Below are 56,844 nucleotides of genomic sequence, written 5' to 3' on the forward strand. Positions count from 1 at the left end.
GCCAGCAGATCGCCTTCCCAATGCCCGGGCACCGCGCGGTCTTCCACTTCGGCCGGTCTTTCGCTGATCGACACGGCCCCGATTATCCTGCCCCTGTTCTGCCCGCTTGCCGAGGCGCTCTTCGCCTGACGCATCGTACGATTGGTACGAAGATGCTCGACGAGTTCCTTTTTAAGGACCCCGCGTGCCTGGATGAACAGGCTCCGGTAGATCGTCTCGTGTGATATCTGCATGTCCTTGTTGACCCGGAACTCGCGCCTGAGCCATCCCGCTATCTGTACAGGGGCCCATTTTAATTTGAGTCTGGCCGCCACCAGCCGGCGCAGCCGCGCATTGCCTGACAACGCACACACCTTGGGCCGCCGTGCACGCTCCCAGGCGTTCACATCGGCCTCGTGCGCCCGATATCGGTGGCTGCCGCCATTACGCGAAATCTCCCGGCTGATGGTCGATTTCGAGCGCCCCAGTTGCAACGCAATCTCGCCCATCGTACCGCCTGCGACAAGGCCCCGCGATATCTCCTCGCGTTCGGCCAGCGTCAGTGCCCGTGCAGATCGTGTGCGCACGGGCGGGGAAAATCCGCCGTTCCTGTTCACAACGTGATAAACGGCACTCGGCTGGCGCTCGAGCATCCGCGCGATTTCACTCAGCGACTCGCCCTCGCGCCACAGCTTCCAGATTTCCGCCTTCTGTGCGGTGTTCAACCACGGTCTTCTTTGTCGTCCCATCGTGCTCCACTCTCCATTTCCCTATTGGAACAGAGGTGTTGCAACGACCGGTTGAATCCGCCGCCGCTTTCTTTGCTTATCTTTCTTTGCGGCGGCAAAGAAAGTAAGTGCCGCCCCGCACAGGGGCAACACTAATAGACCACTAACACAGCAAGGAAAGGCCAAAGCGATCAGAACAAGGAAAAACCAGCGCCCCGCATAACATCAAACATCCGCCCCCCCCAAAGCCCGCGATTCATCAACCGAATCGCCCTCATCCCTTGCATCATTCCCATACTCAACCAGCCGGTTGTACAAGGTCTTCAAACTAATCCCAAGAATCTCAGCAGCCCGCGTCTTCACCCCACCACATTGCTCAAGCGTAGCCAGAATCAACTGACGATCCGCCTCAGCAAGCGAAGTCCCAAACGCAATCGTAATCGCCGTACCAGCCGCAGGCTTCGACAGCGTGATCTGCAACGGCACCGTCGCCGTACTATCCGAATCCGTACCCGACATGATGTGCGCACGCTGCACGTAGTTCTTCAGCTCGCGCACATTGCCCGGCCACGGATACGACATCAACATCTCCTTCACCGCAGCCGGGAAATGCTTCTTCGTGCTGTGACGTTCGTTGAGTTCGTCGAGGAACGCTTGCCCAAGCAACTCCACATCTTTGCCCCGGTCACGCAGCGGCGGCAGGCTGATCGGAAACACGTTCAGGCGGTGGTATAGATCGAGCCGCAACTTGCCTTCCAGCACCGCCTGCTCAGGATCGCGGTTGGTCGCCGCAATCAGGCGCACATCCGTTTCAATTTCCTTGGTCGTCCCGACCCGCATGAACATGCCGGTTTCCAGCACGCGCAGCAGTTTTACCTGCAACTCGATCGGCATTTCGGTGATTTCGTCGAGGAACAGCGTGCCGCCGTTCGCACGTTCGAAATAGCCTTTGTGCTGGCGGTCCGCGCCGGTGAACGAGCCGCGCTCGTGGCCGAACATTTCCGATTCGATCAGGTTCGGCGAAATCGCGCCGCAGTTCACCGCGAGAAACGCATGCTTGCGGCGCAAGCTGAGTTGGTGCAGCGTCTGCGCGGCAACTTCCTTGCCAGTACCCGACTCGCCCACCAGCATGACCGACGCAGCCGTCGGGGCGACGCGGCCAATCTGGTCATAAACTTCCTGCATGGCCGGTGAATTGCCGAGCATCAAACCAAAGCGGCCCATGCGGCGCAACTCGCCGCGCAACGTGCCGATTTCCGCCTTCAGGTCGCCGGCGCGCGGCAGGCGCGACAGGATCGCCTTCACACGCTGCATGTTGATCGGCTTCACCAGGTAGTCGGTCGCGCCCATCTTCAACGCGTTCACCGCCGACTCCACCGTGGCGTGGCCAGTAATCACGATCACCTCCACGCCAGAGCGCGGATCGAGATCTTCGAACAGATCGACTCCACTGCCGTCAGGCAGCTTCAGGTCGGTAAAGACGACGTCCGGCATCTGCCGGACGAGTTGAATGCGCGCTTCGCGCAAATCGCCAGCGGTGGCAGTAGTCAGACCGTCTTCCCCGATGATGGCGGCAAGCGCCTCCCGGGTACCGGCATCGTCATCGACAATCAGTACGTGTGGCATCGCGTTTCGAAAGCCCAAAAGCGTGAAAGGGGAACATGCAAAGCGCATGCTGAAATGCCGGCCGGCCACTTCCCGCTATGCTATGCGCGCGCCCTGATTGTGAGCACACACTAACATCACGCGGCAGCGCCAAACCCCTGACTTGACTCAATATCGCAACAATCAACCGGCAAATTGCCTGTTGCGCGGCAGGATTGTTGTCTATTTTTATATTATACGGTTTTATCAAGACGCATTCGTCACGCGTGCCAGGCACCGCCTGGCGAACCCGCGGGCGGCGGTGCGCGGCGGTACATCGGCGCACACAAGGGGGTTCACTGTGGCCCGTCGCTACGCGGAAACGGCCATGCGCCGCCTTGGCCGTTCGGATGCGCGCCATTTGCGCCACGCGCCGTGTCTGGCGCGGCCGGGCTGGCGCTCGCCACGCTCACGCTGCCGGATGGCGTAGGCGTCGCTACCGTGCCGCCCTCACCTTCCCAGCGGCTCAGGTCACGCGCCGCCGAAACCTGTGCGGCACGGTTTCGCTGCACGTAGCGAAAAGCCATAAATCCACCGAGCGCCACCAGCGCGCCGAAGATGCCAATTTTGGGTCGTCCCATCGTGAACTCCTTGTTGTCGCCTCGCGAACCTGCGTCCGACATGGCGCGTCAGCGCGCCGTGATAACGCCAAGCAGGAAGCCGGCGCCCGCGGCCATGCCGAGCGAGCGCCACGGGTTGCGTCTCACGTAGCGTTCGGCATTGACGGCAGCAACGCGGTAGCGATGCTTCGCGTTTTGCTGTGCGTCGCCGAGCGCCGTTTGCAGCGTTTCGACATGCGCCCTCAGCCGTTCGCGCAGTGCATCGACGCCCTCGCCCGGCATATTGGCCGCCAGCCGCAGCATCTCTTCCGAATCCGTCAGCAGCACTCCCAGATCTTCGACAATCTTCTGGCCGCCGAGTGCTAGCTGTTGCGTGGTGTCACTCATTATTCGCTCCTATGTCTGAATTCGGCGCTTGCGTCCCATTTGCGTCCTGCTTGCGTTCGCCGCACGACGAACCATCGCGGAATCGCATCCGCCGTCAGCGCGCCTTGAACAGATCTGCTCAAGTGCGCACACACGTCGAATTCATGCCGCAAATGCCGTGCCCGGTCAATTTGCCGCTCTCATCCATAGCGGCACGGGCCCAGGCACTTTCGACAGGCGTGCGACCGGCCATTTCGCCGCCCGCCACATGGATTGCCGGAAGCACGGCCAAAGTGGTTAAATCGAATTTATATGAGATAGTGACCGAACTGGCCTGTCTTGCTCCAAGGGCGTCAAGGCTTGGGCACCGCAACACCGAACCCCATTTGCACAGGACTCCCTCGTTTATGGCGTCAATCGACCTGGACCCGCCAGCCGTCTCCGCCGCACGGACGAAGCAGCGCGTCGCGGACGGCATCGCGGGACTGAAATCGTACGGGCTGCTGTATGGCTCGTCGCCGGTGATGCTCGATCTGTACGAACAGATCGAACGCGTCGCCAGCACCGACGCGACCGCGCTGATCATCGGCGAATCCGGCACCGGCAAGGAACTGATTGCCCGCACGATTCACGATCAAAGCAGCCGCAAGGATGCCCCGTTTATCGCCGTGAACTGCGGCGCGATTCCCGACGAACTCATCGAAGCCGAGTTGTTCGGCCACGAAAAAGGTAGCTTCACCGGTGCAGTGCAGGGCCGCATCGGTTATTTCGAGCATGCGAACGGCGGCACGCTGTTTCTCGACGAAATCACTGAAATGGCGCCGGTGCGCCAGGTCAAACTTTTGCGCGCACTCGAGACCGGCACGTTTTTCAGAGTCGGCGGCAACGATCTGATTCACAGCGACGTGCGCGTCATCGCGGCCACCAATCGCGACCCCGCGGTCGCCGTGAAGGAACACGGTCTGCGTGAAGACCTGATGTACCGGCTCGCGGTTTTCCCGTTGCGCGCACCGCCGTTGCGCGAACGCGAGGGCGATCGCGAACTGCTCGCCCAGCACTTTCTCGCCTTGCTGAATCAGCAGGAAAGCACGGGCAAAAGCTTCAGCAAACGCTCGATCGAAACACTGCGGACCTGGTCCTGGCCGGGTAATGTGCGCGAGCTGAAGAACGCGGTGTATCGCGCCTTCATTCTCGCGGAGAAAACAGTCGAATTGCCGCACCCGCATCTCGCCTCGCGCGTGAAAAAGCCGGTGACGCAGGGCGACGCGATGAGCGTGTGGATCGGCACGCCCCTTGCCGATGCGCAAAAGCAGATCATTCTCGGCACGCTCAAATATTGCGGCGGCGACAAGCGGCGCGCGGCCAAAGCGCTCGGCGTGAGTCTGAAAACGCTGTACAACCGCTTGAGCGTGTACGGCGGCGAGGATGGCGCGGAAGAAGAAACCGAGCCATAAACGGTGCCGGGCGCTCACGCGCCTGGTTCACGTGAGCGTGTCTCTTCCGTGTACTGAGCGCTCACTTTTTTACCCGCTTTGTGCGCTTGTTATACAGACCCTCCTCGCTGAAACGACCCTTTTTTGCAGACACGTCATCTCACAATTAATCCCTTCGCACCACCAATCAAATCGGCTTCTATCCACCAGAAACCGATTTGACTCGCACCATCTTTTGCAATTGCTTGCACTTTCCCACTGCCAATTACAAATCGCATCCTGCAAAATGCGGCAGCGCATAGTGCAACGATGAGAAAGCCGTGCCTCTCGCATGCCCGCCGTTCACAAACGTGAAGCACGTGAATGAACCACGCGTGTGTGAAGGCACTTGCAGGAGCAGAGACAGGGAAATGCAAAAAAGTATGGTGTGGGCCGCAGGAGTAAAACAAACAGCCAACGCGTCCAAAGCAGCCAACCGTGGGCGCCTGAATATCACGGCGCTCGTCGCGTTGGCAGCGGCGATCACGTCGGCCTTGAGCGGATGTAGTTCGCTCTATTCCGAAGGCGCCACCGCCGGCGCCGGTGTCGCAGGCGCCGCGCTCGCGGCCAAAGTCACCAGCAATGCCGCGGTCGCAACCGGCATCGGTCTCGGCGCAGTGGCCGCAGCACGCGCCGGCGTGCAGTACTCGGAACGCGTAGTCCATAAGAACACGCAGGACGGCATCGCCAAAATCGCCGGCCCCCTGGAGGTCGGCGCGATTGCACCGTGGAGCGTGACCCATTCGGTGCCGATCGAAGACGACGAACACGGCCGCGTCACGGTCAGCCGCACGATCAGCACCGGCGCGCTCGACTGCAAGGAAATCGTCTTCTCGGTCGACCAGACCGCCACCAAAAATGTGCCGGCCAGCAGCGCGTTCTACGTCGCGTCGATCTGCCGTGATGGCGACAACTGGAAATGGGCGTCGGCCGAACCCGCCACCGAGCGCTGGGGTGCGCTGCAATGAGGGCGCTGTCGCTTCCACGTCCCCAGAATGGATGCGCGCTGTCTGAACTACGCACCGATCATGGCGCACGTGCCGCCCACGCTCCGCGCGCGCGTACGGCGGCGCTTGCCGGCAACCGGCTGCGGCTCGTGCTGGCCGCTGCGATCTGCGTCGGCGCCAGCCTGCTGACAAGTGGCTGCTCGTCGGTCGGCGCGGCGAGCGGTGCCGCAGCCGGCGTCGCGTCGGGCCTTGTGACTGCAAACCCGGCAGTCGGCATCGGCGTCGGTATCGCCGTGCAGGCCGCGACCGACGAGGCCGTCAACCGCTACATGCGTACCATGCACACCGATCAGCAGAACCTGATCGCCGCATTGGCGGGCGCGATGCCGGTCGGCGAGACACGGCCCTGGGCGGTCAAGCACTCGCTGCCGATCGAGAACGGCCATGGCCAGGTGCGCGTGACGCGCGCGTTCAGCTCGGCGCTCGCGCTGTGCAAGGAATTCGTGTTCTCGGTGCAGGACGGCGACGATCCGAATGCGCACGAAGACTGGTACACAGCCAGCGCGTGCCGTCAGGACAAGGGTTGGAAATGGGCATCGGCGGAACCGGCGGTCGAGCGCTGGGGCAATCTGCAATAAAAAAACGGCAGGGTCTCCCCTGCCGTTTTTTGCATGGCTTTCGCCTCTGGCGTCTTAATCAACCCGACCGTGTTTAAGACTCCACGTCTTCCAGACTGAAGATTTCGGTCTGGTCGTTATACGAGAAGATCTCGCCATAACGGCCCCAGTTGATCACCGCGTCAAGCGTCTCTTCCGCAGCGCTGTCCGACAGGAAATCCTCCAGCTCCTGCTCGAAGCGCACGCGCGGCGCGCGATGGCCCGGGCGTTCGTTCAGCACCTTCTTGATCCGCGCCGCGAGCGGCACGTGGCGCAGCAGGTGCTCCGCGAACATCATCTTGCGTTCCTGCGTGCCGAATTCCGAGAAGACGCGTGCCGGCGGCGTCAGGAAAATATCCCCTTCGCGCACGTCGGCGAAACCCAGATGCTGCAGCACTTCGGCCACCGGGAACAGATCGTCCACCTCCAGATGCAGCGAGCGGGCGATTTCCGGCATGTCGGCACGGCCGTGGTACGGCGCGGCGGCTAGCGTTTCGATCAGACCGGCCATCAGGTTGGTCGACACATGCGGCAGCCAGCTGCCGAGTTCGAGCCCCTTCTTGGTCGATTCGTCGGTCTGGCGCGCGGTCATCTTGGCGTAGATCTCGTCGACCAGACGGCGGAACGCCGGATCCAGCCGGTTGCGCGGATGCTTGAACGGCACCTTGATCTCGGCAATCACCCGACCCGGATTCGACGACAGCACCAGAATGCGGTCGCACATGAACACCGCTTCCTCGATGTTGTGCGTGACGATCAGCACCGATTTGATCGGCATGCGGCCTTGCGTCCACAGGTCGAGCAGGTCGGTCCGCAAGGTTTCCGCGGTCAGCACGTCGAGCGCGGAAAACGGCTCGTCCATCAGCAGCAGCGTCGGATCGACCACCAGCGCGCGCGCAAAGCCGACGCGCTGGCGCATGCCGCCCGACAACTCGCGCGGATACGCGTTCTCAAACCCGTCGAGACCGATCAGGTCGATCGCAGCCAGGGCGCGTTCGCGACGCTCGCGCGCCCCCACGCCTTGCGCTTCGAGACCCGCTTCCACGTTCTGCAGCACGGTCAGCCACGGGAATAGCGCGAAGGTCTGGAACACCATCGCGACGCCCTTCGCCGGGCCGTCGAGCGGCTTGCTCAGATACGTCACTTCGCCATCGGTCGGCTCGATCAGGCCGGCGATGATACGCAACAGGGTCGACTTGCCCGAGCCCGAACGGCCCAGCATGCCGACGATCTCACCTTCGCGCAGCGACAGGTTCACATCGTCGAGGACGAGCAACTCGCCTTGGGTCTTGTTGAACCCCCGGCACACGTCCTTGACGCACAGAATTTCCTCACCCAGGCGCGGAGGCATCGGCGGCGTCTGGACCGGCGCGGCGGTTACGGCAGCTTTAGGATTTTGCATCGCGGTTTGCCTTAAATTTACTCAATCGAGCCGAAGCTTGGCCTCGGCATAGGCGTACATCGGACGCCACAGCAGGCGGTTAAACAAGGTCACAAAGAGGGACATCACGGCGATGCCGAGAATGATTTTCGGGAAGTCGCCCGCGGCGGTAGTTTGCGCAATGTATGCACCCAAACCGTGTGCGGCGAGTTTGGTATCGCCCCATTGCACGAACTCGGAGACGATACTCGCGTTCCACGCGCCACCGGATGCGGTAATCGCCCCCGTCACGTAGTACGGGAAGATACCGGGCAGCATCACCTTGCGCCACCACTGCCAGCCGCGGATGCCGAAGTTGGCGGCCGCCTCGCGGTAATCGTTCGGGTAGGAGCTCGCGCCCGCAATCACGTTGAACAGGATATACCACTGGGTGCCGAGCACGATCAGCGGCGACAGCCAGATGTCCGGGTTCAGGTGAAAGCGCACGATCACGATCACGAATACCGGAAACAGCAGGTTTGCCGGGAACGCCGCCAGAAACTGCGCAAGCGGCTGGATCTTCTCGGCAAGCGCCGGACGCAGCCCGATCAGCACGCCGAGCGGCACCCAGATCACCGACGAGATCGCGATCAGCAGCGCCACCCGCAGCAGCGTAATGAGGCCCAGCACGAACACGTGCCCCACTTCGTCGAGCGTCACGCCGGTGCGCACATACGCCACGACGCTGTACACGACATACACGGTCAGAAGGATCACGAGGATCCCCCACACGATGTCGCCCACGCGCGACGATTTCTGGCGCTGCGGAATCGCGAAGCGAACGCGGTCGAATGCCGGCAAACGCATCGGCACGCGCGCGGCGTTCGCGAAGACCCAGCCCATCGGCACCAGCAGGCGGTGGATCAGGCGGGTACGGCGGATCAGGTCGAGCAGCCACGACTCCGGGGCATTGCCGGAGCTGGTCGTTTCCATGCGGAACTTGTCGGCCCACGCCACGAGCGGGCGGAACAGGAACTGGTCGTAGGCCAGAATCACGACCGTCATCGCCAGAATCACCCAGCCGACCGCGTGAAGATTCTTGTCCGAGATCGCCTGCGCCAGATACGCGCCGATCCCCGGCAACGTGATCGTGTTGTTGCCCACCGTGATGGCTTCGGAAGCCACCACGAAGAACCAGCCGCCCGACATCGACATCATCATGTTCCAGATGAGGCCGGGCATCGAGAACGGCACCTCGAGCTTCCAGAAGCGCTGCCATCCCGTCAGATGAAAGCCCCGCGACACTTCATCCAGATCGCGCGGCACCGTGCGCAGCGACTGATAGAAGCTGAAGGTCATATTCCACGCCTGGCTCGTGAAGATCGCGAAGATCGCGGCGAGCTCCGCGCCGAGCACGCGCCCCGGGAACAGCGCGAGGAAGAACGTGACCGTAAACGAAATGTAGCCCAGCACCGGCACAGACTGCAGGATGTCGAGAATCGGCACGAGCACGAGACCCGCGCGGCGGCTCTTCGCGGCGAGCGTGCCATAAACCAGCGTGAAGACGAGCGAGGCCACCATTGCCGCCAGCATGCGCAGCGTCGTGCGCATGGCGTATTCAGGCAGGCTCGACGGGTCGAGCGAGATGACCTGGGTCTTCAGCGTCGACATCGGCGCTAGCGTCTGATGAAAACCGATCGCGGCCATCGCGATCACGCAGATGATCAGCGGGAAGGCGACGAAATCCCAGCCGTTTGGCAATAATCGCCACGCCGAAGCGTTTGCGGTGCGTTTCAGGTCGAAACTGAAGTCCATCAGGCGGCCTCCTCGTTATTACAGGTGTTCGAATAGACAAAGGAGGCCGCGGCTTCGGCGCGGCAGTCTGAAGATCGGTCCGGAAAGCGGAAATCAGGCATGGCAAAACGCGTGTGCGCGGTAAATCGTTAGCGTTGGAGACACATAGACCGGTGCGGACGTGTCCTTGAGCGAGCCGCCCAGGACCATACCGCGAAGCCGGACTGCTTTGTCGCCGCGGGCGCCGCCCTAAGGCCGGCGGGCTTTCCTTGTTTTGGACGGCACGACACTACACCATCCTATGTTTCAGGCACAACCTTTCGCGCCAAATACCAGCAAATAGCAGCGTACGCCCCGGCCACGGCCTTCAGACGGCCTTCAAGCTGCCTTCATCCAGCGTCGATCCGGCGAGGTGCAGCGCATTATCTCCCCTCGTGTGTCAGCCACTTTTCAGGCAATCGCGAGCGCGAGCTGGCCAGGTATTTCAAACACCCTGAAAACCCGCGTTGCCATTCAGAAAGCCGACACGCTGCCGTTAAGGACCTGATGAACGGGACGGACACACTTCGCATTCCCGCAATAACAGTGGCGTCAGGCCCCATGACGGTTAAAATCAAAAGACGCACGCTGTGTACGGTTATATCGGCCCCCTGCGCGGCACCCAGCGCGGCCCATACCGAGGCCGTATCGCCAGCCGCTTCCATGAGGGCATAACAGCTGGGCGGAAACAACCGGGCAAAAAACCGGACAAAACGGCGCCACCGCGCTGCCACGAATGAGCTAGTTGCATGCCACAGCCAGACGGATCTGAGAGTCGATGAACAGGACAACCTTGCGCCAGGCAACCGGACCGATCAGCTTCGCGCTGATCGTGCTCGTTTGCTGGTTCGTGGCCGGCATGGTTGCGGACCGGATGGTACAGCAAGAGCTGGACGCGGCCTTGCGCACACAGCGGCAAATGTCCACGTCGATCGTCGATAACATGGCCGAGGTGATCGCGAGCGATCTTTCGATGTCTCGGGCGATCCCCGCAACCATGGCCGAAATGGACGTGGTCCAGCACGCGCTGGTGCAATCGCAGAATTATGCCGCGAACGGCGAAGCGACGGAACCCGCCTTGCGCGCCGCGTTGCTAAAAGACCCGCAGATGCTCACCGTGAGCAACTTCCTGCATGACGCACAAGGCTTTTCCGGGCTCGATCAGATCTGGCTCGTCAACACCAACGGCACCTGCGTCGCATCGAGCAACTCCGCCAATAATCCGCTCGCCGCGGAACGCTCCTTCGTCGGCGTCGACATGCGCACGCGCAGCTATCTGACGAATGCCCTGCTCGGTGCGTTTTCGGAAGCCTATGGCGTGGGCCGTTCGAGCGGCGAGCCTGGCATCTTCATCGCGGCGCCGGTCTACGCCGACGGCCTGCTGGTGGGGGCCGTGGTGGCCAAGGTGGGGATCGCGCGGCTGCGCCACTGGGTCGCCCATGCCGGCACCTTCGTCGCGGACGAACACGGCGTCATCATCATGGCGCACAACAGCGAACTCGAAGGCCATGCCCTGCCGAACTCGCGCGTCACGCAGATGAGCGCCGCCGAGCGCCGGACCATCTACCGCCGCGACATCCTCCCCGACGTCCGGATCCAGATCGACACTCAGGTGCGCGAGCAGGCGCCCTGGGTTCCCGCCGCCATCGCCAGCCAGTTGTTCGGCATGAGCGAGCAGCGCACGCCCGCGCTATACCAGGCACGCGGCGGCCTGAATTCGGGGCTGTCGGCCCATCTGGTCGATCCGCTCGCGGCCTGGCCCGAGCTGCTGCGCAATCACAAGCGCGATCATCTGCTGGTGTTTCTGACGCTGGCCGGCACCGTCGCGCTTGCGTGGGTGATCACCGTGTCGTACGTGCGCGAGCGGCGCCACCATCGCGCCACCCGCGATCTTGCCGAACAACTGCAATCGGCCAACACCCTGCTCTCGGCCGAAGCGCGCCACGATGCGCTGACCGGCGCACTGTCGCGGCGCTACTTCCTTGACCTGCTGCGTCACGAGATCGAACGCGCGCATGCGGGCAATGAGCCGTTGTGCATGGCGATTGCCGACCTCGACCACTTCAAGCAGATCAACGACCGCTTCGGCCACGCCGCCGGCGACCGCGCGCTCGAACATTTCGTCGACACCTGCCGGGCTGAATTACGCGGCACCGATGCAATCGGCCGGCTGGGCGGCGAAGAGTTCGGCTTGCTGCTGCCGGCCACGGATCTGGAGGGGGGGCGCGAAGTCGTCGAGCGCTTGCGCCTGCGTCTCAAGGCGGTTCCTTCGCCGAAACTGCCGGCTTCGGTGGGCCTGAGCGTGAGCATCGGCATCACCGAACTCTCCGCCGACGATCTGCCCGAGCGCATCATGAGCCGCGCCGACATGGCGCTTTACGCAGCTAAGACGGGCGGGCGCGACCGCATCGAAGCGCTGCCGCCTGACGACACCGCGCCGCCCGCGCGGACGGTGGCCAACGCCTGGTGAAATTCGCTCATACCGGTTAGTCGCGTGCCGGTCCGCGCCGACATTCAATTGGCACTGCCTTGCCCGCCGTGCCTGTCGCGCCACCGGCGCCCGCTCAAGCGCGGCAACTGACGCAAAGCAAGTTGGCCCTCCGGCGTTCCGTAAGGAAGCAGGTATCATCAACCCTGACATTGAGGTTGCCGCTACCGCTCTAACGGGAGATTCGCATGAAGGGAAATTTGGTCATCGTCTGTCGCGATCAGGATGCTGACGCATTCGACCATTTGCTGGCCGAATATGGCGCGTTCCAGACACGCCTGTCGTCGACCGCGTGGTATCTGAAACTGGATGTCGCACCGGAATTGATTCAGGAAGAAATACTCACGCGTCTCGGCAAATACACCACGCACTATATTTTTGAAGCCGAAACGGTCACGTGGAATACGGTGGATAGTGACGCGGCGAATGCGTTGAATACGCTGTTTTCAGACTAGCTTCAGACTGAGGCAGCCATTGCCGGGCGCGCGTTCCGGCATGAAGTTAGAGGGCCAGGCACCTGCTGCCCCGGCCCCGCTCAACCTACCAGACGCTTTCCGAGGCCGCCGTGACGCGCGGCACCACTTCGAACGGAAAGCTCATCAAGACCCGCAAGCCACGGCCTTCGTGGTTGCCGATCTCCCACTCCCCGCCCGCCCGCCGCACCAGACGCTCGACGATTGCGAGCCCCAGCCCGCTATGACCGTTGCCGCCGCGTGCCGGGTCGAGCCGCACGAACGGGCGGCTGGCATTGATCAGGTCCTGCGCGGCGATGCCGCCGCCATTGTCGCTTACCGAAAGCGTGAAACCTTGCGCGGTTCGCGCCGTGGCGACCACGATCGGCGGCGCGCCGTAGGCATGTGCATTGTCCAGCAGGTTCGACAGAATCCGGTCGAGCGTCGCCGCAGGCAGCAGGAAACCCGGCCCAGCATTGAGCTCGGTGCGCACCGTGGGCGCACCGGCTGCGACCGCGCGATAACTGCGCACCACCCGGTCGCACTGCGCGTCTACTTCGACCGCTTCGCTGCGATCGGCGCCGTCGTGGGCGAACACCAGAAACTGCTCGACGATATGCGTCATCGAATCGACGTCGCGCACAACGCCGTCACGCATCTTCACTTCTTCCATCATTTCAGCGCGCAGCCGCAAGCGTGCCAGCGGCGTTTTCAGATCGTGCGCGACGCCGGCCAGCATGACCGCCCGGTCGTTTTCAGTGCGCGCCACTTCCTGAACCATCTGGTTGAAGCCGTGCGTCAACTGCCGCAACTCGCGCGGACCGCGCTCGGGGACCGGCGGCACCGGCAGGCCGCGGCCGAAGCGCGCCACCGCCTGGGCGAGCGAACGTAACGGCTGCTGCAGCGCCCATGCGGCAAAGAGCGCCGCCATCACCGCGAACGAGAAAATGATGGCGAGCCACAGCACCGTGCGATCGAGCGAGCGCGGCGGGCGCAAGGGTTGCACCGGCACGACGATCCAACTGCGATCCGTGGTAGCGCGCACCCACAGCGTGGGTGGACGGCCAGGCTGGCCGATCCGCACCAGCGTGCCGGCCGGCATGCGATCGCGCACGTCTTCGATAAAGCGTTCAAGCGGCGCAGGCAGATTAGTGCTGTCCGGCGGCACGTCGGAGCTCGCCGGATCGACCAGCCGCACACGTGACGGCAAGGGCAGATCCGGCGTGCGGGCGACGTGCTGACGCACCGCGTCGACGAGGAAGGTGGCTTCCTCGACGGCATAGCGCGTTTGCAACTGGCTGCGCTCGAGCCGCATCAGCGCGTACCACGCGAAATGCGACAGGAGCAGCACTGCAATAACTAGCAGCGCCAGGCGCCCGAAAAGCGAATCAATGGGCCGACGCATGCTGCTCGCCATCCGGCACGAACACGTAGCCGCGCCCGCGCACCGTTTGAATGAAGCGCGGCGTGGACGGATCGGTTTCGAGAATGCGACGCAGACGCCACACCTGTACGTCGATGCCGCGGTCGGTGCCGTCGTACTCCGGGCCATGCAGCAATTCAAGCAGGCGCTCACGGGTGAGCGTGCGCATGGGGTGATTGACGAAAATCTTCAGAAGCGCGAATTCGCTGCCCGAGAGCGTGAGCGGCTTGTCTTCGAGATGCAGCGTGCGCGACTGGAAATCCAGCGTGAAGCGGCCGAAATTGAACGGCTCACGCTGCTCCGGCGCCGCCGCCGACGGCAGCGTGCGGCGCCGCCGCAGCACCGCCTGCACGCGCGCCAACAGTTCGCGCGGATTGAACGGCTTGCCGAGATAGTCGTCCGCGCCGAGCTCCAGCCCGACAATCCGGTCCACGTCGTCAGCACGTGCGGTGAGCATGATCACAGGGATGTCGTCGCCCGACGCGCGCAGCTTGCGCAGCGCGGTCAGCCCGTCTACGCCCGGCATCATCAGATCGAGCACGATCAGATCCGGACGCTCGCGTTCGAGCCTGCGCTCGAGCGTGCCCGCGTCGTGCAGCACCGAAACTTCGATGCCCTGACGGGCCAGATAGTCGCGCAGCAGATCGCGCAATTCGACGTCGTCGTCAACAACAAGTATTTGAGTAGCCATGGGATGAAGTTTAACGCGCGGTAGGAGGGGTTTTCGATTTCAGACGGCCCGCAAGGGTTACCGGGTGTTACCGTGAAAGGCGCACGTAATGACCCGTAATAGCCGCATCCGTTCGCGTAACACAGCGCCCGACTCGTTTCTCTACGCTGTGACTTACCGAATGCAGGCCGTCCTCTATCACCGGTTGCATCGTCGGCTATTCCATTACAAGGAGCTTTACATGTCCACCAAAAAGATGTCGCGCGTTCTCGCCGTCGCCGCTACCGCCCTTGCCATCGGCGCGGGTGCCGCCTATGCCGCACAACCCGCCGGTCAAGGCGGCCCTGGTGGCTGGCATGGCCACTTCATGAAGGAACTGACGCAACTGCACGACCAGCTTAAGCTGAACGCGGATCAGGAAAAGCAATGGCAGGCCGCGCTCGACACAATGAAGCAGAACCATCAGGCCATGCGCGCCAACCATGAACAGATCAAGAACCAGATGAAGGCCGCGCAGCAGCAGCCGATCCTGGATCTGAACGCCATGGCTGCGGCGCACCAGCAGGTCGAGCAGAAAGACGCGCAACTGCGTCAGCAAACCACCGATGCGTGGCTCGCTTTCTATAACGGCTTGAACGACCAGCAGAAAACCACTGTCAGCACCGCGCTGAAGCAGCGTTTTGCGAAGATGGAAGCGCGTCACGAAAAGATGCAAGAGCGCTGGCAGCATCATAAGGGCGCGGCGTCGGCGCCCGCCGCGAATCAATAAGCGGTATGACACGGGCGGAAGGCGGCTTGCGGGGCCGCCTTCCGAATGCAAAAACGCCACGGAAAATCTTCCGTGGCGTTTTTGTTTGCGCGCAGTCTGCGCTTCGGGCCGAGGTACTCGTTGCGCTCGCAACCAGCGTCCGCCCCCCGGGCTATCGGCCGATGCTTGAGCGGCCCGTGACTGGCGCCTGGCCGTTGCTTGGCGGTTGCTTGGCGGTTGCTTAGCCGTTGAGCGGGCCGAGATCGAACAGCAGCACTTCGGCATTCTCGCCCTTCTCGAGCGTCACCATATCGGTCCCGCTGAGCTTGGCGGCGTCGCCCGCCTGGAGCGCTTCGCCATTCACGGTCAGCGCACCGCGCGCCACGTGCACATAGGCCAGACGCCCTTTCGGCAACGCGTACGAAGCCTCTTGCGCGCCGTCGAGCAACGCCGCGTAGATCGAGGCATCCGCGTGAATCGTGACGGAACCGTCCCGGCCGTCGGGCGAGGCGATCACGCGCAGACGCCCGCGCTTGTCGGCATCGTCAAAGCGTTTTTCCTCGTAGCCGGGCTGGTCGCCGACGCGCTGCGGGATCACCCAGATCTGCAACAGGTGCGCCGGCTCGTCCTGCGATGCGTTGAACTCGCTGTGCATCACGCCCGTGCCGGCGCTCATGCGCTGCACGTCACCCGGCCGGATAGTCGAGCCGTTGCCCATGCTGTCGCGGTGCGCGAGCGCGCCTTCGAGCACATAGGTGACGATTTCCATGTCGCGGTGGCCATGCGTGCCGAAACCCTGGCCGCCTGCGATACGGTCTTCGTTGATCACCCGCAGCGGGCCGAAATGCACGTGTTGCGGGTCGCGGTAATCGGCAAACGAGAAGCTGTGATACGAATCGAGCCAGCCGTGATTGGCGTGGCCGCGTTCGTCGGAACGGCGAATCTCGATCATGAAGGTCTCCCAGTGACTCAATAACAATGCCCAGAATGTATGGGCGCGAGGCACGCTAAACAATCGGCAACGGCGCACCGGATCGTTCCATAAATCCATGCAATCTCGGGCCGGCCGGGCGCTCGGCGCTGCCAGCCCGGCTACTGGCGGGCCGCCTCGCGATTCCGGCCGCCGGCGTGCCGATCATCGGGCGAATGAACACGCGCGAACACAGCCAGACTGGGCGTCGCCAGCGTCGCGCATCCACAACGCATGCGCCCACCCACCGGCGGTTGACGGCGTGCCGCACTGGCGCCTCGCCCCTGTTCGGGTAAAATACCGCCCTTTTCAAGACGCGTGGGCGCCAAAGGTGCGCCGGCGGGCTCGGCGGCCAAGCCGCGATGGGGCTGCCGCGGGTTTCGCACTCTCGCCGATTTCGCCGGATACGTCGAAAAGACCTGCGCGGAAGCGGGACAGAAGCTGGACAGAAGCGGAACGGAACCGCAGCGAAACCAAAGCGGAACCCGGACGCGGCGCGACAATTTTGACCGCCTAGAATAGCGACGGCCGGCCACGAGCCGGCGGTCGTCGAGATCGGTGCACCACGACGATCAGTTTGATCCAGGAGAAACATGAAGAAGGCCGCACTGTGCGTGGCGCTTGCCGTCATGGCCACCGGCGCCATGGCGAAAGAATGGAAAACCGTGCGCATCGGGGTGGACGCCAGCTACCCGCCGTTCGAATCGAAGGCGGCCAGCGGCCAGGTCGTCGGCTTCGACGTCGATTTGACGAAAGCGCTGTGCGCGAAGATGAACGTCAAATGCGTGTGGGTCGAACAGGATCTGGACGGGATCATTCCGGCCCTGAAGGGCAAGAAGTTCGATGCGATCGTGTCGTCGCTGACCGTCACGGACAAGCGCCGCGAGCAGATCGATTTCTCCGGCAAGCTGTTCGACGCGCCAGCCCGCATGATCGCCAAAGCCGGCTCGCCGCTCCTGCCCACGGCTGAATCGCTGAAGGGCAAGCATGTCGGCGTCGAGCAGGGTTCGACTCAGGAAGCCTACGCCAAGGCGTACTGGGAGCCCAAAGGCGTGACCGTGGTGTCCTACCAGAATCAGGATCAGGTGTATGCCGACATCGCTTCGGGGCGTCTCGACGCCGCGTTGCAGGACGAATTGCAAGCCGATGCCGGGTTCCTGAAGACCCCGCGCGGCAAAGGCTTCAGCTGGGCCGGCCCGGAAGTGAAAGACCCGAAGACGATTGGTGAAGGCACGGCCATCGGCCTTCGCAAGGAAGACGTCGAGCTGAAAGCGATGTTCAATCAGGCGTTGGCGCAGGTGCATCAGGACGGTACGTTCAGGAAGCTCGAAAAGCAGTATTTCGACGTCGATATCTATCCTGGGCGCTGAGCCGGGCACTGAACCAGGCAGCGGGTCGTCGGACCGGCAGCCGGGCGAGGCACCCCGCAATATGCAGCACCCACGAAACTCGGGGCTCGCCCGCATGGGCTTTCCCGAGGCTTCGTAATACAGTCGGCAACAGTTTCAGAAGCAGCTTCAACCCCGATTCAAAACAAGAGTCGACAAGCGCGCTGCAAGACCGGCAACGGCCATGCAGTCATGATTTGCACAGCGGTGCGCTGTGCGCCGCAGGAAACGGCGGGCTCAGGCTCGCGGCAAACGCGGTGCACAGCTGGCCGCGTCTTTCGCGGTGCGCCATAAGCGCATCGTCAAGGACCCCCTATGTTCCTTCAAGGCTACGGCCCGCTGCTTCTTAGCGGCACCTGGCAGACCGTCAAACTGGCGGTGTTGTCGCTGGCGTTCGCTTTCGTGCTGGGCCTGCTCGGCGCGGCGGCGAAACTGTCGAAGAACCGCTTCTCCTATGGCGTGGGCACCGTCTATACGACGCTCGTGCGTGGCGTGCCCGACCTGGTGCTGATGTTGCTGCTGTTCTACAGCATCCAGATCTGGCTGAATAACCTGACCGACCTGCTCGGCTGGGACCAGATCGACATCGACCCGTTCGTAGCCGGCGTTGCGGTGCTGGGCTTCATCTACGGCGCGTACTTCACCGAGACCTTCCGCGGCGCCTTTCTCGCGGTGCCGCGCGGCCAGCTCGAAGCAGGCGCGGCCTACGGCATGACCAGCTGGCAGGTGTTCTCGCGGGTCATGTTCCCGCAGATGATGCGCTTCGCGCTGCCCGGCATCGGCAACAACTGGCAGGTCATGGTGAAAGCCACGGCGCTGGTGTCGATCATCGGTCTCGCGGACGTAGTCAAAGCCTCGCAGGATGCCGGCAAGGGCACGCTGCGGTTCTTCTTCTTCACCCTGCTCGCAGGGGCGATCTATCTCGTCATCACCACAGTGTCCAACTTCGTGCTGATGTACCTCGAAAAGCGTTACTCGACTGGCGTGCGAAAGGCGGATCTATGATCGAGATCATTCAGGAATACTGGCGCAACTATCTCTATACCGACGGCTACCGTCTCACGGGCGTCGCGATCACGCTGTGGCTGCTGGTGGTGTCGATCGGGCTCGGCTTCTGCCTGTCGATTCCTCTCGCGGTCGCGCGCGTGTCGAAGAAGAAATGGCTCGCCGGCCTGGTGTGGCTGTATACATATGTCTTCCGTGGCACACCGCTCTACGTGCAGCTGCTGCTCTGCTACACCGGCTTGTACAGTCTCGACATCATTCGCAACCACGAGCTGACCAACGCGTTCTTCCGCGACGGCATGCATTGCACGTTGCTCGCCTTCACGCTGAACACCTGCGCGTACACCACCGAGATTTTTGCGGGCGCGATCAAGGCCACCCCGTATGGCGAAATCGAAGCGGCGCGCGCGTACGGCATGTCGTCGTTCACGTTGTACCGGCGGGTCATTCTGCCGTCGGCGCTGCGCCGCGCGTTGCCGTACTACAGCAACGAAGTGATTCTGATGCTGCATGCCACCACCGTCGCGTTCACCGCGACCGTGCCGGACATTCTCAAGATCGCGCGTGACGTGAACTCGGCCACGTATCAGTCGTTCAATGCGTTCGGCATCGCCGCCCTGCTCTATCTGTGCATTTCTTTTGCGCTCGTGTGGCTGTTCCGCCGCGCCGAGCATCGCTGGCTCGCTTACCTGCGGCCGCAAGGCAAGTAACCAAGGGCACTGACTCAAGCCCCAGGCAAGTAAGCCCGCCAAGGATCCCGATGAACACCAAGAAGCAAAAGCTCTTCGTCGATGAGCTTCACAAACAGTACGGCGACAACGAAGTCCTCAAGGGCGTGTCGCTGAAGGCCAACGCCGGCGACGTGATCAGCGTGATCGGCTCGTCCGGTTCGGGCAAGAGCACGATGCTTCGCTGCATCAACTTTCTCGAACAGCCGAACGCCGGGCGCATCTTTGTCGACGGCGAAGAAGTCCGCACGCAAATCGGCAAGGCCGGCGCGCTGCGCGTGTCCGATCCGAAGCAATTGCAGCGCGTGCGCACCAAGCTGTCGATGGTGTTCCAGCACTTCAACCTGTGGTCGCACATGAACGTGCTCGAGAACATCATCGAGGCGCCGGTCAACGTGCTGGGTCTGAAGCGCAAGGAGGCCGAAGAGCGGGCCCGCGAGTATCTGGAGAAAGTAGGCCTCGCGCCTCGTCTCGAGAAGCAGTACCCGTCACATCTGTCGGGCGGTCAGCAGCAACGCGTGGCGATTGCGCGCGCGCTGGCCATGCATCCGGACGTGATGCTGTTCGACGAACCGACTTCCGCGCTCGATCCTGAACTGGTCGGCGAAGTGCTCAAGGTCATGCAGACGCTCGCCGAGGAAGGCCGCACGATGATCGTCGTGACCCACGAAATGGCGTTCGCGCGCAACGTGTCGAATCACGTGATGTTCCTGCATCAAGGCCGCGTCGAGGAAGAAGGCCATCCGGACGAAGTCTTCGGCAACACGAAGAGCGAACGGCTCAAGCAGTTCCTCTCCGGCAGCCTCAAATAAAGCTGTCATACAGCCCGGTATTTGGGCTGTAGTCAAAGTAGCATTACAAGGCGCTTACGGCGCCTTTTTTTACTTCGCTCACCTGCACATTCCGGCCATTCTGGCCGCCAAAACGGGCCCAGCCGTGGCCCGAACCACCCTCTTTCCGCCCTACTCCGACGCATTTGAAGCGTCAATAGTGGCAATCCTTAACGTTGCCTGTCCCAATCCGTGATTCCCTTGTGGTGTAAGGGTTTCCCGTCTTTTTGGAGATATCGCAACGCTTCCATGTGCATATTCGTATTGCAATTTGGAGACATCAACCCAGGCCGGTACTAATTTCTTCTCCCAGTCCAGGGTATTTTTGATAAATTAGTAACCAAAGTAGCAAAACAAAGTTCATTAAAAGTAGTTTCACTTCAAAGCAACAGAGGAGAACCGGTCGGCGAGGGATCGGCATGGCGCGAAGAATAGCCCGCTGAGGCTATCCGTCACGGCAGGAGACCCAATCCACCCGCTAATCTCCCTGGTACCGATTTCTGTTCGGCGCGCTTGTGTCCGAACACCATTCGCAGTACTGGGTTTCACTTTTTGACAGGGTATGGAGGAGAAGATGAAGAAAGCTTTGCTCGCCGCTGCGCTGATGACAGCCGGTGTAGTTGCGCACGCCCAAAGCAGCGTGACGCTGTACGGCCGCCTTGACGCAGGCCTGGAATACATGTCGGGCGTTCCGCAAGGCGTCGGTGCAAACGGCCAGGCAACGGGCAGCACCAACCGTTTCAAGGCAGAAAGCGGCGACTGGGGTACCAGCCTGTGGGGCTTGAAGGGCGTTGAAGACATCGGTGGCGGCAACAAGGTGCTGTTCCAGTTGGAAGGCTCCTTCAATACCATGACGGGCGCGGGCCCTGGCGGTGGCGGTCTCTTCAATCGTTGGGCAACGGTCGGCCTCGCGAACGATCAATACGGTACCTTCACGATGGGCCGTATGCTGTATATCTCGAACGGCGTGTGGGACTTCGACCCGTTCGGTCAATCGAACTGGTCGTCGGCATCGCTGGTGCGTGGCCGCAACTGGCCGCAATCGAGCAACAACTTCGCGTACCAGTCGCCGAAGATCGCAGGCTTTGACTTCTACGGTCAATACGCGCTGTCGAACGCCACGAGCTGGAACGGCAACGGCACGACTGCTCAAGGTCGCGAAGCCGGTGCACAGGTTACCTACACGAACTCGCTGTTCCAGGTTCGCGGCCTGTATGACGAAATCCGCAACCCGGCCAACGGTGTTCTGTACGGTCCGGCGGCAAGCTCGGTTAATCCGGGCAACATCGGCAGCGGCGTGTTCGCGGCATCGCGCGAATACTCGGCTCTCGTGAACGTGTTCCTCGGCCAGTTCAAGGTCCAGGCTGCATACCAGGCTGTCCGTTCGGCAGGTTCCTCTGGCGTTCTGCCGGGCCAGCCGACGACCCTCGATCACGAATGGGGCGGCGTGACGTGGCAAGCAACGCCGGCTGCAGCACTGATCGCAGCGGTGTACCACGTGAACGGCAACAATGGCGCGGGCAATGCAACGATCTACACGATCGGCGGCTCGTACAACCTGTCCAAGCGCACGCTGCTGGATATCCAGATCGCTACGGTTCGCAACAGCAAGAACGCGAACTTCAGCCTGGAGGCGAACAACGCCGGCACGTCCACCGCTACGGACAACCCGCTTCCGGGTCACCAGCAATCGGGTGTGTACGCAGGTATTCAACACTCGTTCTAATCGAACGGGGCGCCCCCAAGGGGATTTCCTTTAGGGGCGCAGTCACAAGTTCTTCAAGAGAATCTTTTTCACGCTGCTGCGAGAGGCGCGTATCGGTGCGATGTCCGCAAGGGTATCGCACCGTTTTTTATTTGCGCGCACGATTTTGCCACTACCCTCGCGCACCTGAACGGTGCGCACTATGCGAGTGCCAATACCGCCGCTTTAAAGCTGTGTTTCAACAGTGCGAGTCAAACGGCTCAAACTGCCGCTTCGTTTTCTTCGCCCGTACGAATCCGGATCACACGCTCCACGTCCGCAACGAAAATCTTGCCGTCGCCGATCTTGCCGGTGCGCGCCGCGCCGATGATCGCGTCGATCACCTGATCGCACTGATTGTCCGCGACCACCACTTCGATCTTCACCTTCGGCAGAAAATCGACCACGTACTCTGCACCACGATAGAGCTCGGTATGGCCTTTTTGCCGGCCGAAACCCTTGACTTCGGTCACGGTCAGCCCTGTGAGACCGACTTCAGCGAGCGCCTCGCGCACTTCGTCGAGTTTGAACGGTTTAATGACTGCAGTGATGCGCTTCATGGCGGACCTCGTCTCGTGATTGGAAGGTTGAAAGGGAAATGGATGATTTTTATTCTACGCCGCGCCGGACGCGTTGCGGCAACCCGGCGCGCGCTTCTGCTCTGCTATCGGGTAAGTCCGCAGCAACGGTTTGCTTCGGCTCACTCCACCGGTTCGGTATAGCGCGACGTAATCGGATAACGCCAGTCGCGGCCAAATGCGCGATGCGTGACGCGGATGCCGATCGGCGCCTGACGGCGTTTGTACTCGTTGATCTTGATGAGGCGCGTGACGCGTTTCACATCTTCAACCGCGTAGCCCGCCGCGATGATTTCGGCCAGCGAGCGGTCTTCTTCCATGTACATGCGCATGATCGCGTCGAGCACTTCGTACGGTGGCAAGCTGTCCTGATCGGTCTGGTTCTCGCGCAGCTCCGCCGACGGCGCGCGCGTCAGGATCCGTTCGGGGATCACGTCCAGCTTGCCGAAGGTCGTGGCCTGGTTGCGGTAATGGCACAGCTTGTACACCAGCGTCTTGGCGATGTCCTTGATCACCGCGAAGCCGCCGGCCATGTCGCCGTATAACGTGCAGTAGCCCACTGCCATCTCGCTCTTGTTGCCGGTGGTGAGCACGATCGAGCCGAACTTGTTCGACAGCGCCATCAGCAAGGTGCCGCGAATGCGCGCCTGAATGTTTTCTTCGGTGGCGTCTTCGGCACGGCCCGCGAATTCATCGGCGAGCGAACTGCGGAACGCGTCGAACATCGGCGCGATCGCGATTTCGTCGTAACGCACGCCGACGCGGCGCGCCATTTCGGCAGCGTCGGTGGTTGAAATGTCCGCGGTGTAGCGCGACGGCATCATCACCGCGCGCACACGGTCGGCACCCAGCGCGTCGCACGCGACGGCCAGCACCAGCGCAGAATCGACGCCGCCCGACAGGCCGATCAACGCACCCGGGAAACCGTTCTTGTTGACGTAGTCGCGCACGCCCATCACGAGCGCGGCGTACACCTGCGCTTCGAGCGACAGCTCGGGCGCAATCGCGGCAGGCAGCGGCTTGCCGCCGTCGAACTCGACAATCGCATTGCCCTCTTCGAACTGCGCCATCTTCGCGACCAGTCCGCCCGTTTCATCCAGCACGAACGAGCCGCCGTCAAACACCAGTTCGTCCTGCGCGCCGACCATGTTCACGTAGACCATGGGCAAGCCGGTCTCGCGAATCCGCGCGCGCAGAATGTCAAAGCGCACTGCTTCCTTGTTCAGGTGATACGGCGAGCCGTTCGGAATCAGCAGCACCTGCGCGCCCGCCGCCTTCGCCATCTGCGCGGCCGACGCATGCCATGCGTCCTCGCAGATCACCACGCCGTACTTCACACCGTCCAGTTCGAACACGAACGGCTTCGGGTCGGAAGCGAAGTAGCGCTTCTCGTCGAACACCTCGGTGTTGGGCAAATCCTGCTTGCGATAGGTGCCGGCCACCTCTCCGTCGACGATCAGCGAGGCCGCGTTGAAGGTATCGACCGGCGGCACGCCGCGCTCGATCGGCGCGTTTGCATTACCATGGCCGCTTGCCACGCTGTGCGTCAACGGGTTGTGCGTCAGCGGGTTGTGCGTCAGCGGGTTGTGCGTCAGCGGGTTGTGCGTCAGGTCACGCAGCGGATGGCCGACGATCACATGCAAGCCGGCGAAGGGCTTCAGTTGCGTGGCCAGATCGGCGAGTGCAGCGGCACTCGCGGCGTAGAACGCGGGACGCAGCAACAGATCTTCGGGCGGATAGCCGGATAGCGCGAGTTCAGGCGCGATCAGCAGCTTCGCACCATCGTTGTGCGCGGCGCGCGCGGCAGCGACAATCTTCGCGACATTGCCGGCGAAGTCGCCGACGGTGACATTGATTTGAGCAAGAGCGATTCGGGTCTTCATGGCAGGATCGACAGGCAAGCCACGCGGCTTGCGAGTACCGCGGCTGGTTAGCTCGACGGCAACGGACAAATCGGATAAACGAACGACGCATCGCTACAGGCCTGCGTCGCTCATTGGGAACAGTCACACAGATTGAACCAGGAACGCTTTGATTATCGCACGGGCATTCTGGCGTCGCCCTCCGAGGTGGACGCCGCGGAATGGAACGCCCTTCTCGCGCAGCAGGCCCAGCCCACGCCGTTTTTGCGGCACGAGTTCCTCAGCGCGCTGTCCGCGACCCGATGCGCGGTCGCCGATACCGGCTGGGCGCCGCAATTCGTCACGCTCACCGATCCGCGCACCGACAAGCTCGTGGCCGCCGCCCCCGTGTACCTGAAGGGGCACTCGTACGGCGAATACGTCTTCGATTGGGCCTGGGCCGACGCGTACAAACGCAACGGTCTGCCGTATTACCCGAAGCTGCTGTGCGCGGTGCCGTTCACACCGGTGCAAGGCAACCGGCTGTTATCGGCGGATACGCATGCCCTCAAACATCTGGCGGCAACGTTGATGGCGTTCGCCGAGCAAGCCGACGTGTCGTCGCTGCACGTGCTGTTTCCGACCGAAACGGAAGGCGCTGCGCTGACCGACCTGGGCATGATGCAACGCGAAGGCGTGCAATTTCACTGGCTGAACGACGGCTATCGCGACTTCGACGATTTCCTCTCCACGCTCGAACAGAAGAAGCGCAAGAACATCCGCGCGGAGCGCCGCAAGGTGCAGGAAGCCGGCGTGAGCCTGCGCAGGATTCGCGGCGAGGATATCCAGGACGCCGATTGGCGCTTCTTCAGCAAGTGTTATCGGCAGACCTACCGCGAGCACTTTTCGAGTCCGTATCTGAACCTCGATTTCTTCCGGATGATCGGCGCCTCGATGCCGGAAAATCTGCTGCTGGTCATCGCCGAATACGAGGGCAAGCCGATCGCCAGCTCGCTCGTGGTCTATCAGCGCGACGCGAAAACCGGCGGCACCCTGTACGGCCGCTACTGGGGTGCGCTCGAACATGTGCCATGCCTGCACTTCGAAACCGCGTACTACCAGCCGCTCGAATTCTGCATCGAAGAAAAGCTCGGTGTGTTCGAAGGCGGCGCTCAGGGCGAGCACAAAATGGCGCGCGGTTTTCTGCCGACGGTGACGCGCTCGGCGCATTGGCTTGCGCACCCGGCCTTCGCCGATGCGGTCGGCCGCTTCCTCGACAACGAAAAGAACGGCATCCACGCGTATGTGGACGAGCTGCGCGAACACAATCCGTTCAAAGGCTGAAGCGTACTCATGGCGTGGTTTCTGTATCTGCTCGAATGTTCGGACGGCAGCGTCTATACCGGCATTGCCACCGACGTGCAGGCGCGTTTCGACAAGCATGTGAGCGGCGAAGGCGCGCGCTATACGCGTTCGCGCAAACCGGTGCAGGTGCTGGCGTCGTTTGAGTTGGCAAACCGTTCGAGTGCGTCGAGTGCGGAGTATTGGGTCAAGCGCCTGGCGCCTTCCGAGAAGCGGGCACTCGCCGCGGGGCTGCGTACACTTGAATCGGTGTTGCCCACGCCTGAGCCTGAGCCCGCGCCTGAGCCTGCACCCGAACTTCTGCCCGAGCCCGCATCGGGGGAGCCCACCTAACCCCTCGCCTCCCGCATCCGCTCCGTGAGCAGCCGATGCATCAGCGCGATTTCTCCCACCGCATCCGCTTCCAGCGAGGTCAACTGGTCACGCACGGGAAGCTCGCGCCGTATGGGCCGCAGGGTTCGATTCAAGGCCGCCTCGATGTCGGCACTCGTCGCGGCAATCCACGCGCCGAGTTCATCGTGCAGGTTGCGGCGGTTCGTACTCAGGCGCAGTTGGGTCGCGGTTCCCGCCATTTTCCGCAACACGCTCAACACCGTCAGCGTCACCGTGTCGACCATCGAGTCCTCGAGCTTCTCGAGTCGAATCCGGCCGATTGCCTCCTCGGCGTTATTGCTGCTCAAACCCGCAGCCCGGCGCAAGCGCTCCATCTCCTTCTCGCTTCGCGCCGGCGACGCCAATGCCGCCCTCAGATACGCGAGGTTGGCCCGCACGGCCTCGCCCAGATAGGCGCGATAGTCGATCTTTTCACGCGTCGGCCACAGATAGAACGTTGCCAGCAGCGCCAGCATGCAGCCGAGCACATTGTTGCCGAGCCGCGTGAGCGCGTAGGCGAACTCGCTGGCGCCTGGCGTCGCGAAGTCGGCCACCAGCACGAAGGTCGGGGTCAGAAACAGAACGAAGAGGCTGTAGCTGACGGGGCGCAGCGCCATGGTGGCCACCACCAGCGGAAACACCGCCAATGAGATGCCGAGCGGCGAATGAATCGCGTAGCCGATTGCAGCGGCCAGCACGCCACCGACGATACTCCCGGCTGCGCGCTCGATACTTCTCGGCCAGGTCGCCGCAATCGACGGCTGCAGGATCAGCAGCGTCGCCATGGTTGCCCAGTAGCCAAACGGCAGCCCGAGCGCCCGGATCACCAGAAAACCCGCCGTGGTCGTCACGCCCACACGGGCGGCATGGCGCAAGCCGACCGACTGAACCGAGAGGTTCGCCTTGAAGGTCGCCCAGGTCCGCGTCAGCAATCTGGCGGCGCTGTGCGGCCAACTCAGCGCCTGGGCATAGACCGGCGCGAAATCGACCAGTTCGAAATCGGGTTTGAGCGCGACGGGTTCCAGCAACGCGGATTCGAGCCGCCTCGCAAGGCGTCGCAAACGGCGTTGCAGCTCAGCGAGGCGATTCCATTGCGCTTCGTTGCTGGCCGTGCCGATTCTTCGCAGAACCTCGCCCATTGCGGTCAGCAGTCGAGCCGTTCGCCTCGCGCGACGTGCGTCTTCCGGGACTTTTTCGCAGGCGCCGGTGACCGCGATCAGATAGGCGAAGAGCGCCTCGCTTTCGCTCAGCAGGCCGAGCAGATTGTCGTAGTCTTCCCGGCCGGCCGCTCTCGAACCAGGCACGTTCGCGAGCACCTTGCGCGAGCGTTCCAGCGCGGCCCGCGCGTCCGCGCGGAATTTCGCGGCATGCGTGGCCCATTCGCGAGGGGCGGCGCGCTGCTCGAGCAGACGCGCGCTGTCGAAGGCAATGTCGGCGAGACGCACATACACCGCCCGCAGCGAAGCGCGGCTCGTGCCGAACGGATGAATGCGCCAGACGGTCAAGCTCAGCACCACGGCAAACAGGCATCCGCCCAGATAGATGCCGAGAAACGCCATCCCTGCCCGAAGATCGTGCATGGGCCGGTCGACCATCACGACACACGCGGTCGCCGCCAGAATCGTCACCTGCGAAGTCGCGGCGCCCCAGATCCGGCCGAACGCGCCGAGCGCCGTGAACACCAGAATGGCGAGCGCCGCGAACATGGTCCCTTCGCCCGACGCGAAAGCGGTTACGCCGCCACACAGCGTCGACAGAAGCGCAAAGCCCATCATCGAAGCGAAGCGCGCGCGATTCGAGCCGGCGGCGTCGGCGAGACAGGTCCAGAAAGCGCCGATCGCCGCCCATGCGAAGGTCGGGTCGTGCAGCAGATTGCCGAGCACCAGCATGGCGGTGGACGCACAGGCGGCTCTCAGCCCCTCCGACAGATTGGCCTCACTGGTCGAAAACGACACCATCCATACCGGCCGTTTGCGGTAAATCGTGGTGACGAACGCATACAGGCTCCCGTACAGGCGGCTCGACCAGCGTGACGACGAAGGGTGAGACTTGCGATTCAGCATCCGGACGATGGGCTCTCAAAAACGCAGGTTGACGCGACCTCAGCGCATTAATACGCCGACGGCAGGAAACCTGCTGCGGCCGCCGAATGATAAGGGTTAACACTGAGATATAAAAATACCTTCGGTTCATCCCGGCGATGCGTTGTGGCTATGCGCGGATAGACGGCGGCAGAACGCGGCTCCGCAGCGATACTCGCAATAACTCGATTGCTCGTAAAATCGAGCAATATGACTTATATGATCGATTTTACGAGCATTCCCTTGTGGATCGTGAGCTTGACTCGTAGCGACGGATTGCTCAAAATGATCGATATATCGATCATTAAACCCATAATGAGTGTTTTAACGAACATGAAGATCAACCAATCTTCCAGCCTCGCACCGTCCCTACTGGAGCAGAGCCGGCGCCTCGGCGAACTGCTGGCGCGCCTGCGCATCGCGCGCGGTGTCAAACAGACTGACGCGGCTTTGCGCGCGGGTCTGTCGCGTAACACCGTGTATCGCCTCGAACACGGGGACCCCGGTCTTGCCATCGGCCAGGTGCTACGGTATCTGGACGCCATCGCGCCCGGCACATCGCTCGAGATGCTGTATTCGGAAAAGGACCCGGCGCTGGCGGTTCTCGCGGCGCGCGAGCGTAAGTCCCGGGTTCGCGACATGAACGCGTCCGAGCGCGACGAACTGAACTTCTAACGATCCATTACAGCCTGCCCCCGCTTAAAGAGACCCCCCAATGGCAACCCGCGAATCGAGATTGATAGCCTTCGCCAACATTGGCGCGCAATGGGCGCCGTGCGGACAACTCGTCTTGACCGAAGAAGGCTCGAACCTTATCGCATCGAGCTTCGCCTATGGCCTGAACTATCTCAAGCGCAACGACGCCCTTGAGGTGGACCCGGTCAGCCTGAGCATTGCGGACCGGACGGCCATTTCAGGTAAGTACCTGCTGCCAGTCAATGCCCTTCATTTCTTCGGCGCTATCCGCGATGCAGCGCCAGACTCGTGGGGGCGGCGCGTTATCGAGGCCAAGCTCAAGGCGCCACCGAACAGCCTGGCTGAATCGGAATATCTTCTGCACGCGGGAAGTGAGCGCGTGGGAGCGCTCGACATCCGTTCCAGTCTGACGGATTTACCAGCAGCGGGCGTGAGTAGCTGGCACAGCCTTAGCCACCTGATGGAGGCGGCCGAACGTATCGAGGACGGCCTGCCCGTTCCTGCCCATCTGGAAGCCATTTTCGTTGAGGGCACCGCGCTGGGTGGCGCGCGCCCTAAGGCCTCCGTTCGCGACGAGCAGGAGGTGCTATGGCTCGCCAAATTCGCAAGTCGCCACGACCGGTTCGATATTCCTGGCGTCGAATGTGCCGCGCTCAGAATGGCAGAGAAAGCAGGATTAACTGTACCGCCTGTGAAAACGCTGTTGCTTGGCGACCGCCGCATCATGCTTATTCGTCGATTCGACCGCTACTGGATGGTGCCAGGCAGTGCGCCGGCGCAACACGCCAACCTCCAGAAGCTCGGGTCCGGCGATGGGCGAGTTGAACATCGCTCGGCGTTTGTCAGCGGCCTCACCCTTATGGCGTGCGATGAAACCGAGTCGCGCGACAAGTCGTATGCAGATCTGGCCGACGCCATTCGGAAATATTGCCACCCAGGCGTGATTCGCAACGACAACGCCGAGCTCTTCAAACGCATGGTCTATAACATCTTCGTTAGCAACGACGATGACCACCTGCGTAACCACGGCTTCGTCTGGGACGCCGCGTTGCCCGGCTGGCGGCTGAGCCCCCTTTACGATGTGCTGCCTCGCCCCAGCAATGCCACCGAGCGCTATCTCCACCTGAGCCTTGGCAAGGACGGAAGACTGGCCACGCTGGACAACGCCCTCAGCTCGCACAACAAATTCACGCTATCCCAGCGCACCGCCAGCCAGATGATTGCAGACATCTGGCACGTGGTGCGGGAGTGGCGGGTCTACTTCGAGGAGTTCGGCGTCAACGCTGTGGAGATGGAAAAAGCCGCGCCAGCGTTTCGCCATATCGATGACATCTCGACGCCGGCACTGCGCAAGCTATTGCCGTGAGAAGTATCGCCAAACCAGCGGAGCAATGACAAAGAGGCAAACCGCAATGGTTTGCCTCTCAAGGTTCTGGCAACTGCCCGCAAAGCACACTCAATCGTTCACTTTGCGTTTTTTGCGGTTATGCAGCTTACTTCTTGTAGTTCGCCACGCCTTCGCTGATTTCCTTGTGAGCGGCTTCAATGCCCGCCCAACCCTCGACCTTCACCCACTTGCCCTTTTCCAGCGCCTTGTATTGCTCGAAGAAGTGCTTGATCTGGTCTTTCAGGTACGCCGGCACGTCGTCGATCGACTTGAGATCGGCGGTCATCGGGCAAACCTTGTCGTGGGCGACCGCGACCAGCTTCGCGTCGACGCCCGATTCGTCGGTCATTTGCAGCATGCCGAGTGCGCGTGCGCGGATCACCGAGCCGGCCAGCAGCGGGAACGGCGTGATCACCAGCACGTCGACCGGATCGCCGTCGCCCGACAGCGTTTGCGGGATGTAGCCGTAATTCGCCGGATAGCGCATGCCCGTGCTGATGAAGCGGTCGACGTGGAGGAGGCCCGTTTCCTTGTCAGCTTCGTACTTCACCGGATCGCTTTGCGCCGGGATTTCGATGATGACGTTGAAATCTTGCGGAAGGTCTTTGCCTGCGGGGACGTGATTGAAGCTCATGAGCGCTCTCTGATCAGATGGAATTCGGAACACGGCGTGCGGCGCGCGGGCTCGAGCGGCGTGAATCGTGAAACTCGCCGGCACGAGCGGCGCTACGGCCGGACAGTGCGGAATACGCCATTATAGCCAATCGGCCGATGCCACCTCGAGTTGGATCGGCGCGATAATCGTCTGGCGTCGCTCGATTGTGCCTCTCGTTTGTGAACATCGCGTATCTGAACTACGGCTTGAACTACGGCTTGAATCCCGGCCTGAGCATCGGCCCGGACATACTGGCTGCGTGACATCTCAAGGAGCATGCATGGAAGAAGCCCGGCATTTCATCGGCGGAGAATGGTCCGCTGCATCAGGCGGCGAGACGATCGCCGTGCTCGATCCCTCGGACGGCCAGCCGTTCACCCGGCTTGCGCGCGGCACCGCGGCGGATATCGACGCCGCCGTCCACGCGGCCCGCCGCGCCTTCGAAGGCGCATGGGGCGAAGCGAGCGCCGCCGAACGCGGCCGCGTGCTGTACCGCTTATCGATGCTGGTCGCCGCCCATCAGGAGGAACTCGCCCAGCTCGAAGCCCGCGACACCGGCAAGCCGCTCAAGCAGGCGCGCGCCGATTCGGCTGCGCTCGCGCGCTACTTCGAGTTTTACGCCGGCGCGGCGGATAAGCTGCACGGCGAAACGCTCCCCTATCAAGCCGGCTACACCGTACTGACGATCCGCGAGCCGCACGGCGTGACCGGCCATATCGTGCCGTGGAACTACCCCATGCAGATCTTCGGCCGCAGCGTCGGCGCGGCGCTCGCCACCGGCAATGCGTGTGTCGTCAAACCGGCGGAAGACGCGTGCCTCTCGGTGCTGCGCGTCGCCGAACTGGCGGCCGAGGCGGGCTTACCGGCGGGCGCGCTGAATATCGTCACGGGTTTTGGACATGAAGCGGGCGCCGCGCTCGCGCGCCATCCCGGCATCGACCACATCTCCTTCACCGGCTCGCCCGAGACCGGCAAGCTCGTGACGCAGATGGCCGCCGAGAACCACGTGCCGGTCACGCTCGAACTGGGCGGCAAATCGCCACAAATCGTTTTCGCCGACGCGGATCTGGACGCGGCCTTGCCCGTGCTGGTGTCGGCAATCGTGCAGAACGCCGGGCAAACCTGCTCGGCCGGCAGCCGCGTGCTGATCGAGCGGGCCATTTACGAGCCGCTGCTCGACCGGCTGAGCGGCGCATTCCATGCGCTGCGGGTCGGACCGTCGCACGCCGATCTCGACTGCGGCCCGCTGATCAACGCGAAGCAGCAACAGCGCGTGTGGGACTTTCTCTCCGACGCGCAACACGACGGCATTCCGATGGCGGCACACGGCGAGGTGATTCCCGAAGCACCGGAAAGCGGCTTCTACCAGGCGCCCACGCTGCTGCGCGACGTGCCCGCGAGCCACCGTCTGGCGCGCGACGAAGTGTTCGGGCCAGTGCTCGCCGCCATGCCGTTCAGCGACGAAGACGAAGCGCTCTCACTCGCCAACGGTACGCAATACGGTCTGGTCGCGGGGATCTGGACCCGCGACGGCGCCCGGCAGATGCGCCTCGCGCGGCGCCTGCGTTCCGGCCAGGTGTTCATCAACAACTACGGCGCGGGGGGCGGTGTCGAATTGCCGTTCGGCGGCGTGAAGCATTCGGGCCACGGACGTGAAAAGGGTTTCGAAGCGCTGTATGGCTTCACGGTGTTGAAAACCATCGCGATCCGCCACGGCTAGGCACGCATTCACAGCAGACGGGAGCAGTCCGAAGCAGGCAGACAGCACGCGCATCACCATCCACAACAAACAACGGAGACATTATGCGGTTGACAGGTAAAACGGCCATCGTCACGGGTGGCGGCTCGGGTTTCGGCGAAGGCATCGCCAAGACCTATGCGCGCGAGGGCGCGAACGTGGTGGTCAACGATCTGAACGGCCCGGCCGCCGAGCGTGTGGCGAGCGAAATCGCGCTGGCCGGCGGCAAGGCGATCGCGGTGCCCGGCAATGTCGCGCTACGCGCGGATTGGCAGACGCTGCGCGAGGCCGCCCTCGAAGACTTCGGCAGCGTGCAGATCGTCGTCAACAATGCCGGCACCACGCACCGCAACAAACCCGTGCTCGACGTGACAGAAGCCGAGTTCGACCGTGTTTATGCGGTGAACGTCAAAAGCCTCTACTGGAGTGTGCAGGAATTTGTGCCGTACTTTCGCGAGCAAGGCGGCGGGACCTTCATCAATATCGCCTCGACTGCCGGCGTGAGGCCGCGGCCAGGACTCGTCTGGTACAACGGCAGCAAGGGCGCGGTGATCATCGCCAGCAAGTCGCTCGCCGTCGAACTGGGTCCGGACCGCATTCGGGTGAACTGTGTGAACCCGGTCATAGGCGAGACGGCGCTGCTGTCGGAATTCATGGGGGTCGAAGACACGCCGGAGAACCGCAAGCGCTTTCTCGCCGGCATTCCGCTCGGGCGCTTCTCGACGCCGCAGGATATCGCCAACGCGGCACTGTATCTCGCCTCGGACGAGGCCGAATTCATCACCGGCGTATGCCTCGAAGTGGACGGCGGGCGCTGCGTGTAAACGCCATGCAAACCAAACCATCCAGCACGGCTAGAATCGCGATCGACGGCGGTACTTCATTTCCACAAGAAAAAAGGAGACACCATGGCTAGTCCTGCAGACCCGCTCCATCATCCCGGCGCGGGGGCGCCACCTTCCACATTCGAGGAGGCGACCTACCGCAAGGTCACGTGGCGGCTCGCGCCGCTCCTGATGCTCTGCTATGTGGTCGCGTATCTCGACCGAGTCAACGTCGGCTTCGCCAAGCTGCAAATGACCACCGATCTGGGACTGAGCGACGCGGTCTACGGCTTCGGCGCGGGGATTTTCTTCATCGGCTATTTCATCTTCGAAGTACCGAGCAACGTGATCCTGCACAAGGTCGGGGCACGCGTGTGGATTGCCCGGATCATGGTGTCGTGGGGCGTGATCTCGATGCTGACCATGTTCGTCACCACGCCGGCCATGTTCTACGTGATGCGCTTCCTGCTCGGTCTCGCCGAGGCGGGCTTCTTCCCCGGCATCATCCTGTATCTCACATACTGGTATCCGGCACATCGCCGGGGCCGCATGACCACCTGGTTCATGACGGCAATCGCGTTGTCCGGCGTGATCGGCGGCCCGGTGTCGGGCTATATCCTGAAGAGCTTCAACGGCATGAACGGCTGGCATGGCTGGCAGTGGCTGTTCCTGCTCGAAGGCATCCCGTCGGTGATCGTCGGCATCCTGGTGTTCGTCATACTCGACGACCGCGTCGCGAAGGCGAAGTGGCTCACCAAGGAAGAGAAGGAATTGCTCGAACGTCAGGTGGCAGCCGAGGAAGCCACCAAGCACGACATGCCGATTCGTCAGGTGCTGACGAGCGGCCGCGTGCTGATGCTGAGCCTCACGTACTTCTCGTTCGTGATGGGCCTCTATGGCGTGAGCTTCTGGCTGCCGACCATCATCAAGGCGACCGGCGTGACGGACGCGTTCATGATCGGCCTGCTGTCGGCGATTCCATTCGCGGCGGCGGTGATCGCGATGGTATTCGTGTCGCGCAGCGCCGACCGCACGCGCGAGCGGCGCTGGCATATCGCGTTGCCGGCTTTCGCCGGGGCAATCGGCCTCGTGCTCTCCGTGGTGTGGGCGCACAACACGGTGCTGGCAATGGCGTCGCTCACGCTCGCGACCATGGGCATCCTGACCACTCTGCCGCTGTTCTGGAGTCTGCCGACGGCGATCCTCGCCGGCACGGGCGCAGCGGCCGGCATCGCGATGATCAATTCGATCGGCAATCTCGCAGGTTTTCTCAGCCCGTATGCGGTCGGCTGGCTCAAGCAAGCGACCGCCGCGAACGACTCCGGCATGTACATGCTCGCGGCGTTCATGATCCTCGGCGGACTGCTGGCGATCAGCGTGCCCGCGAAAATGGTCAATAAATGAGGCAGCTTGCTTCGTGACGTAGCGCAGGAAGCGCCGTCAAACGCCGTTCGTCACGAGGCACGAGTCCCGGTTCACGCAATGCACTTCCATGCATCGCATGCATCAATGAAAAAGCCCCCTGCGTCCTGTAACGCCGGGGGCTTTTTTCCATCTATTGCAGCGCGCGATCAATCAACCGCGGCAACGCATCAAACGATATTCATCGCCAACGCGCTCTCGCGATAGTGCTCGCTCGCCTTGGCGGAATCGCCGATCTGCTCATGCAAGCGCGCCAGCGCGCGATGCGAACGAATCTTCAGCGTCTCATTGTCGGCCAGTTTCAGTGCACGCTCGAGGAACGACTGTGCCTTGCCCCACAACTGCTGATGCAAGCACAAGCGACCCAATGCGAACATCAGGTCGGCGTCTTCCGGACGATCCTTCTGCCATCCCTCGGCCTTCTGGATCAGCGGCAACGCGTCGCCCCCGGTCGTGTCCGGATAACGGCGTAGCAGACGCGCGTCCCAGTTCTGCGCCAGCGCTTCCTCGACGATCTTGCGAGCTTCCTGCGGACGATTCAGCGACACCAGCAATTCCGCGGCCAGATCGGCGAGGCGCGGCGAATGACGCTCGGTGACCGACAGCGAATTCCACAACTCCAGCAGCGCATCGGCATTGTGGCGCCGGTCGCGCAGCAGGTTTTCCGCCGCCAGCTGACGCAAGCGCACCGCCACCGCCGGATGGATAGCCTCGCGCTTTTCCAGCGTCTTGACGAGCTTGAGCACTTCACTCCAGTTCTTCAATTGCTGTTGCGCGCGCAAGGTGATCTGCTGTGCGTGAATGCGCCGTGCACCCTGTGATTGCATTTCGGTGAGCGCAGCGAGCGCACCGTCCGCGTCGCGGCCATCGGCCCGCATGTCCGCGGTGGCCATCAGGCGTGCGTCCTGCCAGTCCGCTTCGTCGATCTGGGCGAGCCATTCGTCGCGCCGCGCATATTCATGCATGCGGTGCGCCGCGGTGGCCGCGATCAAACCGGCCGCGCCCTTGTTGTCGCCATTGGCGAGCGAATCTTTGGCGGCTTTTTCAGCGCGCGAGAAACGCCCGGCGTACAGATTGCCGATCGCATCACGCAACGCGGCGTGCGCCTTCGCGACCCGCGAGCGAGCACGGTAAGCCGCCACACGCTGCGGCATGCGCCAGATATTGCGCACGATACGCAGCAACGCATACAGCAGGATGAACAGCACCACCAGCCCGACTACGAACAGATTCAGCGAAATGTCGACGCGGTACGGCGGATAGATCAGCAACACCTGCCCCATGTCGAAGCGTCCGACCACCGCCAGCACCACGGCGATGGCGAACAGCAACGCGAGCCATAGAAGTCCCCGGATTGCCATGATTAACCTCGGCTCCGGTATTGATTGACGGCCTGCAGGCTGGTGTTCAGATTCGGCAGTTCAACCGCGGCCGAGCCCTCATCCACCTGCTTGACCAGATCGATCACGGTCTGGGTTTTCTTCGAAGTGCTATCGAAGTAGCGCGTGAGTGCGGCTTGCGCTGCCTGCAGGTCGGACTTCAGCGTGGTCTGGTTGCGCGAGAGCAGCGCGAGCCGCGCCGACAGCAGACGCAGCTTCAGATTCTCGCGCACGAAGTAGCCTTGATCGGGCGTGACGAGCATGGCGTCGGCGTTGTCGATGCGGCGCACCTGCACGAGGCTGGTGAGCTGCTGGCCAATGCCGGTCGTGACTTCACGCCACCAGACTTTCCAGCGCGGCTCGCCGGTGGCCGCGGCCACCTTCGCGGTGTCGGCCCAGGTGGCGGCCTTCGGCGTGGCGTGGGCAATCGGTGCTTCGCCGGAGAGCGGCAGGTTGTCGACCTGGTCGATCGCATTGTCGAGCTTGATCGCCATGCCCGTCAGATCCGTGGACGGCGCGGCCTTCAGTTTGTCGATGTCTTGCGCGATGGCCTTGCGCACAGTGACGGCCTGCGGGCTGTCCGATGCCGCGAGCCGCGTGTCCGCGCTTTGCAGCGCGAACAGCGCGAGTTGCGTGTTGCCGGTGAGCTGCAATTGCTGGCTGGCGGCCGACAGCATCTGGCCGACTTCCGCCATCGTCCAGTCGTCGCGATTGCGGGCGAGATCGGTGTATTGCTGTTGCAGTGCCTGCTGCGCGGTTTGCGCGTCGGCGAGCTTGCCTTCGAGTTGCGCGACCTGCGCGTCGGATCGATGCACCGTGGCGAGCGCCTGATCGGTCTTGACGCGCAACTCGTTGGTCTGCGCGTCGTTCGCCTGCTGGCGTTGCGCGAGCTGCTGCTCGGTGCGCTCCACCTTGCGATTGAGCGCATAGCCACCCACACCCGCCGCACAAGCGATGATCACGACGACAAACCACAGCAGCGGTCCGCTCGCGCTGCGGCGCTTTTGCGCTTCGTAGGGCGTGAAGGGTGGGTTCGGCGGCAACGCGCTGGTTGCGGCCGGCTGGGGTGAAGCGTTCGTGGATGGGTTCGTTTCAGTCATGCGTGATTTAGCCGGTGAATAAGCCGGGTTGGTCGGTACCGGTTGAACTACGGTCGGCACGGCAGCAAGCAAGGTGCGGGCGATGCGATCGTCGCCCGCGCCGGACACCGTAATGCTATCAAAACCCAATGCCCGCGCGGTCTGTGCGATGCGGGGATGCGGCGTGACCAGGCTGGCGTGCTTCAGTTGCACGATTTCGCCCGCAGTCAGATGCTCCTGCGCGAGCTCGTGCAAATTGCGCACCCCTTCCGAACTGGTGAGCAGCCAGGCGTGCGGTGCGCCGGCGAGCAGCGCATGCACGCGCGCCCAGCCGCCGATCGACGGTTCCGGCACGAGGCGGCGATAGGCCGCGACCGTTTCGACTTCCGCGCCTGCTTCGCGCAAACGGTCGGCGAGCCATTCGCGGCCACCGTCGCCGCGCACGATCAGCACGCGCTTGCCTTCGAGCGCGCTCGCGCCGAGCGCGGAATCGATCGCCGCGAACAGGCCTTCGGAATCGAAGCGCGCCGTATCGTCTTCGGCTACGGACCGCGGGCTGATGATGTTGTACGCCGGCGCGGCGACGCCGTGACGCGCCAGCGCCTGCACACTGCCCGGCCCGACTACGCCGATCGGCAGCGCGTGCGGCCAGATCGCATCGCGGCGGGCGAACGCGTGATCGATCGCATTGGGCGAGACGAACACGACCAGCGCATAGCGCTCGAGAGAATCCAGTGCTGCGCGCAATGGCGCTTCGTCAGTAACAGGCGCAATGTCGATCAGCGGAAAGTCGAGCACGGCAACGCCCGCCGCCGCGAGTTGCGCGATCAGTTCGTTCGACTGACCGGCCGGTCGCGTAATCACGACCGTGAACGCCGTCTTGTCGACGGACGGGGATGCGTTGCCCGGGATATCGGCCGCCATCACTCGCCGGTCGCCGCGCTGTCCGGCGCGCCCTCTGCCCGCGCCGCCGGCGCTGCCGCGGGACCGCTGGCCGTGCTCAGCGCGCGGACGATGTCCATCGCGCCTTGCTGCTCGAGCGCGTTCGCCACTTCCTGGCCGAGCGCAATCGCCCTTTCGACGGTGGGTGCCGGCGCCGATGCCTGCGCGCTCAAGACACGCTGGCCGTCGGGCGTGGCGACGACGCCGCGCAAATGCAGCGCGCCGTCATGCCATTGCGCGTAGGCCGCGAGCGGCACTTCGCAACTGCCGCCGAGCGCACGCGACACCATCCGCTCCGCTTCGACAGCCGCTGCCGTATGTTCGTGATGCAAGGGCGCGAGCCATGCCGCGAGGTCCGCGCGATCGGCGCGAATCTCGATGCCGAGCGCGCCCTGACCGGCTGCGGGCAAGCTGTCTTCGGGATCGAGCAGCGCGCGGATGCGCTCGCCGAGACCCAGACGCTTCAGGCCGGCGGCCGCCAGAATGATCGCCGCATAGTCGCCGCGATCGAGTTTGGCGAGGCGCGTGTCCAGGTTGCCGCGCAACGGGCGCACCACGAGGTGCGGATAACGCATGCGCAGCATAGCCTCGCGGCGCAGGCTGGAGGTGCCGACCACGGCGCCGGCCGGCAGCGCGGCTAGCGAGTCGTAAGCGTTGGAGACCAGCGCGTCGCGCGGATCTTCACGCTCCATGATGGTGGAAAGCGCAAAGCCCGCGGGCAACTCCATGGGCACGTCTTTGAGCGAGTGCACGGCCAGATCGGCACGGCCGTCGGCAAGCGCCGCTTCCAGTTCCTTCACGAAAAGGCCCTTACCACCAACCTTCGACAAAGTGCGATCGAGAATTTGATCGCCACGTGTTGTCATTCCGAGGATTTTTACGTCACAAGATGGATATAATTTGTGCAGCGCACATCGCACATGCTCCGCCTGCCACATGGCAAGGCGGCTTTCTCGCGACGCAATCACAAGCGTGTGGGGTGGCGTAGAAAACGTCTCGGTGTTCATTAGCTTGCTGATTGAAAGACGGGATGTAATAACAATCAATGTTAGCACGCGCCCTTGTGTCTCAAGGCACAGCGGAGCGCCGTGCCGGCGCGGTATCGATGGAGGAGACGGGCCCTGGCGCTACGCGCCTGCCCCATCCCAGCCTGTTCAAGCACGGTCGTTCGCGCACCGGAGCGCGGCATGCGGGATGATGCAATGCGGCGCAACGTGCTTCGCGTGCACGGCATGCATGCCGTGCACCTCGTGCGCTTTGTGCAGATCTTTGTACAAAGGCTCGCGGCTACCCCTCTCCAGCGTGTTGTCATCGGCGGCCTTCGGCCGCATACCGCTTCGTACTGGTTTCGCGCAGTTCACGTTGCAGCTCATATGCAGTTCCGCAGTAGCAGTTCATCACTCAACAGACCCTGGCTTCCCTGAGGAAACCCATCGTGACGTCTTCCGGATCGGCGCGCCCTGCCCGCCGCAACACTGCATCGCCCAACGCTCAAGCGGCCGACGCCGCTTCTGCTTCTGCCTCCGCGGCAACGACCGCCGCGGCCAAACGCGCCGGCAAAGCTGCCAAGGCAACCCAGCCTGCCAACGCCGCTAAAGCCCCCAGGTCAGCCAAAACCTCCACGCCCGCGAAGGCGAACAAAGCGGTGAAGGCCGTCAAGACAGAGAAGGCAACGCAGGCCGCGAAAGCGCCCTCGCTGCAAGCCGTTTCGCCGGATACGGTCGCGCCCGCATCGAAAAGCAGCGGCCGCACGCGCGAAGACAAGGACCATCCGCTGTTCCAGGACATCCGCTATCTGGGACGCCTGCTCGGCGACGTGCTGCGCGAACAGGAAGGCGACGCCGTGTTCGACGTCGTGGAGACGATCCGCCAGACCGCCGTGCGTTTTCGCCGTGAAGACGACAACGCCGCCGCGCAAACGCTCGACAAGAAATTGCGCTCGCTGAGCCCGGAGCAAACGGTCAGCGTGGTGCGCGCGTTCAGCTACTTTTCGCATCTTGCGAATATCGCCGAAGACCGCCACCGCAATCGCCGTCACCGGATTCACGCGCTGGCCGGCTCGACCTCGCAGCCTGGCACCATGGCGCATGCGCTCGAACGGCTCGTCGAGGCGGGCGCCGCCGCGACACCGGTGTTGCAGCAGTTCTTCAACGAAGCCTTGATCGTGCCGGTCCTGACCGCGCACCCCACCGAGGTGCAGCGCAAGAGCATTCTCGACGCGCAGCACGACGTTGCGCGCCTGCTGGCCGAACGCGATCAGCCGTTGACCGACCGCGAGCGCGCGCATAACGAAGCCATGCTGCGCGCCCGCGTCACGTCGCTGTGGCAAACACGCATGCTGCGCGATTCGCGCCTCTCCGTAGCCGACGAAATCGAAAACGCGCTGTCGTACTATCGGGCCACCTTCCTCGAAGAAATCCCGGCGCTCTACGCCGATATCGAAGAAGCGCTCACCGAGCACGGCATCGACGCGCGTCTGCCGCCGTTCCTGCAGATGGGCAGCTGGATCGGCGGCGACCGCGACGGCAACCCGAACGTCACGGCCGAAACGCTCGAGAACGCGATCACCCGCCAGGCCGCGGTGATCTTCGAGCACTACATGGAACAGGTGCACAAGCTGGGCGCCGAGATCTCGGTGTCGAACCTGCTGGCCGGCGCGAGCGACGCGTTGAAGGAACTCGCGGCCATCTCGCCCGATCAGTCGCCGCACCGCACCGACGAGCCGTATCGCCGCGCGTTGATCGGCATGTACACAAGGCTCGCGGCCAGCGCGCGCGTGCGTCTGGGCGAAGGCAGCGTGCCGGTGCGCAGCGCGGGCCGCGGCGCGGCGCCGGTGCGCGCCATCCCGTACGGCGACTCCAGCGAATTCGTGCGCGACCTGCACGTGCTGATCGATTCGCTCGCCGCACACCATGGCGCGCCGCTCGCGGCACCGCGCCTGTCGCCGCTCGCGCGCGCCGCCGAAGTGTTCGGCTTCCATCTGGCAAGCATCGACTTGCGTCAAAGCTCGGACATTCACGAAGCGGTGATCGGCGAGCTGCTGAAACGCGCGGGCGTCGAAGACGACTACGCGTCGCTCTCCGAAGAAGACAAGCTCAAGGTGCTGCTCGCCGAACTTTCGCAGCCGCGCCCGTTGCGCCTGCCCTACGCCGAGTACTCCGATCTCGTGAAAAGCGAACTCGGTGTGCTCGAAGAGGCCCGCATCACGCGCGAGAAGTTCGGCGCGCGCGCGGTGCGCAACTACATCATTTCGCACACGGAAACCGTCAGCGATCTGGTCGAAGTGATGCTGCTGCAAAAGGAAACCGGCCTGCTGCAAGGACGTCTGGGCGACGCGAACGATCCGGCGAGAGCCGGCTTGATGGTGATTCCGCTGTTCGAGACGATCCCCGACTTGCGCAACGCGCCGCACATCATGCGCGATCTGATCGCGCTGCCGGGCGTGGATGCGCTGATCGAACACCAGGGCAACGAGCAGGAAGTGATGCTCGGCTATTCGGACAGCAACAAGGATGGCGGCTTCCTGACTTCGAACTGGGAGCTGTATCGCGCCGAACTGGCGCTGGTGTCGCTGTTCAATCAACGCGGCGTGACCCTGCGCCTGTTCCATGGCCGCGGCGGCACGGTTGGCCGTGGCGGCGGCCCGACGTATCAGGCGATTCTGTCGCAGCCGCCGGGCACCGTCGACGGTCAGATCCGTTTGACCGAGCAAGGCGAAGTGATCGCCAGCAAGTTCGGCAATCCGGAAATCGGCCGGCGCAATCTGGAAACGGTGGTGGCCGCGACGCTCGAAGCGTCGTTGTTGCCGCACGGCATTGCGCCCGCGCAACTGCCTGCCTTCGAAGAGACGATGCAGCAGTTGTCCGACGCGGCAATGGCGTCGTATCGCGCGCTGGTCTACGAAACGCCGGGCTTCAAGGAGTATTTCTTCGAGTCGACGCCGATCTCGGAGATCGCCGAGCTGAACATCGGCAGCCGTCCGGCCTCGCGCAAGCTGCAGGATCCGAAGCAACGCAAGATCGAAGATCTGCGGGCCATTCCGTGGGGCTTCTCATGGGGTCAATGCCGTTTGCTGCTGACCGGCTGGTACGGTTTCGGCAGCGCGGTGGCCGCACATCTGGACAGCGCGCCGAGCGACGCCGAGCGCACCCGCCGTCTTGCGCTGCTCAAGAAGATGCACAAGACCTGGCCGTTCTTCTCGAACCTGCTCTCCAACATGGATATGGTGCTGGCGAAGACCGACCTCGCAGTGGCCTCGCGCTACGCCCAGCTCGTGTCGGACAAGAAGCTGCGCAAGCACGTGTTCGAGCGCATCGTCGCGGAATGGGAGCGCACCTCGAAGGTGCTGTCGGAGATCACCGGCAAGAGCGAACGGCTCGCGGAGAATCCGCTGCTCGCGCGTTCGATCAAGAATCGCTTCCCGTATCTCGACCCGTTGAATCACTTGCAGGTCGAGTTGCTCAAGCGCCACCGCACGGGTGATACCAACGCGCGCGTGCGGCGTGGGATTCACTTGACCATCAACGGGATTGCGGCGGGTTTGCGCAATACAGGCTGATCGAAGCCGGTCGAACAGGCGGCCTGTCCTTGCTGGCCCTAGCCGCCTGAAAGACGAAGCCGGGCGCGGAGCAGTTCGCCGCGCCCGGCTTTGTCATTTTTGCGGCTGGTGTTTTCAGGCCGCATCGGCAAGCGCGTTGCCGAGCGCGCCGCACTGCCGCGTTATTGCGCCTCGACCATCAGCGCGTCGAGCTTGAACGAGCCGTCTTCCTGCACGTCGAAATACTGACGCACCTCATCGGGTGAATGGCTCCACAGCGAGCGAATCGCCACCACGCGCGGCTCCGGTGTGCGCATGCGCGCCACCCACGAACTGAACTCGATCGCGATGCGCCAACGCTCACGAATCGACGCCTTGAAACCGGCCGCTTCGAAGAACGCAATCCATTCGTCAGCACGGTAGTCGCGGATGTGCGAACCGTCGCGCAATACTTCGACCGCCTGAATATGCGTGTCGAGCAGCGGATGATCGGCACCGGCAATGTCGATGAACAACACCTTGCCGCCCGGCTTCAACACGCGCCGTACTTCGGCCAGCGCGAGCGGCACGTCGTGCCAGTGATGCGCGCTCATCCGGCTAATGATCCAGTCGAACGAATGATCGTCGAACGGCAGTGTTTCGGCGGCGCCCTGTTGCGTGCGGATGTTGGCGAGGCCGCGCTCCTTCGCGGCGCCGTCGACCGTCGCCAGCATTTGCGGCGCGATGTCGTACGCGATCACCTCTCTCGCGTGCGGCGCCACCGCGAAACTCGCGTGACCCGCGCCGCAGCCCATATCGAGCACCCGGGCATCCGGCGTCGTGGCGATCGATTCGGCCAGCGTCTGCAGATCGGCGCCGGTGGCATGCGTCTGACTCGTCAAATACGCGGCGGCGGTCGAGCCGAAGGCGTCGGCGACCTGATCGTGATGCTTCATGGAAGGCTCCGGTTATCTATGTGGGGTTGGATTTCGCGTGGACCGGGTTGGTCTGGACGGCACTGCGTCGTTCCAGTCGTTACAATAGAGCCCGCCGTGTACCAGTACAAGTTAAGCAATTATTCTGGTATTGATAACACCACCCGACATTCCCTCCACGCGCTGCCCGACAAGAATGACCACGCCGTCTTCCGCCGACCACCCGCCGCCGCTCGACGCCACGCCTGCTCGCGCGCTCGGCGATTTCATCCGCGCCCACCGTGAACGGCTCACGCCGCAAGCGCTCGGGCTGCCGCCGGGCCCGCGCCGCCGCACCCCTGGTTTGCGGCGCGAGGAAGTCGCGCAACTGTGCGGCGTGAGTCCCACCTGGTACACGTGGATCGAGCAGGGGCGGCCAGTCTCCGCCTCCGCCGAGGCGCTGGCGCGGATCGCCGTCGCGCTGCAGTTGTCGCGCGCCGAGCGGGCGTATCTGTTCGAACTGGCCGCGCAGCGCGACCCGGCCGAGCCCGATCCGGCGGCCACCGACGCTCCCGCCACCTTGCTCGAAACCGTGCAACTCGTGAACGCACCGGCTTACGTGCTCGACCGGCAATGGAACGCGCTGGCGTGGAACGAGCGCGCCGCCGACCTGTTCGTCGGCTGGCTGGACGGCACGCACGACCGCAATCTGCTGCGCTATACCTTCACCGAGCCGGCCGCGCGCGAGCTGATCGTCGACTGGGACACGCGCGCGCGGCGCCTCGCCGCCGAATTCCGCGCCGACTCGATCCGCCATCTGAACGACGCCCCGACCCGCGGGCTGATCGACTCGCTTAGCGCCGCCAGCGACGCGTTCGCGCGTTTCTGGGCGTCGCAGGACGTCGGCGGACGGGAAGGCGGACGGCGCGAATTCAACCACCCGCGCGACGGGCGCATCGTGTACGACCAGATCACCTTCAAGCCCGCGCATCGCGAAGACCTGAAGCTGGTCGTGCTGGTGCGGGAATAGCGGCGCTTTCGTCCCGGCAGCCCCTGGGCTGCCGGCGTCTTTGATGCGGTCCGCCAGTGTTAAAATCCCTGTCTTTCGCCCGTTTCGGCGGCGCCTGCACCGTACGCAAACGCCGTCAGCGTCCTCACCTCGTTCAACTGCCCAACACCATGACGTCCCAACTGCACAAAAAAGGCGAAGCCTGGTCGGCTCGCTTCTCGGAGCCGATGTCGGAGCTCGTCAAACGCTACACGTCGTCGGTTTTCTTCGACAAGCGTCTGGCGCTCGTCGATATCGAAGGGTCGCTCGCGCACGCCTCGATGCTGGCCGCGCAGAAGATCATCGCCGCCGACGACCTCGCCGCGATCCAACGCGGCATGGCGCAGATCAAGGGTGAAATCGAGCGAGGCGAGTTCGAGTGGCAACTCGATCTGGAAGACGTCCACCTGAATATCGAAGCGCGCCTGACCGCGCTGATCGGCGACGCCGGCAAGCGCCTGCACACGGGTCGTTCGCGCAACGACCAGGTCGCGACCGATATCCGTCTGTGGCTGCGCGGCGAGATCGACCGTATCGGCGGCCTGCTGACGGAACTGCGCACGGCTTTGCTCGACATGGCGGAGAAGAACGCGTCGACCATCATGCCGGGCTTCACGCACCTGCAAGTGGCGCAACCGGTCACGTTCGGCCATCACCTGCTCGCCTACGTCGAAATGTTCTCGCGCGACGCCGAACGCATGATCGATTGCCGCAAGCGCGTGAATCGCCTGCCGCTGGGCGCAGCCGCGCTCGCCGGCACCAGCTATCCGATCGACCGTCATGCGGTGGCGAAGACCCTGGGTTTTGACGGCATCTGCGCAAACTCGCTCGACGCCGTGTCCGATCGCGACTTCGCGATCGAATTCACGGCCGCGTCCGCGCTGGTGATGACGCACGTGTCGCGCTTCTCCGAAGAACTCGTGCTGTGGATGAGCCCGCGCGTCGGCTTCATCGATCTGGCCGACCGTTTCTGCACCGGTTCGTCGATCATGCCGCAGAAGAAGAACCCGGACGTGCCCGAACTCGCGCGTGGCAAGACGGGCCGCGTGAACGGCCATCTGATCGCGCTGCTGACGTTGATGAAAGGCCAGCCGCTCGCCTACAACAAGGACAATCAGGAAGATAAGGAGCCGCTGTTCGACACCGTCGACACGGTCGCGGATACGCTGCGCATCTTCGCTGAAATGGTCGCGGGCATCTCGGTGAAGCCGCAAGCCATGCGCGACGCGGCGTTGCAAGGTTTCTCCACGGCCACCGATCTGGCCGACTACCTGGTCAAACGCGGCCTGCCGTTCCGCGACGCGCACGAAGCCGTGGCGCTGGCGGTCCGCGTGTGCGCCGATCGCGGCTGCGATCTGGCCGACCTGACGCTGGAAGAAATGCGCAAAGAATTGCCGAACGTCGCGCAGTTGATCGGCGAAGACGTGTTCTCTTATCTGACGCTCGAAGGTTCGGTGGCGAGCCGCAACCACCCGGGCGGCACGGCACCCGAGCAGGTGCTTGCAGCGGTCAAGGCTGCACGGGAAGCGTTGAAGTAAGGTAAAAGGCCGCTAACAGGCAGATAACAGGCGGCGCAAGAACAAAGGCGAACTCCTCGACGGGTTCGCCTTTTTCTTTTTCGCAGCTGGCCGGATGGATTGCGCAAAGCGCCGCGCAAAAAAAAGAAAGCCCGCGCGAAGCGGGCTAAATGAAAGACTTCCACCGATGCCTCCCGAAAGAGGCACTCGAAGTGTAGGCGCGTTTTGGCCGAAGAGAAATCTGGTCATATTTCGGCCTATTACAAGCGTTCGAATGGCACGGCGCGGGTGAACGACAATTGCATCCTGGCGCTTTTTGACTACCATCAAATTAGATCCTGCCCCCGTGCTTTCCACGACGATGCTCACCCGCGCGCGTCACCTTCGCCGCCTGACCGAACCCTTCGCTTCCCGCGTTGGCGTGCCGCTGTCGCATGCGCATCGGGTGGCTTCGGCATCCGTGCTGACGGCTGCTTCGATTCTGATGTTCGCGGTCATGGCAGGCTGTACGTTCACACCGCCGGATCGCCCGCTGATCATCACGCCGGCGGCCGCCGTCAACAGCGCGACGCTCGATCAATATCGCACTGCGGTCGCCCAACGCATCATCGAACGCAGCCCGTCCTATGTGCTGCACGGCACGCCGCAAGCCATGCTGCGTTCGCTGGTGGTGGTCTCGTTCACGGTGGATCGCAATGGCGAGGTGCTGCAATCGTCGGTGTATCGCACCAATGGCGACGACGAAGCCGAAAGCACCGCACTCGCGACCTTGCGGCGTGCTTCGCCGCTGCCGCAACCACCCGGCAAACTGCTGAATGGCCGTGGGCAAGTCGAACTGTTCGAGGACTGGCTCTTCAACGACGACGGTAAATTCCAGTTGCGCGAGTTCGCCTCGCCGCAAGCACAGACCATCGAGTGAACGCTTCGCCCTGGCGGCGCTACAGCGGCAGGATGCGAGTCAGGTCCTACTCTCCCCTCTTGCGCCGCCTTGCCACCTTGCCACCTTGCCACTTTGCCGCCTTGCCGCGCTGCGGATGCGCTCGCTATAATTTTCCGACTCCCACGCCGGATCCCCCGGCATGGCTCGCGCCGCCCGCTCATCCGTTGGCGCAGCGCGAGCCCGACTGCAGCAGCGCCGCGCCACCCGCGCAGGCCGCCTGCCTGACACGCAACGCTGACGCCTAACAGCCGCCGTTGTAAGCTGTCGCATCGTCGCCCGCGTCAAACATGGCTTCAACCGCCGTGCAAGACGCGCCGAAGCGCACGAACTTAAACAAAGATGCCGCCTGAGCTCGCACCGCACGCACGTAAAAGTACAGCGCCCAGCGGCATCACGACACCTGGAGACCCTGCATGTCCACTTCGCCGATTTCCGCGGCCCAGCCCAATGCGGCCGGGCAGAACAGCAGCGCGCGAATCATCTTCGCGAGCTTCATCGGCACCGCGATCGAGTTCTACGATTTCTACGTCTATGCGACCGCCGCGGCGCTCGTCATCGGACCGGTATTTTTTCCGCACGGCTCGGCGACCGCCCAGGCTTTATCGGCTTTCGTCACGTTCGGCATCGCGTTTGTCGCGCGGCCGATCGGCTCGTTCCTGTTCGGCCACTTCGGCGACCGGGTCGGCCGTAAGTCGACCCTGGTGGCCTCGCTGCTGGTGATGGGTGTGTCCACCACCCTGATCGGTTTCGTCCCGGGCTACGACTCGATCGGCAGCCTCGCGCCGATCCTGCTATGCATCTTGCGTTTCGGCCAGGGTATCGGCCTGGGCGGCGAATGGGGCGGCGCGGCGCTGCTCGCCACCGAGAATGCGCCGGCCGGCAAACGCGGCTGGTTCGGGATGTTCCCGCAACTGGGGCCGTCGATCGGTTTTCTGGCCTCCAACGGTCTGTTCTTCGCCTTGGCGTTGTCGCTGAGCGACGAGCAATTCCGCAGCTGGGGCTGGCGCGTGCCGTTTCTCGTCAGCGCGGTGCTGGTCGCGCTCGGCTTGTATGTGCGCTTGAAGATCGCCGAGACGCCGGCTTTCCAGGCAGCCATCGAACGCGAGGAACGCGTGAAGGTGCCCATCGCCACGCTGCTCTCGCAGCACTGGGTGCCGACGCTTCTCGGCGCGCTGGCCATGGTGGTCTGCTATACGCTGTTTTATAACGCCACGACGTTTTCGTTGTCGTACGGGGTGTCGGTGTTGCATATTCCCCGGCCGACTTTCCTCGGCATGCTGTGCATCGCGGTCGTGTTCATGGCGCTCGCCACACCGCTGTCGGCCTGGGCAAGCGACCGTTATGGCCGCAAGCCGGTGCTGATCGTCGGCATCATCGCGGCGATCCTGTCGGGCTTCACCATGGCGCCGCTGCTCGGCAGCGGACAGACGCCACTGGTGCTGCTGTTCCTCGTGATCGAACTGTTCCTGATGGGCGTGACCTTCGCACCGATGGGCGCGCTGCTGCCGGAACTGTTTCCGACCAACGTGCGCTATACCGGCGCAGGCGTGTCGTACAACCTCGGCGGGATTCTCGGGGCGTCAGTCGCCCCGTATATCGCCCAGGTGCTGGCCGCGCACGGCGGGCTGCCATGGGTGGGCGCTTACGTGTCGATCGCGGCGGCCGTCAGCATGATCGGTGTGCTGTTCATGCGCGAGACGCGCGATGCGCACCTGATGTAAGGGCGATGTGAGGAGCCTGAAGGCGCGCTGGGTAAATCCCCTGCCTTGCGCGTCTTTTTGACTTGCCTATACTCGAATCGAATAACCCTAAGGCAAGCAGGGAGGCTCTGATGAATATTCATCTTCACAACGCGGACATCGTGATGATTATCGCGTTGGCGCTGCTATGTTCGCTGTTGCTGGCTTTGCGTTTTCGTCCCGCGACGTGGAAGGGTATCGTGGTGGAAGCGCTGGCCGCGAACGTGGCTGCCATTACCGCGGTGATTGCTTTCGAAATGCTGCTCGCCTGAGCAGCCGGACGTCACGGCATCGGCATCTGGCCGGTCGCATGCGGTACCCGGAAGCGGCGGCCCTTGCCTACGCAGGCAAGCGGCAGCCGTCAGGATTCGCGCTACGTCTGACCGAACGCCAGCCGCAAGCCATTACCGGTAGTAGTAACCGTGATGGTAGTAACCGCCGCCGTAGTAGTAGCCAGGCGCCGGTGCAACGATGCAGCCACCGAGCGCCGTTGCCAGCAGCGTGCCTGCGATCAGGGTCAGGATTAAGCGTTTCATATTGTTCTCCTTCGAGTCAGAGTCATTCGAGCCGAAACCCCGAATGACTTGATTTGACACGACCCTGCTTCGCCTGAACGTTGCCATTTGTAAGGGAAGATCACCGAGGTGTTACACGTTCGCGCCCCGAATCCGGCGGCGCTGAAGCATAGCGACAACAGATTCACATCAGACGAAAACAGCACCTATACTGGTTTGAATATGCGTGCCGTGTGCAGCCCTTACCTGTGGCGGGTGCGCGGTTTGAAACATGGACGGCGGGGATGGAGTACGCGCTGCATGTCCCGTAACCAGACCGGCAGGCACACGCAAGATCACGCGATTCGCTGATTAGGCACCCTACGAAAAGCGACAGATTTAACAGGTATGTAATGCGCGATGCTTATCCGAATGCAGAGCGTGGTGGTCCCAAGAGACCGCCTGCGGGGCGCCGGTGAGCGGCCCACGGTTCTGCCGGCACGCGCGCGGCATGCCTCGATGAATGCACCATTGAACTTGGCCGCCGGACGGCGGTCTGTTTAGAACTGGGTCGATCGCCCGCTGTGGTCGCTCAGTGTCTGAGTCAGTTTGTTCATTGCAGTGATTCCTCTCCGCCCGTAGTTCCCCGACGCGGGCGTTTTTCGGAGGCGTTCCGTGGCAGCGCTCGTTTGATTGGGCGACTGTGCGTCGCGCCTCTTTTCTTTAGCCGAACGATTAGCCAAACGATTGCGCGAAAGCGCGGGGAAGCCGCGCTCAGGCGGCCGCTGATCCGTGCTGCATGGCGACGGCGCGCGACTCGCTGTGCACGTAATCGATCGCCTCCAGTGCCTCGGCGATCGACGGTATTGACCGGCCGTCACCGATCGAAATCGAGCGAAACGGCGCGTCGATACCGCAATGCGCCGGCGAGGTTGCGACAAAAATCATGACCGTGCGCTTCTGCAAGGCATGCGCCAGATGAACGAGCCCCGTATCGGTACCGACCACCAGCGCGCATGCGTCGATCATTTGCGCGATTTCGGTCACGCTCAGCTTTGGCAGGACGGTAGAACCCGGCACCTGCGACGCGATTTGCTCCGCCTCGGCGCGCTCGCCTTCCGAGCCCCACGGCAGCACCACCTGAAAACCACGCTGCGTCAACTCGCGGCCAACCGCGACCCAATGGGGCAGCGGCCACTTCTTGTCGTCTTTGGAGGTGGCGTGAAACAGCGCCGCGACCGGCGCGCTGTTAGCCGCGAATGGAGCGACGGCCGGCTCGGGCAGGCGCAGATTGTAGGCGGGAGGGCCTTCGACCTTGTAACCCAGCGCCTCACTCGCGCTCACACGCATGCCGTGCCATGCGTCGCAAGACGGACGCGGACCGAAACGCCCGGTGTAGGCAAATGCGGCGCCCCGCTCGCCCAGATCCTGGGACTGGTATCCAATACGCTTGGACGAGCGAGCCAGAAAGGCGATGATCGCGCTCTTGTACACACCGTGAATGTCGATGATGAAGTCGTAGCGGTAGGCGCGCAATTCGGCGATCGACGCCGCGATCGCCTTGAAATCGGCCCAGTGGCGCGCCTTCTTGAAGCGGCGCAGCGGGGCGGAAAGCACGCGGTCCACGCTCTCGCTCCAATGCACCACTTCGGCGAATGCTTCGTCGGCAGCCCAGTCCACTTCAACGCCGGGGAACGCGCGCTTGATGTCGGCGACGACTGGCAACGCCTGCACGATATCGCCGAGTGAAGTGACCTTGACGATAAGGACTCGCTTCATTGAGGACCTGTTAGTTATTCGAACATCAAACTATTTTAGCCGACGATTGGGATAATCTTTACTGAACGCGGTGGCGCAGCATCGCAGCATTAATACAACGCGTTACATTGCACGCCTTACAAACCGCCTTTCAGTATATTTATAAATACCTTCACCCCGTTCTGTCGATGCGGCGCGTTTTATAATCCACCCTTTGCGCCAGTCTATTCCTCATGTCCCGGGCCTTCCCTCCGCTTTCTTCCAGCATTGTGCGTCGCGCGAGGCGCTTGTGGCGGCAATACGGCGTCTTCTGGCTCGGCGCGATCGCTGTCGGCCTCGTGGCGGTTCTTTATGCACGACTTATCGACTGGGGCTATGGCGAATTCCGCGCCATGCAGCAACAGCACGTGTGGGCGCCCTTGATCGTCACGCCCGCGGTCGCCGCGCTCGCCGTCTGGCTCACGCGCAAGTTCTTCCGCGGCGCCGAAGGCAGCGGCATTCCTCAAGTGATTGCCACCCTGCATGCCAAACCCGGTGAATACGGTGCACGGCTGCTGTCGTTCCGGATTCTGTTCGGCAAGATCGCCGTGTCGTTTCTGGCGATTCTCGGTGGCTTCACGATCGGCCGCGAAGGACCGACCGTGCAGGTCGGCGCGGCACTGATGTTCAACCTGCGGCGGCTGTATCCGCGCTCGAACGCGCTGATCGAACGGCAACTGGTGCTCGCGGGCGCGGCGGCGGGTTTGTCCGCGGCGTTCAATACGCCGCTGGCGGGCATCGTGTTCGCCATCGAAGAACTCACCCGCAGCTTCGAAGCCCGCGCGAGCGGCGTGCTGATTACCGCGATCATCATCGCCGGTGTGATTGCGCTCGGACTGAACGGCAACTACACCTATTTCGGCACCATCCAGATCGGCGCGCATTTCCCCGACCTGCTGGCGGTGGCCGTCGTGCTCACCGCCATCGTTACCGGCATTGCGGGCGGCGTGTTCGGCTGGCTGCTGCTGAATACCGCGCGCTGGATTCCGGCGCCGCTGCGCCAGTTGCACGGCGAGCGGCCGGTTGCGTTCGCTGCGTTGTGCGGCTTCGTGATCGCGGTGGTCGGCCTCATCTCCGGCGGCACGACCTTCGGCAGCGGTTATGCGGAAGCGCGCGGGCTGCTCGACGGACACGAGCACCTCTCCGTGTTCTATCCGTTTCTGAAAATGATCTCGATGGTCGGCTCGTATCTGCCCGGCATTCCGGGTGGCATCTTCGCGCCGTCGCTGTCGATCGGTGCAGGCTTCGGCAATCTGCTGCACATGGTGTTCGGCTCGATGCAATTGCCGATGCTGATCGCCCTTGCCATGGTGGGTTATCTGGCGGCCGTCACGCAGTCGCCGATTACGTCGTTCGTGATCGTGATGGAGATGATCGATGGTCATGCTCTGGTGATCTCGCTGATGGCCACCGCGTTGATTGCGAGCCGTGTAGCGCGTCTGTTCGCGCCGCCGTTGTACGAGTCGCTGGCAGAGCGCTATATGGCACCACTGCCGCAACCGGCGCCTGCACCGGTGCCTGAAGTCCCTGAGGTCGAAGCGCCTGAAGCAACGGTCGTCGACGAAATCGACGGCGACGCTCGCGCTGAAGACAACAGCGCCCCGCGTCAGTAAACGACAACCGCCGGCGCACGCATATAAACCGGCCGCGCCGGCACCACCACGCAGCCGGCCAGCATGACCGCCAGCACGGCGATCAACAGCAGATTCTTTTTCATCATGTGTTCCTCTGCAACCCAGGCGAGCGCTGACGCGGCGCCTGCGTCGTCAAACTGGAGAGAACGGCACGGGCGCAATCAACCGCACCGTGCCGCACAACGCTGGAGCCCGAGGACTTAAGCCCAGTGGCCTTCGACCCAGCGATAGTTCGGGCCATGCTCGACCCAGTGACCCGGCACCCAGTGGAAGCCGACACGCTCAGCCTGCCAGTGACCCGCTGCCCACACATAGCGGCCATGGTCCCAACGCCAGTGACCGTGATCCCACACATAGCCGACGCGCGGCGCCGGCACGGCTTCGTAACGCACGGCCGGCGGTGCGGACGGCGCGATCACGACGATTTCTTCGGCCGAAGCGGAGGCGATGGCGGATGCACCAGCTGCGATCAGAACAGCGTTGGCGATCAGCAAGCGAAAGGTCTTGTTCATGTTTTTCCTCTGTAGTTGGACACCGAATCCGGCGTTATCCGTTTAATGCGCGAGGGGACAAAAGCGCTGACCGCCGCCGTGTAACGGCACACGCTGAAATGCAACGGATTATTTCGCCGTGCGGCATGGCACCGTGCGGGCGTGCAAGGGCATACACGGCGACACAGCGCTTTCGAGCAGCAAGGGGAGGACAAGGGGGCAGACGGCGCGTAGAACCCACATCCGCGCGTCTAATTGAACAGCAGAAGGCACAACAGGAGAACAGCGCACGCGCCCCATCTCGTCACGCCACATCGACGCACCGAGGCAGAGCGCGCAGCGCGTTATGCAGAACCCACCTGCGGTATTTCGATCTTGACCTCGAGCACCTCGAGGTCGTCCTGGCGTTCCAGGCTCACGCGAATATCGTCATCGGAGATTTTCACGTACTTTGAAATCACGGCCACCAGTTCGCGTTGCAACGCAGGCAGGTAATCGGCAGGCGCATGGCCGCCGGCGCGCTCGTGCGCGATGATCAACTGCAGGCGTTCCTTCGCTACCGACGCGGACTTCTTCTTCTCGCCCAGCAAAAACGAAAGAATCGACATTACGTGCGCTCCCCTTACTTGGTGCCGAAGAGGCGCTGCAGCAGCCCTGGCTTCTGGTAATCGGTAAAGCGAAGCGACTTCTGCTCGCCGAGGAAACGCGACACGACGTCTTTATAAGCTTCGGCGACATCTGTGCCGTCGAGGTGCACAGCGGGCAACCCCTGGTTCGACGCATGCAGCACCGCTTCCGATTCCGGGATCACGCCGATCAGATCGATGCGCAGGATTTCCTGGATGTCGGTGAGCGACAGCATTTCGCCTTCGCTGACACGCTTCGGGTTGTAGCGGGTGATCAGCAGGTGCTCCTTGATCGGCTCCTTGCCGTCGATCGCGCGCTTGGTCTTGGACGACAGGATGCCGAGGATACGGTCCGAGTCACGCACCGAGGAGACTTCCGGATTCGTCACGATCAGCGCTTCGTCGGCGAAATGCATGGCGAGCAGCGCGCCCGATTCGATACCCGCCGGCGAATCGCAGACGATGTATTCGAAATCCATTGCGATCAGGTCGTTGATGACCTTCTCGACGCCTTCCATGGTCAGCGCGTCTTTGTCACGCGTTTGCGAGGCCGGCAGGATGAACAGGTTCTCGCACTTCTTGTCCTTGATCAGCGCCTGGTTGAGGTTCGCTTCGCCCTGGATCACGTTGATCAGGTCGTACACCACACGGCGCTCGCAGCCCATGATGAGGTCGAGGTTACGCAGGCCGACGTCGAAGTCGATCACGGCGGTTTTGCTGCCACGCAGTGCGAGGGCCGATGCAAAACTCGCGCTCGTGGTCGTCTTGCCCACGCCACCCTTGCCCGAAGTCACCACAATGATTTTTGCCATTACCCTTACCTTGTGTTCGTCAAATTCGTCAATTATGTGCGGCCCGATTTGCCGTGGAACGCCGCGTGCCGTGATGGTTCAGGGCAACGCGCGTCACGTCGATCAGGTGAGCCGCAGCGGTTCGATCATCAACTTTTCTTCTTCGAGCCAGATCTGCACCGGCTTGCCGAGCACGTCGGCCGGCAGCGGGTTCTCGGTCGTACGATAGATGCCCGCGATCGAGATCAGTTCCGGTTCGAGACACGTGCAGAAAATGCGCGCGTCGTGATTGCCCTGCACACCGGCCAGCGCCCGGCCGCGCAGCGGCGCATAAATATGGATGTTGCCTTCCGCGATCACCTCCGCGCCGTAGCTCACCAGACCGAGCACGACCAGATCGCCCTTTGCGTAGATGCGCTGACCCGAGCGCAACGGTTTATCGACCACCGTGGTTTGCGACGAGGTGGCGAGACGCACGGGCTCGGCGGCGGGCACCGGCTCGACCGCGGCGGCCGTGGCCGGCGTGCCGTTTTCGAGGGACGCACCGGCAGCGTCGGCAAACAGATCGGCCGGCGGCGTAGCGGTCGCGGCAGTGGCCACCGGCGCCGGAGCAACGGGATTGACGCTTTCTTCGTCAGCGGATCGCGCGGCGCCGCGGCGGTCGCGCGCTTCGAGCAGCGGCAGCGCGGATTCGGCCGCCCACGCCTGCTGCGTGTTGGCGACCACGCCGACCGGACGCATGCGCACGCTGTCGAGCAGTTGCGCGATGTCGGCGAGCGGCACGCGTTCGTTCTCGGCGAGACGGCGCACGTCGATCGCGACAACGTCGTTAGCGAAAAATTCGGGGGTCGCCTCGAAGCGCCGGGTCAGTTCGGCACGCATCGCATCGAGGTCGGTTGTCTTGACCACGAACAGGAGCGTGTCGACAGAGCCGCTGCGGAGTTCGAAAAAGGGTGATTTCTTGGGCGACATAGCGTTCGGCAAAAAATTTTGCGTATTTTACAGGCGTACAGGCGGGGAGCGAGTTTTTTTGCCGGGAGAACGCGCCCGCACGGCCTGAATACCCATGACGTAGGCACGTTGTGGCTGTTCAAGCCGCGCCTGGGCCGCTTGATAGTCCATAAACCCGGCCATAAATCAGGCCACAAGCCCGTCAATAAACCGGGCCATGACCCAGGCCATGAACGCTGTAGCGACGCGGATGGGATGTGAGCGGCAGGCTGACGCGCCGCTCGCGGGATCACTGTTGAAACACCTGAGACGTGCTCGGCACGTGACGCACCAGCAGGCTTTCGGCCTGCTCGGGCGCACGCGCGATGCGCCGATGCTCGCCGGTCGGACCAAAGCCGAGCGCCTCGTAAAAGCGCATTGCATTGCGGTTGGCGTCGGCAACCCACGCGTAGATTTCCATCGCGCCTTCGCCGGCGAGCCATGCGCTGGCGGTGTCGACCAGCAGCTCGCCGCCTCGCAGATGACGCACGGCCGGCGCCACCCACAACTCGCCGACGAACGCGCGGTGCGCTGCCGTATCGTCGAAATGCGCTTCGATCAGTCCTGCCGGATGGCCTTCGGTATAGAGGATGAAACTGGTGGCGATAAACGAAACAGCGTGTTCGACAGCGGTGGCGTCGAACGTGGCGGCATCTGCCGACAACGCGTCCTCGAGCGTTTCGCCGAAGGCATAGGGTGCCTCTCGCAGCGACGCAGTACGGAGTTCGCGGAAAACGGCGCCCTGATCAGCGGCGATACGGCGAACGGTCAATGACGGACTCATGCAGACGAAAACCCCTTGAAACCCTAAGACATAGCTTTAACCGAACCGGCGCGCGAGTCAAATGCTTATTTACTGGATCGGGCCGCGGCGCCGGTCCCTGGTGCAGACAGCGTGCCTCAATTGCGCAGCAATCCGCGCACCCACCGCCCTGCTAGCCGGTTCGCGAGGCGCGCTGACCATCGCATTCAGGGCGCATCGTAATCGCCGGTGCCGTCC

50 protein-coding genes (1 of these 50 only partly in view) are annotated in these 56,844 nt (G+C 63.0%); 25 read left to right on the forward strand and 25 right to left on the reverse strand.

Translation table 11 applies throughout. The annotated features are described in order from the left end of the window. The 4 genes from BCY88_RS20400 to BCY88_RS20415 all read right to left on the reverse strand — a co-directional run. Positions 1-728 (reverse strand): IS30 family transposase (locus BCY88_RS20400; RefSeq protein ID WP_147408512.1); only part of this gene is annotated, 728 nt, incomplete at its 3' end. A 204-nt stretch (positions 729-932) separates the two neighbouring features. Beyond that, positions 933-2,333: a sigma-54-dependent transcriptional regulator gene (locus BCY88_RS20405; protein WP_120346005.1), complete on the reverse strand. Its 1,401-nt coding sequence runs from the start codon at positions 2,331-2,333 to the stop codon at positions 933-935. A gap of 314 nt (positions 2,334-2,647) precedes the next feature. Continuing rightward, positions 2,648-2,932, reverse strand: a complete 285-nt coding sequence (locus BCY88_RS20410; protein ID WP_120346079.1) for a hypothetical protein — start codon at positions 2,930-2,932, stop codon at positions 2,648-2,650. Between the two features lie 48 nt (positions 2,933-2,980). Then, positions 2,981-3,298: an ElaB/YgaM/YqjD family protein gene (locus BCY88_RS20415; protein WP_120346006.1), complete on the reverse strand. Its 318-nt coding sequence runs from the start codon at positions 3,296-3,298 to the stop codon at positions 2,981-2,983. 386 nt (positions 3,299-3,684) lie between these two features. Between BCY88_RS20415 and BCY88_RS20420 the strand changes: the two genes are divergently transcribed. The 3 genes from BCY88_RS20420 to BCY88_RS20430 all read left to right on the forward strand — a co-directional run bounded on the left by BCY88_RS20420 (position 3,685) and on the right by BCY88_RS20430 (position 6,334). Then, positions 3,685-4,731, forward strand: coding sequence for a sigma-54 interaction domain-containing protein (locus BCY88_RS20420; RefSeq protein ID WP_120346007.1), 1,047 nt, complete (start codon positions 3,685-3,687; stop codon positions 4,729-4,731). 389 nt (positions 4,732-5,120) lie between these two features. After that, positions 5,121-5,717, forward strand: a complete 597-nt coding sequence (locus BCY88_RS20425) for a hypothetical protein (RefSeq protein WP_120346008.1) — start codon at positions 5,121-5,123, stop codon at positions 5,715-5,717. Next, entirely contained in the window at positions 5,714-6,334 is a 621-nt protein-coding gene (locus BCY88_RS20430; protein WP_259461461.1) for a hypothetical protein, read from the forward strand. Before BCY88_RS20425 ends, BCY88_RS20430 begins: the two co-directional genes overlap by 4 nt. A 73-nt stretch (positions 6,335-6,407) precedes the next feature. Here the strand turns inward: BCY88_RS20430 and BCY88_RS20435 are convergent, their stop codons facing one another. Both BCY88_RS20435 and BCY88_RS20440 read right to left on the reverse strand, forming a co-directional pair. Next, positions 6,408-7,754 carry an ABC transporter ATP-binding protein gene (locus tag BCY88_RS20435; protein WP_120346009.1) on the reverse strand — a complete coding sequence of 449 codons (1,347 nt, stop codon included), beginning with the start codon at positions 7,752-7,754 and terminating at the stop codon, positions 6,408-6,410. 21 nt (positions 7,755-7,775) lie between these two features. Then, positions 7,776-9,527 carry an ABC transporter permease gene (locus tag BCY88_RS20440; RefSeq protein WP_120346010.1) on the reverse strand — a complete coding sequence of 584 codons (1,752 nt, stop codon included), beginning with the start codon at positions 9,525-9,527 and terminating at the stop codon, positions 7,776-7,778. Positions 9,528-10,323: 796 nt separating this feature from the next. Between BCY88_RS20440 and BCY88_RS20445 the strand changes: the two genes are divergently transcribed. After that, positions 10,324-12,015: a sensor domain-containing diguanylate cyclase gene (locus tag BCY88_RS20445; protein WP_120346011.1), complete on the forward strand. Its 1,692-nt coding sequence runs from the start codon at positions 10,324-10,326 to the stop codon at positions 12,013-12,015. A gap of 206 nt (positions 12,016-12,221) precedes the next feature. Beyond that, positions 12,222-12,488 carry a double-stranded DNA-specific endonuclease gene (locus BCY88_RS20450; protein ID WP_120346012.1) on the forward strand — a complete coding sequence of 89 codons (267 nt, stop codon included), beginning with the start codon at positions 12,222-12,224 and terminating at the stop codon, positions 12,486-12,488. A gap of 85 nt (positions 12,489-12,573) precedes the next feature. On the opposite strand, the gene BCY88_RS20455 is transcribed toward BCY88_RS20450, so the two are convergent. After that, a complete protein-coding gene (locus BCY88_RS20455) occupies positions 12,574-13,890 on the reverse strand; it encodes an ATP-binding protein (protein WP_120346013.1) in 1,317 nt (438 codons plus the stop codon). Further along, positions 13,874-14,599 (reverse strand): response regulator, encoded by a 726-nt coding sequence (locus BCY88_RS20460; RefSeq protein WP_120346014.1) that lies wholly within the window; start codon positions 14,597-14,599, stop codon positions 13,874-13,876. The genes BCY88_RS20455 and BCY88_RS20460 overlap by 17 nt, the downstream gene beginning before the upstream one ends. A gap of 220 nt (positions 14,600-14,819) precedes the next feature. On the opposite strand from BCY88_RS20460, the gene BCY88_RS20465 reads away from it, so the two are divergent. Then, a complete protein-coding gene (locus BCY88_RS20465; RefSeq protein ID WP_120346015.1) occupies positions 14,820-15,347 on the forward strand; it encodes a periplasmic heavy metal sensor in 528 nt (175 codons plus the stop codon). Between the two features lie 220 nt (positions 15,348-15,567). On the opposite strand, the gene BCY88_RS20470 is transcribed toward BCY88_RS20465, so the two are convergent. Next, the gene (locus BCY88_RS20470; protein WP_120346016.1) at positions 15,568-16,278 is read right to left on the reverse strand and encodes a pirin family protein; all 711 of its coding nucleotides are present in this window, start codon (positions 16,276-16,278) and stop codon (positions 15,568-15,570) included. 611 nt (positions 16,279-16,889) lie between these two features. On the opposite strand from BCY88_RS20470, the gene BCY88_RS20475 reads away from it, so the two are divergent. From BCY88_RS20475 to BCY88_RS20495, 5 genes are all read left to right on the forward strand, one after another. Beyond that, positions 16,890-17,666, forward strand: a complete 777-nt coding sequence (locus BCY88_RS20475) for an ABC transporter substrate-binding protein (protein ID WP_120346017.1) — start codon at positions 16,890-16,892, stop codon at positions 17,664-17,666. A gap of 333 nt (positions 17,667-17,999) precedes the next feature. After that, entirely contained in the window at positions 18,000-18,689 is a 690-nt protein-coding gene (locus tag BCY88_RS20480) for an ABC transporter permease (RefSeq protein ID WP_120346018.1), read from the forward strand. Continuing rightward, a complete protein-coding gene (locus BCY88_RS20485; protein WP_120346019.1) occupies positions 18,686-19,399 on the forward strand; it encodes an ABC transporter permease in 714 nt (237 codons plus the stop codon). Before BCY88_RS20480 ends, BCY88_RS20485 begins: the two co-directional genes overlap by 4 nt. Positions 19,400-19,449: 50 nt before the next feature. Beyond that, entirely contained in the window at positions 19,450-20,229 is a 780-nt protein-coding gene (locus BCY88_RS20490; protein ID WP_120346020.1) for an ABC transporter ATP-binding protein, read from the forward strand. A gap of 592 nt (positions 20,230-20,821) precedes the next feature. Further along, positions 20,822-21,973, forward strand: a complete 1,152-nt coding sequence (locus BCY88_RS20495; RefSeq protein WP_120346021.1) for a porin — start codon at positions 20,822-20,824, stop codon at positions 21,971-21,973. A gap of 239 nt (positions 21,974-22,212) precedes the next feature. On the opposite strand, the gene glnK is transcribed toward BCY88_RS20495, so the two are convergent. Together glnK and BCY88_RS20505 are read right to left on the reverse strand one after the other, a co-directional pair. Beyond that, positions 22,213-22,551 carry a P-II family nitrogen regulator gene (gene glnK / locus BCY88_RS20500; protein ID WP_006048444.1) on the reverse strand — a complete coding sequence of 113 codons (339 nt, stop codon included), beginning with the start codon at positions 22,549-22,551 and terminating at the stop codon, positions 22,213-22,215. Positions 22,552-22,691: 140 nt separating this feature from the next. Beyond that, positions 22,692-24,452 (reverse strand): NAD+ synthase, encoded by a 1,761-nt coding sequence (locus BCY88_RS20505; RefSeq protein WP_120346022.1) that lies wholly within the window; start codon positions 24,450-24,452, stop codon positions 22,692-22,694. Between the two features lie 132 nt (positions 24,453-24,584). Here BCY88_RS20505 and BCY88_RS20510 point away from each other — a divergent pair, with 132 nt between their 5' ends. Together BCY88_RS20510 and BCY88_RS20515 are read left to right on the forward strand one after the other, a co-directional pair. Next, a complete protein-coding gene (locus BCY88_RS20510; protein ID WP_120346023.1) occupies positions 24,585-25,754 on the forward strand; it encodes a GNAT family N-acetyltransferase in 1,170 nt (389 codons plus the stop codon). A gap of 9 nt (positions 25,755-25,763) precedes the next feature. Continuing rightward, positions 25,764-26,105 (forward strand): GIY-YIG nuclease family protein, encoded by a 342-nt coding sequence (locus BCY88_RS20515; protein ID WP_120346024.1) that lies wholly within the window; start codon positions 25,764-25,766, stop codon positions 26,103-26,105. On the opposite strand, the gene BCY88_RS20520 is transcribed toward BCY88_RS20515, so the two are convergent. Then, a complete protein-coding gene (locus BCY88_RS20520) occupies positions 26,102-28,207 on the reverse strand; it encodes an FUSC family protein (protein WP_120346025.1) in 2,106 nt (701 codons plus the stop codon). The two genes, BCY88_RS20515 and BCY88_RS20520, sit on opposite strands and share 4 nt — an antisense overlap. A 351-nt stretch (positions 28,208-28,558) precedes the next feature. On the opposite strand from BCY88_RS20520, the gene BCY88_RS20525 reads away from it, so the two are divergent. Together BCY88_RS20525 and BCY88_RS20530 are read left to right on the forward strand one after the other, a co-directional pair. Further along, entirely contained in the window at positions 28,559-28,900 is a 342-nt protein-coding gene (locus BCY88_RS20525) for a helix-turn-helix domain-containing protein (protein ID WP_120346026.1), read from the forward strand. A gap of 40 nt (positions 28,901-28,940) precedes the next feature. Continuing rightward, a complete protein-coding gene (locus BCY88_RS20530; protein WP_120346027.1) occupies positions 28,941-30,287 on the forward strand; it encodes a type II toxin-antitoxin system HipA family toxin in 1,347 nt (448 codons plus the stop codon). A gap of 127 nt (positions 30,288-30,414) precedes the next feature. On the opposite strand, the gene ppa is transcribed toward BCY88_RS20530, so the two are convergent. Continuing rightward, on the reverse strand, positions 30,415-30,942 hold the full coding sequence (gene ppa, locus BCY88_RS20535; protein ID WP_120346028.1) for an inorganic diphosphatase: 528 nt from the start codon (positions 30,940-30,942) through the stop codon (positions 30,415-30,417). 301 nt (positions 30,943-31,243) lie between these two features. Between ppa and BCY88_RS20540 the strand changes: the two genes are divergently transcribed. From BCY88_RS20540 to BCY88_RS20550, 3 genes are all read left to right on the forward strand, one after another. Further along, entirely contained in the window at positions 31,244-32,683 is a 1,440-nt protein-coding gene (locus BCY88_RS20540; protein WP_120346029.1) for an aldehyde dehydrogenase family protein, read from the forward strand. 83 nt (positions 32,684-32,766) lie between these two features. After that, positions 32,767-33,525 (forward strand): SDR family oxidoreductase, encoded by a 759-nt coding sequence (locus BCY88_RS20545; RefSeq protein ID WP_120346030.1) that lies wholly within the window; start codon positions 32,767-32,769, stop codon positions 33,523-33,525. An 84-nt stretch (positions 33,526-33,609) separates the two neighbouring features. Next, complete coding sequence (locus BCY88_RS20550) at positions 33,610-34,929, forward strand: MFS transporter (RefSeq protein ID WP_120346031.1); 1,320 nt, start codon at positions 33,610-33,612, stop codon at positions 34,927-34,929. A gap of 188 nt (positions 34,930-35,117) precedes the next feature. On the opposite strand, the gene BCY88_RS20555 is transcribed toward BCY88_RS20550, so the two are convergent. Genes BCY88_RS20555 through hemC form a run of 3 tightly spaced genes read right to left on the reverse strand, consistent with a single transcriptional unit; the run spans position 35,118 to position 39,354 of the window. Beyond that, positions 35,118-36,308, reverse strand: coding sequence for a heme biosynthesis protein HemY (locus BCY88_RS20555; RefSeq protein WP_120346032.1), 1,191 nt, complete (start codon positions 36,306-36,308; stop codon positions 35,118-35,120). A 2-nt stretch (positions 36,309-36,310) separates the two neighbouring features. Beyond that, positions 36,311-38,329: a fused uroporphyrinogen-III synthase HemD/membrane protein HemX gene (gene hemDX, locus BCY88_RS20560; RefSeq protein ID WP_120346033.1), complete on the reverse strand. Its 2,019-nt coding sequence runs from the start codon at positions 38,327-38,329 to the stop codon at positions 36,311-36,313. Then, positions 38,329-39,354 (reverse strand): hydroxymethylbilane synthase, encoded by a 1,026-nt coding sequence (gene hemC, locus BCY88_RS20565; RefSeq protein WP_120346034.1) that lies wholly within the window; start codon positions 39,352-39,354, stop codon positions 38,329-38,331. The genes hemDX and hemC overlap by 1 nt, the downstream gene beginning before the upstream one ends. A gap of 428 nt (positions 39,355-39,782) precedes the next feature. On the opposite strand from hemC, the gene ppc reads away from it, so the two are divergent. Next, complete coding sequence (gene ppc / locus BCY88_RS20575; protein ID WP_120346036.1) at positions 39,783-42,905, forward strand: phosphoenolpyruvate carboxylase; 3,123 nt, start codon at positions 39,783-39,785, stop codon at positions 42,903-42,905. Positions 42,906-43,066: 161 nt separating this feature from the next. On the opposite strand, the gene BCY88_RS20580 is transcribed toward ppc, so the two are convergent. After that, positions 43,067-43,819, reverse strand: a complete 753-nt coding sequence (locus BCY88_RS20580; protein WP_120346037.1) for a class I SAM-dependent methyltransferase — start codon at positions 43,817-43,819, stop codon at positions 43,067-43,069. Between the two features lie 175 nt (positions 43,820-43,994). Here BCY88_RS20580 and BCY88_RS20585 point away from each other — a divergent pair, with 175 nt between their 5' ends. The 5 genes from BCY88_RS20585 (at position 43,995) to BCY88_RS20605 (ending at position 49,293) form a co-directional block, all read left to right on the forward strand. Beyond that, positions 43,995-44,807 (forward strand): helix-turn-helix transcriptional regulator, encoded by an 813-nt coding sequence (locus BCY88_RS20585; RefSeq protein WP_120346038.1) that lies wholly within the window; start codon positions 43,995-43,997, stop codon positions 44,805-44,807. Positions 44,808-44,956: 149 nt separating this feature from the next. Next, on the forward strand, positions 44,957-46,363 hold the full coding sequence (argH, locus tag BCY88_RS20590) for an argininosuccinate lyase (protein WP_120346039.1): 1,407 nt from the start codon (positions 44,957-44,959) through the stop codon (positions 46,361-46,363). Positions 46,364-46,826: 463 nt separating this feature from the next. Next, positions 46,827-47,261 carry an energy transducer TonB family protein gene (locus tag BCY88_RS20595; RefSeq protein ID WP_404935709.1) on the forward strand — a complete coding sequence of 145 codons (435 nt, stop codon included), beginning with the start codon at positions 46,827-46,829 and terminating at the stop codon, positions 47,259-47,261. 434 nt (positions 47,262-47,695) lie between these two features. Further along, entirely contained in the window at positions 47,696-49,003 is a 1,308-nt protein-coding gene (locus BCY88_RS20600; RefSeq protein ID WP_120346041.1) for an MFS transporter, read from the forward strand. A 110-nt stretch (positions 49,004-49,113) separates the two neighbouring features. Continuing rightward, complete coding sequence (locus tag BCY88_RS20605; RefSeq protein WP_074285075.1) at positions 49,114-49,293, forward strand: hypothetical protein; 180 nt, start codon at positions 49,114-49,116, stop codon at positions 49,291-49,293. Between the two features lie 132 nt (positions 49,294-49,425). Here the strand turns inward: BCY88_RS20605 and BCY88_RS40410 are convergent, their stop codons facing one another. Next, a complete protein-coding gene (locus BCY88_RS40410; RefSeq protein WP_255246783.1) occupies positions 49,426-49,557 on the reverse strand; it encodes a hypothetical protein in 132 nt (43 codons plus the stop codon). A 732-nt stretch (positions 49,558-50,289) separates the two neighbouring features. Further along, positions 50,290-51,294 carry a lipopolysaccharide heptosyltransferase I gene (waaC, locus tag BCY88_RS20610; RefSeq protein ID WP_120346042.1) on the reverse strand — a complete coding sequence of 335 codons (1,005 nt, stop codon included), beginning with the start codon at positions 51,292-51,294 and terminating at the stop codon, positions 50,290-50,292. Positions 51,295-51,506: 212 nt separating this feature from the next. Here waaC and BCY88_RS20615 point away from each other — a divergent pair, with 212 nt between their 5' ends. Further along, a complete protein-coding gene (locus tag BCY88_RS20615) occupies positions 51,507-52,925 on the forward strand; it encodes a chloride channel protein (protein WP_120346043.1) in 1,419 nt (472 codons plus the stop codon). A 221-nt stretch (positions 52,926-53,146) separates the two neighbouring features. On the opposite strand, the gene BCY88_RS20620 is transcribed toward BCY88_RS20615, so the two are convergent. The 6 genes from BCY88_RS20620 to map all read right to left on the reverse strand — a co-directional run. Continuing rightward, a complete protein-coding gene (locus BCY88_RS20620; RefSeq protein ID WP_120346044.1) occupies positions 53,147-53,458 on the reverse strand; it encodes a YXWGXW repeat-containing protein in 312 nt (103 codons plus the stop codon). A gap of 323 nt (positions 53,459-53,781) precedes the next feature. Further along, positions 53,782-54,045: a cell division topological specificity factor MinE gene (gene minE, locus BCY88_RS20625; RefSeq protein ID WP_054035076.1), complete on the reverse strand. Its 264-nt coding sequence runs from the start codon at positions 54,043-54,045 to the stop codon at positions 53,782-53,784. Positions 54,046-54,059: 14 nt separating this feature from the next. Beyond that, positions 54,060-54,875 (reverse strand): septum site-determining protein MinD, encoded by an 816-nt coding sequence (gene minD, locus BCY88_RS20630; RefSeq protein WP_120346045.1) that lies wholly within the window; start codon positions 54,873-54,875, stop codon positions 54,060-54,062. 102 nt (positions 54,876-54,977) lie between these two features. Beyond that, entirely contained in the window at positions 54,978-55,826 is an 849-nt protein-coding gene (minC, locus tag BCY88_RS20635; protein ID WP_120346046.1) for a septum site-determining protein MinC, read from the reverse strand. Positions 55,827-56,094: 268 nt separating this feature from the next. Continuing rightward, complete coding sequence (locus BCY88_RS20640; protein WP_120346047.1) at positions 56,095-56,628, reverse strand: GNAT family N-acetyltransferase; 534 nt, start codon at positions 56,626-56,628, stop codon at positions 56,095-56,097. A 185-nt stretch (positions 56,629-56,813) separates the two neighbouring features. Continuing rightward, positions 56,814-56,844 carry the 3' end of a type I methionyl aminopeptidase gene (map, locus tag BCY88_RS20645; protein ID WP_120346081.1) on the reverse strand. It continues 755 nt past the right edge of the window, so only the last 31 of its 786 coding nucleotides appear in the window; its start codon lies off the right edge, out of view; its stop codon occupies positions 56,814-56,816.

The sequence above is a fragment of the Paraburkholderia fungorum genome (genome assembly GCF_003610895.1).
GTDB classification, from domain to species: domain Bacteria; phylum Pseudomonadota; class Gammaproteobacteria; order Burkholderiales; family Burkholderiaceae; genus Paraburkholderia; species Paraburkholderia fungorum_B.

What these genes read in the sequence shown, in the direction of transcription:
- BCY88_RS20420 (WP_120346007.1), top strand. Translation starts at nt 3,685, where the DNA reads ATGGCGTCAATCGACCTGGACCCGCCAGCCGTCTCCGCCGCACGGACG.
- BCY88_RS20555 (WP_120346032.1), bottom strand. Translation starts at nt 36,308, where the DNA reads ATGGCAATCCGGGGACTTCTATGGCTCGCGTTGCTGTTCGCCATCGCC.
- waaC (WP_120346042.1), bottom strand. Translation starts at nt 51,294, where the DNA reads ATGAAGCGAGTCCTTATCGTCAAGGTCACTTCACTCGGCGATATCGTG.
- BCY88_RS20405 (WP_120346005.1), bottom strand. Translation starts at nt 2,333, where the DNA reads ATGCCACACGTACTGATTGTCGATGACGATGCCGGTACCCGGGAGGCG.
- BCY88_RS20425 (WP_120346008.1), top strand. Translation starts at nt 5,121, where the DNA reads ATGCAAAAAAGTATGGTGTGGGCCGCAGGAGTAAAACAAACAGCCAAC.
- BCY88_RS20450 (WP_120346012.1), top strand. Translation starts at nt 12,222, where the DNA reads ATGAAGGGAAATTTGGTCATCGTCTGTCGCGATCAGGATGCTGACGCA.
- BCY88_RS40410 (WP_255246783.1), bottom strand. Translation starts at nt 49,557, where the DNA reads ATGAAACGCTTAATCCTGACCCTGATCGCAGGCACGCTGCTGGCAACG.
- BCY88_RS20585 (WP_120346038.1), top strand. Translation starts at nt 43,995, where the DNA reads ATGACCACGCCGTCTTCCGCCGACCACCCGCCGCCGCTCGACGCCACG.
- minC (WP_120346046.1), bottom strand. Translation starts at nt 55,826, where the DNA reads ATGTCGCCCAAGAAATCACCCTTTTTCGAACTCCGCAGCGGCTCTGTC.
- BCY88_RS20490 (WP_120346020.1), top strand. Translation starts at nt 19,450, where the DNA reads ATGAACACCAAGAAGCAAAAGCTCTTCGTCGATGAGCTTCACAAACAG.
- glnK (WP_006048444.1), bottom strand. Translation starts at nt 22,551, where the DNA reads ATGAAGCGCATCACTGCAGTCATTAAACCGTTCAAACTCGACGAAGTG.
- BCY88_RS20540 (WP_120346029.1), top strand. Translation starts at nt 31,244, where the DNA reads ATGGAAGAAGCCCGGCATTTCATCGGCGGAGAATGGTCCGCTGCATCA.
- BCY88_RS20525 (WP_120346026.1), top strand. Translation starts at nt 28,559, where the DNA reads ATGAAGATCAACCAATCTTCCAGCCTCGCACCGTCCCTACTGGAGCAG.
- BCY88_RS20620 (WP_120346044.1), bottom strand. Translation starts at nt 53,458, where the DNA reads ATGAACAAGACCTTTCGCTTGCTGATCGCCAACGCTGTTCTGATCGCA.
- BCY88_RS20545 (WP_120346030.1), top strand. Translation starts at nt 32,767, where the DNA reads ATGCGGTTGACAGGTAAAACGGCCATCGTCACGGGTGGCGGCTCGGGT.
- BCY88_RS20600 (WP_120346041.1), top strand. Translation starts at nt 47,696, where the DNA reads ATGTCCACTTCGCCGATTTCCGCGGCCCAGCCCAATGCGGCCGGGCAG.
- BCY88_RS20415 (WP_120346006.1), bottom strand. Translation starts at nt 3,298, where the DNA reads ATGAGTGACACCACGCAACAGCTAGCACTCGGCGGCCAGAAGATTGTC.
- BCY88_RS20455 (WP_120346013.1), bottom strand. Translation starts at nt 13,890, where the DNA reads ATGCGTCGGCCCATTGATTCGCTTTTCGGGCGCCTGGCGCTGCTAGTT.
- BCY88_RS20410 (WP_120346079.1), bottom strand. Translation starts at nt 2,932, where the DNA reads ATGGGACGACCCAAAATTGGCATCTTCGGCGCGCTGGTGGCGCTCGGT.
- hemDX (WP_120346033.1), bottom strand. Translation starts at nt 38,329, where the DNA reads ATGGCGGCCGATATCCCGGGCAACGCATCCCCGTCCGTCGACAAGACG.
- BCY88_RS20470 (WP_120346016.1), bottom strand. Translation starts at nt 16,278, where the DNA reads ATGATCGAGATTCGCCGTTCCGACGAACGCGGCCACGCCAATCACGGC.
- BCY88_RS20530 (WP_120346027.1), top strand. Translation starts at nt 28,941, where the DNA reads ATGGCAACCCGCGAATCGAGATTGATAGCCTTCGCCAACATTGGCGCG.
- BCY88_RS20640 (WP_120346047.1), bottom strand. Translation starts at nt 56,628, where the DNA reads ATGAGTCCGTCATTGACCGTTCGCCGTATCGCCGCTGATCAGGGCGCC.
- BCY88_RS20605 (WP_074285075.1), top strand. Translation starts at nt 49,114, where the DNA reads ATGAATATTCATCTTCACAACGCGGACATCGTGATGATTATCGCGTTG.
- BCY88_RS20505 (WP_120346022.1), bottom strand. Translation starts at nt 24,452, where the DNA reads ATGAAGACCCGAATCGCTCTTGCTCAAATCAATGTCACCGTCGGCGAC.
- BCY88_RS20440 (WP_120346010.1), bottom strand. Translation starts at nt 9,527, where the DNA reads ATGGACTTCAGTTTCGACCTGAAACGCACCGCAAACGCTTCGGCGTGG.
- hemC (WP_120346034.1), bottom strand. Translation starts at nt 39,354, where the DNA reads ATGAACACCGAGACGTTTTCTACGCCACCCCACACGCTTGTGATTGCG.
- BCY88_RS20475 (WP_120346017.1), top strand. Translation starts at nt 16,890, where the DNA reads ATGAAGAAGGCCGCACTGTGCGTGGCGCTTGCCGTCATGGCCACCGGC.
- BCY88_RS20445 (WP_120346011.1), top strand. Translation starts at nt 10,324, where the DNA reads ATGAACAGGACAACCTTGCGCCAGGCAACCGGACCGATCAGCTTCGCG.
- BCY88_RS20465 (WP_120346015.1), top strand. Translation starts at nt 14,820, where the DNA reads ATGTCCACCAAAAAGATGTCGCGCGTTCTCGCCGTCGCCGCTACCGCC.
- BCY88_RS20580 (WP_120346037.1), bottom strand. Translation starts at nt 43,819, where the DNA reads ATGAAGCATCACGATCAGGTCGCCGACGCCTTCGGCTCGACCGCCGCC.
- BCY88_RS20485 (WP_120346019.1), top strand. Translation starts at nt 18,686, where the DNA reads ATGATCGAGATCATTCAGGAATACTGGCGCAACTATCTCTATACCGAC.
- BCY88_RS20515 (WP_120346024.1), top strand. Translation starts at nt 25,764, where the DNA reads ATGGCGTGGTTTCTGTATCTGCTCGAATGTTCGGACGGCAGCGTCTAT.
- BCY88_RS20595 (WP_404935709.1), top strand. Translation starts at nt 46,827, where the DNA reads ATGTTCGCGGTCATGGCAGGCTGTACGTTCACACCGCCGGATCGCCCG.
- BCY88_RS20460 (WP_120346014.1), bottom strand. Translation starts at nt 14,599, where the DNA reads ATGGCTACTCAAATACTTGTTGTTGACGACGACGTCGAATTGCGCGAT.
- argH (WP_120346039.1), top strand. Translation starts at nt 44,957, where the DNA reads ATGACGTCCCAACTGCACAAAAAAGGCGAAGCCTGGTCGGCTCGCTTC.
- BCY88_RS20480 (WP_120346018.1), top strand. Translation starts at nt 18,000, where the DNA reads ATGTTCCTTCAAGGCTACGGCCCGCTGCTTCTTAGCGGCACCTGGCAG.
- BCY88_RS20430 (WP_259461461.1), top strand. Translation starts at nt 5,714, where the DNA reads ATGAGGGCGCTGTCGCTTCCACGTCCCCAGAATGGATGCGCGCTGTCT.
- BCY88_RS20495 (WP_120346021.1), top strand. Translation starts at nt 20,822, where the DNA reads ATGAAGAAAGCTTTGCTCGCCGCTGCGCTGATGACAGCCGGTGTAGTT.
- BCY88_RS20435 (WP_120346009.1), bottom strand. Translation starts at nt 7,754, where the DNA reads ATGCAAAATCCTAAAGCTGCCGTAACCGCCGCGCCGGTCCAGACGCCG.
- BCY88_RS20550 (WP_120346031.1), top strand. Translation starts at nt 33,610, where the DNA reads ATGGCTAGTCCTGCAGACCCGCTCCATCATCCCGGCGCGGGGGCGCCA.
- minE (WP_054035076.1), bottom strand. Translation starts at nt 54,045, where the DNA reads ATGTCGATTCTTTCGTTTTTGCTGGGCGAGAAGAAGAAGTCCGCGTCG.
- BCY88_RS20520 (WP_120346025.1), bottom strand. Translation starts at nt 28,207, where the DNA reads ATGCTGAATCGCAAGTCTCACCCTTCGTCGTCACGCTGGTCGAGCCGC.
- minD (WP_120346045.1), bottom strand. Translation starts at nt 54,875, where the DNA reads ATGGCAAAAATCATTGTGGTGACTTCGGGCAAGGGTGGCGTGGGCAAG.
- BCY88_RS20615 (WP_120346043.1), top strand. Translation starts at nt 51,507, where the DNA reads ATGTCCCGGGCCTTCCCTCCGCTTTCTTCCAGCATTGTGCGTCGCGCG.
- ppa (WP_120346028.1), bottom strand. Translation starts at nt 30,942, where the DNA reads ATGAGCTTCAATCACGTCCCCGCAGGCAAAGACCTTCCGCAAGATTTC.